The organism is Enterobacter sp. CPE_E890 (genome assembly GCF_046521475.1).
Taxonomy (GTDB): Bacteria; Pseudomonadota; Gammaproteobacteria; order Enterobacterales; family Enterobacteriaceae; genus Enterobacter; species Enterobacter adelaidei.
Genome location: NZ_JBKFZW010000003.1, coordinates 54,574 through 110,114 on the forward strand (window position 1 = coordinate 54,574; position 55,541 = coordinate 110,114).

Genomic DNA, 55,541 nt, shown 5'->3' on the forward strand with positions numbered 1-55,541 from the left:
GCCTTGCAACTGGTAAACACCCATCAGGTTTCTTACAAACCGTTTCACAATCAGCTGCGCAAAGAGAGCTTTGCCCTGTTTATGAAAGCCCTGGTCGAGCGGGCCATCGCCTTGCGTATCGACCATCAACTCAAAGCAGCCTCCCTCGGCGCGTTCAAGCAGGTGTTACTGCACGATGGCACCTCCTTTGCGGTGCATCGGCGCCTTGCTGCTGATTTTCCCGGCCGGTTCAAGACCATCAGTCCGGCAGCTATCGAGTGCCATATGACCATGTCACTGTCGGAGCAGAGCCCGTTGTGCATGAGTGTGTCTGCCGATACCGCAGGGGAACGGCAATTTCTGCCTGAAGCCCACACGCTGACCAACTGCCTGCTGCTGGCTGACGCAGGTTACATTGACAGGGCTTGGTTTGAGCAGGTGAACGACGCTGGCGGATTTTATCTGGTGCGCGGCACGAAAAGCCTGAACCCCAAGATAATCCAAGCCTGGCGCGGTGATGGACGGGAAGTACCCAAGCTGGCGGGACTATCTCTGAGAGAGGCCGGACGGCGACGCTGTCGGGCCGAGGTACTGGATATGGTGGTGAAGTCCGGCCAGGTCGAGTACCGGTTGATCCGGCGCTGGTTGGGGTCGTCTCAGAAAACGGAATCTATGGTCACTCCCGTTTTTGCAACACCGATTTTGACGACAAGTTGGCTTGCTTGAATCTATCCGGCGTCTGAATGGGATTTTATTCCCGCGCCTTGATGAGTTCCGCGCCTGATGAACCTCCAGAAAATATACGGCTTCAATGAGCCTTTCCGTTTTACAGGTTCCTCAACAGGCCGGTGGGCCGTTAGTATCATCAATATCAGTATTCGCAAAACCAGATCAGTAATTCTTTAAACCGGTGTATTTCTGCCGTTATGCTACATAAGTTTGCTGTCGTGCCGTTAGGGCCCAGGCTATTCTGGCCAGCTTGTTTGCCAGAGCACAAGTGACGACAAAGTTGCTTTTCCGGCACAGTAAATCCCTGACCCAATCGGCCAATTTGCCAGACTGGTGTTCCAGTTTTTGTATGAATACCCTGGCACATTGAACCAACAAAGTTCGGATCTTTTTATTACCTCGCTTACTAATTCCCAGCAATGTCGTCCTACCTCCCGTGCTGTACTGCCGAGGTACAAGCCCTGTTGCCGCCGCAAAGTCACGGCTGCTGGCGTACTGCTTCCCGTCGCCAATCTCAGTTGAAATAGTACTCGCTGTCAGTGTTCCGACGCAGGGAATGCTCAGCAAGCGCTGTCCAACCTCATCTTCGTCCAACTTTCGTTTCAACTGGGATTCCAAATCTTTAATCTGCTCAACAAGATAGTGATAATGCTGTTGTAATTTCAGCAATAACTGGCTGAGGTAAAGAGGCAAACTATTATCCTCAAGAATGGTACTCAGTCGGCTAATAACGGCAGCTCCTCGGGGAACGCTAATGCCAAATTCCAGCAGAAAAGCATGCATTTGATTGGTTGTTTTTACCTTATCCTGAACCAGGGATTCACGGACACGATGCAGAGCCCGCATTGCCTGCTGAGATTCCGTTCTGGGCTGCACAAAACGCATAGACGGACGCGATGCAGCTTCACAAATAGCTTCGGCGTCGACAAAGTCGTTTTTATTGCTTTTAACGAACGGGCGGACAAATTGTGGTGATATCAGCTTTGGGGAATGCCCCAACTCTTCCAACTTGCGTGCCATAAAGTGAGAACCGCCACAGGCTTCCATTGCGATGGTTGTAGCGGGGCATGTCGCCAAAAATTCGATCAACTTTGGCCGGGTAAATTTTTTACGGTAAACAGCCTTCCCGCGACGATCCTGGCAATGAATATGGAAAGAGTTTTTACCCAGATCGATACCAATGAGCGCAATGTTTTCCATGATAGTTCTCCGAATGAAAGCCTGTCCTCAGCATAGTACCGGGAAGGAGGGAGTGACCATCTCATTAAATAAAGCACGCTAAGCGTGCGTGGAGGCTGGCACCCAGCGGTACAGCGTCGGAATGGACACGCCGAGGTTCTTGGCCACGTCCTTGGGCGGCACCCCGCTGGCCAGCAGCTTCTTGGCCGACTCGATCTTGCTGTCGGTCATCTTCGGCTTGCGGCCGCCTTTGCGGCCGAGCTGCTTGGCGACTTCCAGCCCGGCGCGGGTGCGCTCGACGGTCAGCTCGCGCTCCATTTCGGCAAGGCTCGCCATGACGTGGAAGAAGAACCGCCCGGATGGTGTGCCGGTGTCGATGGAGTCGGTGAGGCTCCTGAACTGGACACCGTGCTTGTGCAGATCGCCGACCAGATCGACCAGTTGCTTGACCGACCGGCCCAGCCGGTCGAGCTTCCAGACGACCAAAGTATCGCCTTCGCGCAGCATTTCGAGCGTCTTGGCCAAGCCAGGCCGGTCTGCCCGCGTGCCACTCACCTTGTCCTCGAAGACCTTTTTACATCCGGCCTTGCTCAAGGCTTCGCGTTGCAGCTCCAGGTTCTGATCCTGCGTCGAGACGCGCGCATAGCCAATCAACATGGCTTGTCTCGCGCCCGGTCGATGCGTTCCTGCATCGCCTGCATCACTTCTTCGTGGGTGTACGATCTGGCGTTGGCGTCGGTGGCTTGCCGCAGGGCTTCCTCAACCTCGCGCGTCATCCGCTCGTAATCCTCCGGCCACAGCGCTTGCTCCATGCGCAGCGACGCCTGACCCAGCAGGTGCAGCAGGCTGAACAGCCGCATGTCGTTGGTGGCGACGATGCGCTCCCGAATCTGCTCCTGAATAGCTTCGCTAGCCCGATGCGCTTGTGGTGTGGCAGTCCCCTCGTAGTCAGCGGGGAATTCCGCTTCCTCGGCAATCCTTGCCCAGGCGCTGGCCAGCGCCTCGATGGTTGACGTGCTCATTTCCGCCGCTCCTGTGCTCTTTGGCGAATCAACCGGCCAAGGGGCCTCGACGCGAAAACCAGCAGCATCACGCCTATCGGATACCAGGTCGAGAAGACCACCAAGGCATCGAAGGCTGGCCGTCCGGTGTTGGTAGGCAGTACGGCGGTCACAGCCATCAACCCGCCGACCGTCCAGATGATGCGCCACACGTAGGGCATCACGCGGGGCACGTAGCCGTCATCGAAAGCGGTCTGGTAGTAGCGGCGCAGGCCGCGCTCGGCAAGCGCCTGGCGCTGCCGCTCCGACAGCGCATCCGTCCGGCCATACCAGCGCCGGAATGGTGGACAGCGCAGCAGCAAAGGGGTGAAGAGGATCATCACCGCCACGATCGCGACACCCCACGCCATGACGGCGCCGGCATCGGGCCGCTTGGCGTTCTCGATCACGGGCGCGAAGACGCCCGGAGCACCGATCATCCAGAACAGCGCAATGTGCTGATGGAAGGAGAGCTTCATTTGCTCATCCACTTGCGCAGCAGGCGCTTTTTCAGGGAGGCGCGTTCTTGCGGGTTGCGTCCCTTGTGATTGGCGATGCGATCCGCCGTGGCGGCCTGGCGCTTGACGGGCCAGTAGGAGCGGCCATCCTTGCCCATCGACCAGACGCTGCTGGCCTGGTTTTCCAGCAGGGGCAGATGGGCGCTCAGGGCTTCGGGCGACGCGCTGGTCAGCGCCGTGCGCTCACGGGTGCGCCAGCGCTGATGCCAGAGCTTCTTGTCCTCGCGCTCGCTGCCGCAGGTCGTGTGCCCGACGATGGGTGTTTTGCGGCGGCTGCGGCTCATAACGTAGTGGTCTCCAAGAACATTCAGGACTGATCCCAGGCGTCGATGGTCAAGACCTGATCGGCAGGATCTGTACCGGGCCGTCGACAGCCGGGGCCGCACTGTCGATTTTTATCTCTCCTCCCGTCGTAACAGCAAAGCTGCATACCGGTTTCTGGGTAAAATCCTCAACAACGTGAAGAAGTGGCAGATCCCGCGATTCATCAACACGGATAAAGCGCCCGCCTATGGTCGCGCGCTTGCTCTGCTCAAACGCGAAGGCCGGTGCCCGTCTGACGTTGAACACCGACAGATTAAGTACCGGAACAACGTGATTGAATGCGATCATGGCAAACTGAAACGGATAATCGGCGCCACGCTGGGATTTAAATCCATGAAGACGGCTTACGCCACCATCAAAGGTATTGAGGTGATGCGTGCACTACGCAAAGGCCAGGCCTCAGCATTTTATTATGGTGATCCCCTGGGCGAAATGCGCCTGGTAAGCAGAGTTTTTGAAATGTAAGGCCTTTGAATAAGACAAAAGGCTGCCTCATCGCTAACTTTGCAACAGTGCCATTTTTTGTTATATAACCTGCCCTTGTTGGCGCAATGAACAGGTTATTCAGCGAGGGGGTTAATACGAAGAACTCCAGTCTTTTCCCATCTCCCAACGAGTTTGCCAGTGCTGCAGGTAGGTATTTGCCAGAACAGGATAATCCCGGATGACCAGAGCATTTTCGGAGTTACTGCGCGCCGCCGCCCGGCTGAAGTTGAACGAGCCTGTTTCGACGTTACGGCCGTCAGTGATGATGACTTTGTCATGCATGATTTTGAACTGGCTGACGGTACGTACCGGGATGCCGGCATTCACCAGCAGATTCATTGCAGCCACACCAGCACTGCCTTTTGTACTGTTCGCTTTCCAGTCAAGAACAGCCTTCACATCTACCCCACGCTGTTTTGCCTGAATCAACGCCCGGGTGACCTCCGGCGATGTAAAGCTGTACCCCATCAGACGAATACTTTCCTGTGCGGTATCGATAGTGTTCAGCACCAGCTGCAGCGCAGAACCCTCGGGTGAAAATCCTGCCTGTACCGTTGGCTGAGCGACTGCACCACCTGAAACTATTAAACAGACCGCCAGGAGACCAGACACTGTTGAACGTTTCATTCTTTATTTCCCCTGCGCTTTATTAATCGCCTGCTGGATATTTTCAGCCTCAGTCATTCCAGCGAAAACCGTCGTATTATCTTCTGTTGCCCCCTTAACGGGCATGATGACAATACCCGGAGTCCCGGTCAAACCAATGGTGGTGGCAATATCATTGATATCGGTCAGCGTGGAATTAATTTCATCGATCGTGTTTTTACTGAACTTCATATTTTCTGAATATTTCCCGATAGCATCCTGGGTTAGTTTTCCTTCATTAAGTCCGGAGCTATAAATGCCATTGTGATATTTGAGGTAAGCCTCCTCGCCTTTTTCTTTCCAGACCTGCAATCCGGTTTTCGCTGCCAGTAAAGATTCTGGCCAGCGGCTGCCAAACACCGGCCACTCCATGAAGAAGTAGCGCACGTTCGTGTTGGCCTTCATGACCTTCTCCAGCTCAGGCGCCAGCCGACTGCACCAGATACACTGATAATCAAAGAACTCGACCACCATGACAGATCCGCCTTCTGCTCCCCAGGAGGGGATACGCTTATCCGCCATTATCCGGGCCTGTTGTGCGATAGCGGCCGATTTCAATTCCCGGGTCTGTTTTTCCTGTTGTTCCTGCTGTAATGACTCACTCATCTGGATAAGAATTTCCGGATGAGCACGCATATAATCTGCGGCTATTTCGCCTATCCGCTTTTCCTGCTCGGGAGTAAATGCAGAACTCGTGTCGCTCGCAAATGAAGGTAAGGAATTAAATAACATGGCGGTAATAAGCGGAGCTGCTAAAACAGTTTTAAGCTTCATAAATATCCTTTTCAATGACAAAGTGTAACGTGCAGATATTATCACTCTGCCAGCGTATTCAATTACGCGGGCAGAGTTAAAAAGGGAATACAGATTAAATAAAAAGAATTAATACAATTTAAATGATTTCATTCTGAATTCTGGCCTGTTGCTGTCGCTGTTTTTCAAGACGCAGCTGAGCATACTTTTCTTCATCCGGGGTCACGACACTCACCGGGTTACCGTGTAAGTCAACTCGTTCAGCACCGGCGATCATCGATGACAGGTAAAGTTCAGACCGTGTAATACTTTTCAGGCATTTAATGACCTGTTTATGGGACAACGGTATTCCCCGTTCGGCAATATCCTCAAAAAAGGCCTCCCGGATGCCGATGGCCAGCAGGTGAGGCGCTTCCCCTTTGAACAGCCCAGGCCACCACACCTTCAGGGTATCAATCGCATCCTGCACCTCCGGCAGGCAAAGATAACGAACTGGACGGACGATCCTTTCCGGTTTGTCCGGTGTCTTCGACACGGGGGCAGCAGGTGCCACCGGTTCCGTTTTTCTGGCCAGTTTCTCTTTCTTCACTTTCCATGCCGGCGGGGTGGTCACATTCACCACCTGTTTACGGCGGACAACACGGGCTGTATCAGCACCGGATTCCGGTGTTTTCTCCCCCGGCTTTCGTTTCAGGCTGAGAGTGGGACGTTTATCTTCCGTCATAGGTTAAGGTTTTCCTGCAGTTAATACTGTGCGGGTAAGATACGCCAGGTTGCCTGCCTGATCATCCTTCTGCCTGTCGCCCGACTACTTTCTGTCCGTCACCCGACCAGAATACCGAGCACCGCAAGGTGAATAGTGTAAAACAGGACAAAAAAATGCGCTGGCCAGAATCGCTTAACCTGCTTCCCGATATCCGAGCAGACTCCCACGACCAGAAGTGCAATTGCCAACCCCGCCACGGCCTGCCCGGCATCCTGGATATTCATAAGCAAAACCATGACCGCCCAGAGTAAAGCATAGCCTGTTCTTTCCACCGGCTCTGTGGCACGACAAAGCCGGTAACTGTTGATCAGCATGAATACTCCGGCCAGACCATAGCTGTCAGTGGAGAGCGGTAACCAGGCCACCACTATCGCGAGCGCCAGCAGCATATCGTTGCGGCTTCTCAGGCTAAACCAGCGCATCGCCTGTCCGGTAACGGCGAACGTAAAGAGGATATTCCCCATATACCAGGGATACCCCACCAGAATAAATGACCCCTGAGCTATCAGCGCCCAGCACCAGAGTTGGTTCAGTTGTGACTGGCGAATGACAGCGTGCCGGGCCAGGTTCATTCCCCAGACAAGCCCGAACAGCGGAAAGCAACCGCGGCCCAGCAGTCTCATGACTTCATTGTTTCCTGCCAGTAGAAGACCGGTATGATCAATCACCATCAGTACCAGAGCGACGGTTTTAATCATATCCGTCTGTCCGGGAGTCCAGGTCAAAAGGCGTTGCAGCCAACTGTCCGTCATGCTGAGAAAGGTACCCTGTGCTCTCATATCATATTCCTTTTTAGCGCTCCGGCAGGTTTCCCGATTTTAATCGGGGAACATGCCGGAGCAGACAAGCCGCAGGCGCGTCAGTCGCCTCCGAGTGTTTTTTCCCGGGTCAGATCCCGGACCATATCCCGTTCAATTTGCTGCAATCTGTCCTGCTGCTGATTATCGGCTACCACTTTCTGAACAGCCTCATTTCTGAGACGGTTTTCTGGTTCATCCGGAAGCTGGAATCGTTCATGCTGCCCCTTCTGTCGTTCCAGACCGCGAACCACATCCGTGATAATGTCCTTGATCTGCTCACCCACTTCGTCCTGTTTACGCTTTTCACCGGTCAGTTCACGAGCCGTTTCCTGTGCCTGCTTTTCAATCTGCTTGCGTTGCAGTTCTTCTGCCGTTTTTTGAGCAAGCAGGTCAGGTGGTAGCGGAATATTTGCACCGCTCCCCCCCGTAACCACGGCGTCTATATCGCCCCAGACCCTGCCGCCGGTGATGGCGCCAGGGTTCCATGGACGGTCGTCGCCGGCAAGGCGAACCACCACGCCACTGTCCGGATTATCCCGGGCAATTCTGACGCCCTCTCCCATGTTCCCGGCGAGCAGGCTTTCCCCATTCCTGCTTCCCTGCAGGGCGACAAAACGGGCCTCTTCATTCCCCATAACCCGCCCTTCCCCACCGATAGCCTGCAATCGCCCATCCTTATCCGTCAGTGGGCTCAGCCATATCCCGGCGGATTTTCCATTACGGTCAAATGCAGGTAACGCGACATGCGGTAACGGATACTTTTTCCCCGGGGAGATAAATTTCCCTGTGGACTGCCCGCGGGCAATACCTGATTGTTGCAGTGCTGCACGTCCGGCCGGACTCTCCGTCAGGGGAATGGCGCGACCAAACAGCTGCTCTGCGCTTTTAACAGCGCGATCATTAAGAGGCTCCAGAACATCATGCGCGCTGGCTTTCTCCTGAGAACGGCTTACCGCATCCGTCCATCCTTTCCGGTCATCGGTATATACCTGCGTATGCTGTTTCATACGGGAGAGCGCTACATACGCTGATTCGAAGCTGACCATCCGCTCCCTGGCGCCAGTCACACCTTCCAGTTCAATTGAAAAGGGCTCGCTTGCCCCCTGCGCACCGTGTGTGGTGATGGCATAAGCCAGATCAACATGCGCTTCAGCTTTATCCGCAGCGGGCGTTACCGTTCGGGTACTTTTTCCGTCATTCAGCGTGACACTGTCACCAGATATGCTTTCTACCCGCCACACACTATTCGCCACGTAGCCACGTTCGGTATCACTTTTACTGAAGCGCATTCTGTCGCCGGGCGAAACGGTAATACTCTCCTGGCGGTATAACGTGACACCTTCTGCAGAAGCCTCTCGCGGTGAAATCAGGCGTTCGGTACCTTCGTCACTACGAAGCGTAATCAGCTGGTCTGCTTTACTGACGCCCACTATCTGGTGATACTGGTTATCCACTAATGCGATGGCACCTTTATGTGCTTCCCAGGTCGAAACCTTACGTAGTTCGCCATCCCGGATATTACTGGTCACCAGAACTGGCAGCGTGACACTGTCTTCCCCGAGCTCACCGTTCCGCATTTTTTCATCATGGAGCATACGGTTCAGCACCCGGCGGTCATCATTCAGGTGGGTAATAATCAACGTTTGTGCCTGAGCACTTTCCGTGCGTCCGGTATAGTCCCTTACGATGGCGTCATAGAGACTGACGGGCGAGATATCAGGAAGAACTTCGCCTTCACCGATGGCTTTCTGAATCGCTTTCTCCTGTTCTGGCGTGAATTCCATGACTGAGCTTTCAGGTACCCATGCGTTCTCCTTTCGGGGAACCTGGGCGGGTTCGACTCTTTCAATGGTGGAAAGTGCACTGTGTATATCCCGGTCAATAAGGCTGTACACCGCCGGGCGGAGTTCAGGCACCTGTCGCACGATCTCCTGCATGATGGCCACATCGGCCGCACTGCGCTTCTGCATAAGCCGGAAAGGCTGACCGGGGGCAATAGACTGCAGCTGATCAGTATCACCGCTGGAAACCGCACGGCCACCACCGGCCGCGATCAGACTCATGGCCTTTGCCGTATCGGATAGCCCCAGCATCGAACTCTCATCCACCAGGAAAAGTGTGTTGCTGAAATCCGGAGTCTGGCCGCTTCGCATCAGAAGCTGTGTATCATGCAGGAAAGAGGCTGTGGTCTGTGCCTCCACACCGGCGCTCTGCATTTCTCCCACCGCACGGTGTGTTGGTCCGAGGCCGATTACCTTCGGACGGGAGTCTTCCGGCAACAAATTCACCGCCGACATCACCGCCCGGAACTGCGTGGTTTTACCCACGCCGGCATAACCCTGAACCAGAGTGAACCTGTCCCGGGTTTCCAGGATCATACGGGTGGCATTTCGTTGTCCCGATGTCAGCCCTTCCATCAGCGAACCTGGTACTTTCGCCATTAACGGCGTAACGGCGTTCTTACCCTCAAGCACCATCGTGAGCAAACTTTTCTCTGCATCCCAGGTCTGCCGGGAAATCAGCAGATCGTTGCCATGACCGGCAGCGACAGGAACGTGCAGCAGATCGCCTGATTTAATCTGTTCTCCTATAGTTTTCTCGATATCAGAGAACGGAACGGTACCGTCAGAAAACTCATGAGCGGCGACAAGTAACTGAGGCCGGGTAAACGTGAGCTTATCGCTTTCCAGCGACGGAACCGCCAGATGGATTGCCTGTTCAGCCGGTGTATGCAGCTGGCTTTTCTGGTGAGCAATTGCTGCGCTGATATCCTGCTCGCCCGCACGGGTTTTCAGCTGTTCGGTTACCACACTGAACGCTGTATGGCGCCCGAGTTTCTCAACCGTTTTTTGCTCATTCTGCGCAGAGTACAGTCGAACCTGGCTGCCGCTCTGCGCCAGGGCATTGAGGGTGGCATTGTCCAGTTCACGCTGTGACAATGAGGCGAACACCGTTGCGGTTTCACTGACTGACCTGCCCGGGTTTTCCACCCAGCCGTGACCGACCTTGATCCCTGTAAAGGGCGTATTGCCGGCGGCCAGCTTCTGGGTGGTCTTCTGACCGGGGTGCTGTACGGTCAGGACACCATTCTCCGCTTTCAGCACCTGAACCGTATCGCCCCCCTTCAGCCGGGTTTCCGGAATTTTCCCCAGAATGGCCAGCCGTTCTCCTTCCGCCACAGGCAACTGCTGAGGACGAAACAGCGTCCAGGTATTATCAACGGCGGAGACTTTGAGATTCAGTGATTCTCCCTTTTCATCTTTCAGGGTCAGGGTATTACTGACAGCGGTCACGCGATCGATAATAAACCGGTCATGGATGCGTTTTTCCGGATCCCAGCGCTCCATCACCATTCCCTCACGATAATTATCGCGGATACCCCGGTTTTTACTGTCCAGCCAGACCGGCGTCAGCGCCGTAATGGTTTCCTCATGACTGCCTATCAGGCCTTCATTTCTGAGATTTTCACGGATTAGCCCTGTCAGGATCCCCTGCTCCCGGGGACCGCGTATCTGAACCACGCTTTCCTGACCATCCCGGACGCTGGCAACAAAGTCACTGGCCATTCTGGTAAAGCGTTGATTCCTGTCCGGCTCGCTGATAACCGATGCTGTAGTCTGCTTTCCACCCTGCCATTTATACGCCGTCACACCACTCTCTTTCATGACGGTCAGCGCGCTGCCGGTACCGCTTCGTTTTCCACTGTCTGACATCAGGATCTGAACATTATTACGCATGGCGCCATCGAGCAGATTGATGGTTTCTTTCAGGCTGAGTTTTTCAGCCTGGTCGATTATCAACGTCCCTCCTGGAACAAAGGCAGTACCGTCCTGCAGAGCGCTTTTACCAGTGATGATTTCGCCTGCAAGTTTTTCTTCTTTCAGCAGAAACTCCAGGGAACGGTTATCTGCCGCGATGATATGGACATCCCGTCCCTGCTCACGTGCCATCATGGCCATTTCAGTCACTCGTTCGCGTTGCCCTGCAGCCCCACCTTGACCCGATACAATCCCGATTGCAGGGCGATCCTGAGCCAGAACGGTAACCGCATCACTGAACGACGTCTGACGCGCGGTTGCCTTTTCCGGGACCATACTGACGTGGTTCTGGCGTAATACTTCCTGGCTCAGGGCTCTGACGGATAATTCATCGAGAACATGTATCCCGGAGGTGAAAATCCCTTTTTCCCGGTCAAGCGGGATAAGTTGTTCCCTCCCAATGGCGGCTTCAATACCGGCTCTTGCCGTCTCGATGACACCCGGGCGGGCCTCCATCTGGCTGACCGTTCTGGCCAGCAACTCCGTATAGGTAAACTGAACTTTACGATCGCTTAACCCGGAAATAGCCTGCGTAACTATATCGTCAACATTTGGTCCAGCTGGCGCTTCCGGAGAAGGAACTTCCCGTTGTGTTTTCGCCCGCTGATCGGCAGCCTCACGATATTCCTTAAGGTTAAACCCGGTCTCTTTCAGAGTGGAAAGCCACTCCGTCACCTTCTGTGCCGGGTCGAGAGTTTCCTTCGCTTTGCGGGTATCGAGAGTGGCCACATCCCGAGATTTCAGTGATGCATCGGGACCGGCAGCGGCATTGATTTCCTGGGTACGCGTCGAGAAAGGCTCAACGGGAACGTCTTTCATCTCCCACATACCGTGCTTGCCGACCACCTCTGTTTCATACCCCAGCCCCTCAACCAGGGGTTTCAGCACTTCACGGTATATTTTTCCGAACGCAATCTGGTTGGCATACACGTTTTCGATAAAACCGGTTTTTCCTACCGTATCGGTACCCAGCGACTGCCATTTATCGCCATTCTGTGTAGCATTTATCACCACCGCATGAGTATGAATCTGAGGCTCCTGGTTGCGGTTGGTATCGTGGTTAAATTTCGCCACAATCAGGTTGCCGGTCAGCACTGTTTCAGATTTTCCGTCCACCATCACCCTGGTAGCTGCGAGGGTTTCAACCTGACGAATAGCTTCAGTGACCGCCTGGTTATGCGCCTCGATAAGGCGTTTGTCACCACCCAGCATAGCCATGACGGATACACTTTTTGGCGCGGAAAAGGTCAGGTCATAACCAGGGCGGTGTTTATTCATACCGTCCTGGATCCGGCTCAGGTCGCTGCCATCCGGCAGCTTCCCTTTCAACAGTTCGGTAAACAGGGCCTTATCCACGGTTTTTCCTTCAAGGCCCAGCGCCTCAGCACCTTTCCCCTGCCAGCGTTCATCCATGCTGCCGATAACGTAATAATTATCTTCTTTGGTGTAATAATCTCCGGCTTTACCCGCGGATTTCACTGAACCAATTGACATCATCAGAAGTTACTCCCCAGATTGATATCATCACGATCAACATGATGACTATGGTTGATGTTGACCTCTTCACGACGATGCATATCCCTCAAAACATCAGAACTGGACTGCCACTCATCCCAGGCATTCATATCCTCAATTTCCCCGTCTTTATTCACGCCCGGGGGTAATGGAAGTTGTTCTTCAGGTTTTTCATGAAGTTCCTGTTCAACACCGCCAGCCTGGGTCACCGATGCGCTTGCGGCGGCTGCCGCTGCACTTGCAGGTTTGTGGAACGTGTTACTGGCAGTAACCGGCGGAACTTTTGCCTTATCCTCCTGAGGGGTGGGTACGGCCGCTACCGGTGACGCAGGCTTTTCGTCGGTCTTCTCAACCGGCACAGTTTCAACCGGATCTGGCATAAACAAAATCCGGGCGCTCTGCCCTTCAGCTTCACGCGCAGCAAGCACCGCAGCCAGCTTGTCATCAATAGCCTGATTGAGCTGGCGTGGAATAAAGCCTTCGGCAATTTTGGGGCGGGGTTTATATTTCAGTGCCAGTTTAACTGCCGGATATGGCCCGGGCAGCGTGACGTAACAGGATAAATCCGGCAGGGTCTGGATATCGGAATAGCTGACAATCGTTTCCCGTTTCTGCTCCTTACCGGTGGATACCCCATCACGTACCGGGTCAGCACCGTAGGAGTAGTTCTCACTTGCCTTCTTGATCTCTTTCTCACCTATTTCGCCAGCAGCAAATTCAGCAATACCTTTACTGGGCGAGCGGAAGAATGCGCGAGTATTCATCACGTCGAACAAGGTTGCTGCGGGTTTCACGCCATAGATATCTTCCAGCTGGGCGTAGGACTGAATCCCGAATACATAGCAGCCACCGAATTTTCGGGCTTCCGGGAGGATCTCCACCAGGTCCGGTAACTTATGCAATGTCGGTAATTCGTCTGCAAAAATCCAGACACGACGGTTACGGTTTTCCCCCATTGCCAGCAGACCGCGAATGGCAATCGACAGCCACATCGAGATAACCGGCTTCAGGGAAGCGTGGGTGTCAGCGTTGGAGGAGATAAACAGCCAGCCGTTGGGCTGGTCCTCACGGACACTGCGCATCCAGTCCCGGATGGTGAACGGCTCGCCGTTCTTCTCAATGCCCTGCAGGTAGCGAATGGCCTTAACGTAGTTGGTCAGCACCGCACGGATACTGATGGCGGTTTTCTCAATCTTCTCTTCCACCAGGTTTGCCGCTGGCGTATTCTGCAGATAGGCGCGCAGCTTGTCGATCTTGATGGAGAGCATCGTATCAACCAGCTTCTCATAGCTGCGGTCCTTGTCCTCACGCATCAGGTAGGCACCTTCGGCAAAGATGGTGCGACCGGAACCCTGCCAGAACGGGTCCTCTTTGGTTCCCATCGGAATCAGGGTATTAGAGACGTTGTCGAAATCCGGCAGCGTCAGGCACTCTTTCCACAAATCCCAGGCTGCACAGCGCGAATCCAGCGGGTTGAGAATTTTATCAATAGACGGGTCGTAATAACTTTTGACGAACTCACAGGAGCGGTCGTAGATGATGGCCATATCCCCACGGGCACGGACATAATTTAACAGTCGTCGGATAACTTCTGATTTACCGGAACCAACAGTACCATGAAGACAGAAATTCTGAATTTCGGAGTTTAGTAAAATAGGCAGGTCACCGATTTTAATATCAGAGGCCATACCATCCCGCTTCATCTTTCTGGCTACTTCTTTTGGCTTTTCTGATAGCTGACGGCCTCCCGTCACTTCATCTTCACTTTGTTGTTTCCCCTGATGACCTAATACCCAGCTGGCGACAAAGAAAGCAACAATACAAATAATCAGGGAAACTGTTCCGGCAAAGACAAACCCGGTCCACAACTGCTCCCCACACCAGATAGTGTATTTATCCTTGAGTATTTGCTCCGACGTATACTGCAACTGTTGTCCATAATAATTAATGGTATATACGGGCTGAGACCGGATGATATCTCTCATCGGTCCAAGCGTTGTACACCACCAGTATACGGCACCGTTAACAAAGGTTTGCCAACTCAGGCGATACATTAATATCAGCCCGCAAAGCACCCAAAAAAAGAGGAACAGTACATATAGAATAATATTGGCAATCTGACCAAACATACGAAAACGCATGCTCGCTATTTGACCGCCCTGTGTCATATCTTTGGCGTTAAAACTCATGGCAATAATCCATCAATTAACCACTGAAAAGAATTCCGGCCGCAGCCGGCAACGCCTCACAGGCACACAAAATATTTGCGTGCCTGTGAGGCGTTATCTGAATTTACTGAAGCACCGGCATTACCGGATAGAGACGCAACTTTAATCCAACAGAGAAATCATCTGGAAAATTGGATTGAACACATTACAGAATATTAGAAATAGATTTCGCAAGTTGGTCTTCAAGAACTGGCTGAGCTTCCGGGAATTTTAGATTAACTTTATTGGCATTCGAGACAATACGGGTCTGGTATTTATGCTGATTACCTGTTTCTGAACTGGTCTGTACCTTCGCTCCGGACGTCCCCTGGCGCAATACGGCAACGTTATCTGTCTGAACCTTTGTCGAGGTTCTTTCTGCGATCTGGACATCAGTAACCATCGTATAGTTAACATCTTCCACCATCGCGTCTGCCGCCATTCCAACCAGTCCAGCTGCCAGCCCTACTCCTAATGTAGCCCCTGCTGAATTTGAGTTATAAGCTGTTATACCAGCACCCAGAGCAGCAGCTGTCGCAGCCCCTTCATATCCCTTACTTAACCACCCCTGTGACTCTCGCAAATCCATCTTATCTGCTTTCAGTACATTAGCCTGTATCCAGTACCCAGCAGTATCCGGATTAGTCACCACCTGGTAACCTTTTGCTGTCACTGCGCTGGCAATCTTAGCCTGCAGTCCGCTCATATCTTTATCTGAAGTATTTTTTATTTGCAGAAATACCGTGTGATTATTAGAGGGTTCTAACCAGATAGTCTCACTCATTTGAGTTTTGACATCGAGGTTTCGTTTTTTAATTGCAGTACCCATCGCACCACAACCAGACAACACCAACACTGAACTTATGACAATAATAGCCATAGAATTATTTCTTTTCATCTTTCACCTTCAGATATAAACAGCATCATTTTAAATGCAATGTAAATTAACTATTGATACATATGATAAACAACGACACATCAAACAAAGGGAGAGTTAAGGCGTTAATTATCTGCATCAACGCCCTTTAATCTAAAAAATCCCAATCAATAGTATTAACTTAACTTCAAGAAAAACTTAGCTATTAAGCCTATTGCTTTTAAATGTACTTATTGCGGATGTAAGCAATGATAGTTGATATCGCCCAAAGTCTAAATGCATTACCACACCACAACAAATAGTTGTTAAAATAATCATGAATGCAAAAGGTAATGGTGAGTTATAATACACACGATTGAATAAGGCAAGCAGAACGATCACAACCATATATGTAATCGTGTATACCATAATTTTTTTACCAAAGAATCGATATAAAAATGAATTAAGTCTAAAGGTTCTTGGCACTGACAAAAACAGCGAACGCGCACTAGCGACGCCAAGCATAATTATGAACCCAACACCGCATGGAAAAATCATCGCGCTAAATATATATCTGCTTGAAAAAAAACCACTTTCGACACTAATTACAGAACAAAGTGCATTCCAAGCAACTATAACCAGTCCAGGCCATAAACATGTCCAAAAGGAAGGTATGTCCACTTCCCCTTGTGAAAGTATATGTTTTAACTCTTCCACCTCTTCAAAAATGACTTTATTGTTAATCATCATTCTCATTTCTTCCCATCAAGATAATCCTTTTGAAGTTTAGTAGCCCTTTCCTCAAGCTCTTTGGAAGAGGCTGCTCCCGGCATATTACTTACCTTTCCCTTCTTCTCATTATATGTATTATGGAAGTTATTTCCCTCTGTTTTATGGTTGTTTTCCAGATCTGCATGCTGTTTTTTAACGTCATTTTCTTGGTTGATTATTTCCTGCCGAGTATTTTGGTGAGCCTGTCTGTTCTCCGAAACCAACGTACCCACGCTCTTACCAACATCCTGTTTAATGCCTGCATGTGCGGTCATATTGTCAATACTTCCGGAATGCTGACCATAGTCAGAAGCAACGTCTTCTCTGCCTCCACTGGTTGAAACACCGCCCATATTATTTCCGACCGTTCCTCTGGCTTCCTGGTATGCCCCATCAATTTTCGGCTCTACCTGAGATTTTACAAAGTCTCTGGCCAGGGCCTCTCGTTGTGCGGCAATTTCAGGTGAACTGGTATCCGTCAGAATAGCCTCTGCATTCTGCGGCGCCTGTCTCTGGACAAAATTAGCAAACTGTTGAGTTAGGTTTTCGTTCATCTGTCCGCTCATGCTCTCAGTACGTGAAGCCATTTCACTATATTCATGACTGCGGGTCTTACTGGTTGTATACTGGTCATAGCTGTTTTTCGCGCTGGACAACGATGCTGCAAACTGGTCAACACGGGAAGATGCATTATTATCAGTAACATTTCCAGAAGTTGTAGTTTTGTGGCTAGTAAAGTAATCAGAAGCTTCTCTGAAGTCTTTGGCTGCCTGACTGCTAGGGAAGGTGCGAACAAGTTCCTGATATGAGATCATCATATTCATCCGGAGCGCATCCCAGAGGGACATCATGAGCCATCAACTCACCTTCGCCGATAGTGAATTCAGCACTAAGCGCCGTCAGACCCGAAAAGAGATTTTCCTCTCCCGCATGGAGCAGATTCTGCCATGGCAGAATATGACCGCTGTCATCGAGCCGTTTTATCCCAAGGCGGGCAATGGCCGACGGCCCTATCCGCTGGAGACCATGCTGCGTATTCACTGCATGCAGCATTGGTACAACCTGAGCGACGGTGCCATGGAAGATGCCCTGTACGAAATCGCCTCCATGCGCCTGTTTGCCCGATTATCCCTGGATAGCGCCCTGCCGGATCGCACCACCATCATGAATTTCCGCCACCTGCTCGAGCAGCATCAACTGGCCCGTCAATTGTTCAAGACCATCAATCGCTGGCTGGCCGAAGCAGGCGTCATGATGACCCAAGGCACTTTGGTGGATGCCACCATCATTGAGGCACCCAACTCTACCAAGAACAAAGAGCAGCAACGCGATCCGGAGATGCATCAGACCAAGAAAGGCAATCAGTGGCACTTTGGCATGAAGGCCCACATTGGTGTCGATGCCAAGAGTGGCCTGACCCACAGCCTGGTCACCACCGCGGCCAACGAGCATGACCTCAATCAGCTGGGTAATCTGCTTCATGGAGAGGAGCAATTTGTCTCAGCCGATGCCGGCTACCAGGGAGCGCCACAGCGCGAGGAGCTGGCCGAGGTGGATGTGGACTGGCTGATCGCCGAGCGTCCCGGCAAGGTAAAAACCTTGAAGCAGCATCCGCGCAAGAACAAAACGGCCATCAACATCGAATACATGAAAGCCAGCATCCGTGCCAGGGTGGAGCACCCGTTTCGCATCATCAAGCGGCAGTTCGGCTTCGTGAAAGCCAGATACAAGGGGCTGCTGAAAAACGATAACCAACTGGCGATGTTATTCACCCTGGCCAACCTGTTTCGGGTGGACCAAATGATACGTCAGTGGGAGAGATCTCAGTAAAAACCGGAAATAACGCCAGAAATGGTGGAAAAAATAGCCTAAATAGGCTGATTCGATGTGTTTGCGGGAAAAAAATCGGCCCAGATCCGCGAAATTTTAATCAGCGAGTCAGCTTGGGAAGAAATGACCTGCTTATTCGCACCTTCCCTAGTATCGTGTCTACTGTCATGTGACTCCCGCCCTGAAGAACTGACATTATCAGTATCGCCCGAGCTATGGGTCCACCCGGCACTCCCTTTTACACCCGCTTCCGCAGATAGCCCAGTTCCCCACTTGCCTAATTTACCGAATAGTTGATCTCCTGAGCTCCACTTACCAGATGCATGAATATCCGCAGCTTGAGAACTTTTAGTCGAATCATCCATTAATTGTTGGAACGACTCCTCATTGCTGATGTTATTTGCTTTAGCATTAGCAACAACAGCATTCCACATTTTGCTTCTGGCCATCGTATCCTGAGAGGATTCAGTACTGTCTGCCCCCGTCGTCATTGAGGAACTGGTCCCCATATTGGTACCGAACTGCTTCAGGGTATTCCAGGCGCTCGTTACGCTCTGGTTATAACCATGCAGGGCGCTTTCAGCCTGTACTTCTGATTCTCTGGCCATCTGCTGCTGTGCGCTGGCAATTTGACGTCCGACGTTGATATCTACCGGCAGTTTCGACATGGCGCCACTGGTATCCCAGACCATTGAACCATCCCGTGTCTGGGTTCCCATACCACCGTTAGAGAGCTGCCGGGTCATCTGGCCAAATGCAGTGGTGCTGTTAGTATTCCAGCTGTTCCCGCTGACATTATCAGTCTGCATATTGGCGTAAGAGTAATTCCCGTCTACAACACCGGAAGCCGCCTGAGAGGTGGCACTGAGGCCAGAGGAAGCAAAATGGCTGTAGATATTTGAGAAACCTGCCCCCACGCTTTTTATCATCATCCAGGCCAGGCCAGGAATCATCAGCGAGATGTAACCTGCGGTCGTGGCAATATCAGAGTCACGCAACTGTACCTGTGACATTTCAGATAACACCACCGGCGTGGCATTTTTGGCAGCATAGAACGCCATGGCACTGTTCAGGATGGCGTATAAAATCGGCCAACACTGCAGCCACATCAGGGCGACAACATACCCCTTCAGCACCTGCATGGTCAGCATGTTGAACATGGCCGCCATCACAATAATCGGGAACATGCCAATCATCATCCCGAGAATAACGGTCTGCATCATCGGCAACGTTCTCAGTGCCTGCTGCCCCATTGATGCCTGCGCCAGACGCTGTTTTTCCAGTGATGATGTGGTGGCAATATTGATCAGGCTCGCCGAATCTGCACTGCGGGCTGCATAACTCTGTATCCCACTTCTCAGGGCATTGATGGTGACATTCTGACGGATAATCTGGCTGGCAGACTGGCTGTTGTGATAGAACGTCTGGTAACTGTCGCCCAGTAAACTGGACATCAGCACATCCGGGTTCGGACGGCCACCAAAAATCTGGCGGACATAATAGTTCCAGGTTTTTCCACCCGTCTGGGTATCCAGCGCCAGCGCTGACTTCAGATCGACTGACGCTTCAAGACAGGTTTTAAACTGGTTGTTTTTGTCAAATATGCCTCTTAACGGGCTGGGGTTAGAAAAAATCAGCGTATAGGGATCTGTTGAATGCATCAGGTCTTCGAACGAATATTTGTGATTCAGCAGCATATCGCCAATAACGCAGTTCTGAACGTAATCGGAGAACAGCGTGACAATCTCCGGATTCTGCGACATAAAATCGGTACTTTTCGCCACCAGGTTGCTGCCAAAGAGCATGCCCGTTTTGCTGTAGACCGAACTGTCCGGCAGTGTCATCACCATTTCATAGCTCTGTACAAACGCGTTCCCGATGCGCGTCGTAAGGGATGCCGGAATCGCAAGGCCAATCGGCACATTATCCACCTGATACACCGATGAGGGTTCAGAGTAATCGATGACCTGTACTGGGGTTTTTATTAAAACGAGCATCGATACCAGTGTCAGCGAGAATACCCATCCCAGCATATCCATCACGCTGTGTTTTTTAATCCAGCTCCCTGCCACGATCAAAACGGAAAAACCGATACACATTCTCTCGATAATTTTCCAGTTTTCGGTCTGCATAAACGCCGCAACGGCGTTCAGTACATGCCGGTACCAGTCGCCCCCGGCGATAACATACACTTCCTGCATCACATACCTCCGCCAAAGTGGTAATTGTTCTGGTAGCGGGTCATCATCCTTGCTGATACCTGCTGACGCATGTAACTCATCTGGCGATCGACAACCAGTAAGGCATCCTGTTGGACCTGTACGCGCGCCTGGAACGTGGCGATTTGCTGCGTGGCCTGGTCAAGGTTCTGCAGGATCATATCCATTGTCGCCTGCGGGTAATTCCCGGTCGCCATCATGGCGCGGGCCTGCTGAATAAGTTCCTGGATGTACTGCAGCAGAATGTCGTAACCGATATAGTCGGTCAGTTGATAAAGCAGCGAGTTAGACACCCCAAGCATCTGGGGATCTACCAGGTATTTGAATACCGGGATAGTAGTGCTTGAAATAAACCCTTTCTCCTGCTCAGTCAGTTTTTCATCAGCAACGGCCTTGTTCTGGATACTGTTGAGTAGTTTCGAAATCTGGTTCTTCAGCGCCTTATCCGAGGCGATGGTGACGGTGGCATCTGCCACGACCTTGAGGCATTTATCCGAATCATTGCAGTGATAGATTTTAGCGCTGCCCCCTTCCATCATGGCCTTGATCAAATCCTGGTCGGTAGTGCGCGCCGGCAGCGGTGTGATTTCGCCGTTCTCACCGAATATCAGTGTCCCGGTTAAGGTCATGATGAACTCTTTAAGCTCCTTATTACCGTCAAAGAGCCGGTTTTTTGACAGACCGTTCCACATGATGTTGATGTTTTTCATCACGCGTTCCTTGTCTTTATCGCTCGCTTTATCCTGGACGCTGTCCATCTTTCCGCCCACAGTGCATCCCTGTCGGGATGCAGCCCAGTCAGCGAAGATGTTACTTTCACCGGCAATGTCCTGGCAGACCTTCTGCTGCGCAACCTGAGTTCGGGGAAACAGACCACCGACGATGCCTTGCGCAGCCTGGCATGAACTGAGGTTGGTGCTGTTGATGTCGCTGGCCATCTTCTGCAGGAAGTCTTTTGCCGTTTTAATTTCAGGAACTGTGGTCTGCAGTGCCAGATCGAAAAAGTATCCTGCGGAGTTACTCATTATTTGTTTGGCGAAGCGCTGCAGCTGTTCACTGTTGATAAAGCTGAATGAACCGAGATACGCATCGATACCGCCGCAACCGGCATTAATATCCGGCAGAGTCATACTGACCAGCTGGATGGTTTTCACCTGTGTTCTGGCATACAGAGAACCGCCCGAAGCGTAGCCCGCGGCCTGCCCCTGCCATACCTGCGGCTGAGACGTATTTGAGGCAAACCCGAGCTTATTGAAAAAGTTGTTCATGTCGCCGTTGACGTCTGCGGCTGCCGAGAAGGACAACCCGAGCAACAGGCCGCTGAGCAATGTTACCGACTTAACCTTGTCCATTTTTCGGTGTCTCCATCATCTGAAATAAGGTATCGAGCCGGGCCATAAAGCCCTGAGCATCCGTTGCGCCCTGCAATATCGGGAAAGCATCGAGCGTGTTCACGTTGACAAGAAACGTGGTTGGCGTGGCGACCGGAATGTTAGGGAAAAAGGTCTTCATCACTTCAGGTGGAGCGGGTAGCGCCTCCGGGAATGCCTGATCGCCCTGACCATCCAGCGTGTAAGGAAAGACCGAAAACCCATGCTGCGTTGACAGCGTTTTGAGTACCGGATCAAATTGATGACAGTACGGACAGTGCCCCTGCATAAACAGCACCACCTTCCACTCCGCCAGATTCACCTGACGACCGTTACTGAGGCGGTACCAGACAGGAGCCGCTCCGGTCCGGGGTGGTGTGGCGGTTACCACTGGCGCCTGATCTGCCGACTCTCCGGTCAGACCTTTCGGGTTGTACAACGATTTCACCTCATCAAGCGTGCCGGCCTGAGCAAATGTTGACAGCAGCAGGACGAAGAAAAGCATTACCGGCCGCGCGCGGTGATTAATGTTCAGGATGATTTTCACGGTCCTTTTCCTCTTTCTCAGCCTGCGCAATCAGGGCATTAATGATGCGGTAACCACCGAAAATCATCATGGCTATACCCAGTCCTTCTCCCATCTCAACAGCCATCTCCGGTTGTTTACGCACCAGACGGGCAATGAGATGGAAAAACACGCCGACGGCCACCACCCATGTTCCCGTGATATCCAGATCTGGCATGCGAAATTTACGCATCACGCTCTCCTTAAAAATTGGGTTTAAAGTCGTTGGAAACATAGAGAAACTGCTTCGCCAGATCGTCCTGGCTGATGAAGCCGTAACTGAGCGGTTTAACCTGTCCGCTTTTCGGGTCAACCAGCATCATGGCCGGAAAATACTTCACGCCGAGCCGTTCTGCCTGTCCCTGGTCCACGCGTGAGTCCGGTAGTAACGGGTTAACCACGCCATCAACAGAGACGGAGATAACACTCAACCCGTAGGTCTCACGGAAGTTACTCAGCACCTGAACCAGTTGCCCGTCAATTGGCTCCCGGCCGCGGTAAAAGAACATCACACCGAAATGCTGAGCAATGGCCGATATGGCTTTACGCTGTTCCGCGTAATCGGCCGCGAGCTGGTTTTTAACCGTGCCGTTGTAGTGGCTGAACTGTAGGTTGTAATCGAGCTCCGGATGTTCAAGAAACGCTTTCTTGGCGCTCATCGAAAATAAGCCTGCCTGCTGCGTCCAGTAATTCTGGAGGCGGAAATATTTCACAAAAGCCGGTACCGATGGATACATAATGGCTTCGGCTAATGCTTTTTTCGTTGCCTGCTGCAGAGCTGCCTGCTTCTGCAGAATATCCATTTGCTGGGGTGGCTGCGGGTTCGGCTGTGGATCCGGGTCGGTTGTTTTCAGTGGTTCGTTATACCACTGCCATCCCGCATCCTTCCCCCAGGCAGACATAACGGCGCAACCCAGCACAACGGGCAGCAGTACGAGCCGTTTCATTTTCATGGGACACCTTCATCTTTATTTCTGATGTTTATTACCGGACAAAGCGTTATAGATAACGCCTTTATTTATCTGAATTTCGTGACCTGTGTTAATTTGCTTCCCTGAAAAACCAGTGTCATTGCAGAACACCGCATAATCATGAAACGTTAAATCCTGACGATAGTCATTTTTTATTACCCAGGCGATACCTGAACTTTTTTCACAATTAACACCATAAAACTGATTGGTAATATGAAAAAGTACCTCTCGCTTATCCCGGATGAGTCCGTAACACATCATACCCGTCATAAATAAGATAAACACAGCAACGATCGCGATAACCGGCCATTTAGGGTTTTCCTCTTTCATTCCCCCCTCTCTTTTCTTTTTGTTCTGTTTTCGCCAGCGGGTTTCAGCAGGTCTATCAGTGAAGATAAAAAGCCGTACAGAAGAAACCAGAACCCACCGAGGATAGTGATGAAAAACACAGCAGTGATAATATCACTGCCCGTGGTTTGTTTTACCGTATCCCATGACCATATAATTACCGGTGATGAGACAATAACAGTGAGGCATAATCTAATCAGGAAATCCGTAACACAGCCTGAAGAGAATATAACTTTCATTTTACCCCCTGATTATTTCGAGGATTGCTGACTCATAATTTCTTTTATACGCTCTTTGGTTTTATTGGTGAGCGCATCGTTATCCGGAATTTTTTGATTCTTCATCAGGTCTTCCATGAAATTAGTGAAATCGAGTGAGTCGAAATTAATACGCTGGAGTTCATCAACCGTGATACCGCGGCAATTCGGACTGCTGGCGCCACCAAAACTGATATGCAGCTGGCCATTCCGGCCCTGTTGCTGAACAATCTGCGCCAGTTTTGAGTCGAACTGGCAGTAGCTTCTTTTTTTCTCCAGGCAAACACCCAGCACCTTTTTAGAGCAGAATTCCCCCACACTGACGGTCAGCTTATCTTTCTTGGCTTTAGCGAGGGCTTTTTCGTCACTGCTGCAGCGCGCCAGCCCCACATCCTGGCCCCAGCCGCTGTCTTTGCAGCAGTTACTGAAGCCTGCTGCAAATTTTTTACAGTATTTCGCTTTCCCGGTGAACGCCCTGACATCCACCCCGTTCAGTGCCGCAACGTCCTTCCCTGCCGCCGCCAGGGCGGCGAGCTCCGCCACTGCCTGACCAAAATCATTGTTTTTGCCGCTGGCCGCTTTATCGCATTCACCATCGAGACAGAACACGTCCCCGCCACAAATCATCTGTTTACCGGTGGTTCTGGTTTCGCAGGAGTACGTGGCATATTCATGAAGACAGGTTCCGTCATCAGAAGTGAATGCGCATTGCCGGGATGCCAGCGTACAATTATGGTTGTCCATCAGTGTCTGGCATGAACCGTAATCAGAAGGTTGGGTAATATACGTATCACGGTATTTCCAGCAGGCCTGGTAGACCTGGTAAACATTACCATCCTGGTTAACCGTCCGGTTTCCGCCTGGCTCAATGCATTCCGTCGTGGTCTGCTTGCCTTCGTCTTTACTGAATGGACAGAACTCGACCCATTTCACGTCCGGAACCCATTTTTTTTCCGTCACACGCATGGTCAGCGTGACACTCATCCAGGCCTCTGAACCGCCCTGTAACCAGTTTTGTGTCTTGCGGGCATATTCCCGGCAACGACTCTGCTTACCGCTAAGGCAGTTCTTGTTGAGGATGACGCCCTGCGGAGAAGAGCCGCCCTCGGTCAGATAGGCGCCAGTCGCCCCAGGAAGGGACCAGCTGTTGTCCCTCTTGGCAACGGAGTCTTCATTTACTCCCCACCAGGTCATGCGGTAGTACATATTTTTGTCATTAAAATGCAGCGCTGCTGATGCACTCAGGACCGTTCCCGTGGCCGGAGCGCGGAATGTCAGCATCACACTTTTGTTACCGTCATAGCTGTAGCTGAACTGGTTATTCGGCACGGTATACGTTTTGATAACCGTGGTTTCCTCATAGTGTCCGGTTATCGTGGCTGTTCGTGTACAGTACTGCTCAACCTGCAGGTCACGTTCACAGGTGTAGTTTTTAAATTCACTCCGGTTAACGATTTCCGCCTTACACTCCTGTCCGGTATTGCCGATGATAGTGTCGGATCGTGATTCAATATCTTTGGCGTTCTGGATAAACGGGGCGTCCGGAGAGATGCTGTCCGGAGGACGGTTGGTAAATGACTCGGTAATACTTTGTCCGACTTCACTCCCGGCCCACTGGGAAGCAGAGTCATTTTTCAGTGAGCTGTCGCCACCGGCTGTCACGCCACCGTAGTATTTCTTTTGCTCGGGATCTTTCGTATACCCCGGCAGATTCTGCTCGCCGTTGAAGTTTTTCAGGGCATCAAGACCGCCCCCCTGTACCTGTTTTGCAAAGTCAGAACCTGCCCTGTAATCCGTGTTACTGTCCGCGCAGGCTGGTCCTGCAAACCAGATAAACGTCCCCAGAACCAGGGCATGAACAAAGAGAATGGCCGGAAGTGTTCTCATTGGTTACCTCCCAGCATATGACGGGCGATATCCGCACAGTCCCCTTTCTCCGCCACCTTTTCCAGCGCCTGTTTCAGCCGGATATTGCCCCGAACCACATCAAACCCTGCTTTGCAGCGCACCACGAGGGCGGGCACGCTGCGAATGTTGTATTGTGAGTAAAGCGTCGGGTCGATCTGGACGCCGTCTGTAACTCCATCCTTAACCAGCCGCATCACCGCATCGGTGGTTGCCTTCATGTCGTTATTGACCAGTCCGCGCAACGTGGCCGGAATGCCATACTGGCGGGTTTCATGCAGCATGCGTTTCAGACCTTCCTCCGGCACAGAAAACGACACGAAGTACAGCGCACCTTCAGAGGGTTTTCCCTGTGCTGACGCCCTTTGCTGGCTGGCCAGATTATCGATGTACTGGCGATCGGCTTTCGCCAGGGGGTTACGGTTAATCTGCGCTTCCAGTTCCTGCTGCAGCTGCTTGTCCGGGTGCTGGCGTAACTGCTCGCTGAAGTCTTCCTGGTGCTTCAGCCACTCCCGGTCAGCCGTTGTCGGGCTCCCCGGACTGCCAGCTGCCACAGCGGTACCGGTGAGTAAAAGCGTGAGGATAAAAATATTCAGTTGTGTCACAGAAGACTCCTTTCAGAGGAAAACACAGTTACGTTTGCGCCACATGAGGTAACCAAAATTCTTCCGGGTATTAGGCGGGTTGCGACCGGCCTCCCAGCGCATCACACTGCGCCCGAGGGGATGGCACTGCCCGCTGTCCGGATACATATTCACCATCTGATAGCGCCAGCGCTCTTTAGGGATAATCGGCGACGGATATTCGTAACAGACTGCGGTATCGGCGCCGACCGTTTCCATAATCTGGCCCTGTCGGTGAAGCTTGTAGGCCATACGCTCACTGAGCAGAACCGAGGATTGCAGCGGGCTGGATTCGTTACTGGCCCATCCACTGAAGGGATACATGGAGCCCTGCGAGCCGGCACACCAGAACAACGGGTCAAGTGGTAAGTGGAAAGCACTGGCAATGGCATCGGCCGCACAGGCCCCCTGAGCGATCGGGTTGGCAAACAGTACGGCTTCCGGATTCAGGATCGTGGTCAGACTGCTGTCCACCCAGGTCGGGTCAATCTCAGAGAGATAGGCGATGTCCATATCTCCGCCTTCCAGGCAACCTGCTGATGTGATGATGTTCAGCCAGTACGTCAGTGGGTATTTGTACCAGTGCACGTGATAGAACGCCCCGTTGACCTGTTTGTCGTCCTTTTTGGCCGTCCCCATCCCTGTTTTACCGAGATTGATACTGAATCCCCCCAGATTCACCATGCAGCCAGGTGATCGGCTGACGTCGGTCATGGCCATCGGTTCCCAGTAACCGATAGCCAGACCAATGCGTACAAAGATTGGGGGTGGGGCCGGGCAATACTGTATCGGGCTGCCGGGATTAGGCGTGTCCGGCTGATCTCCTTTCCCCACCTGCACACTCCCCAGCGATAAGGGGAAAATGCAACGCCAGCAGACATCTGTAATGGGATTTACAAATCGTCCTTCACACGACGGGTCGGCAGCGGCATTCATACTGTGGCTCCATAGCAGGCAGGCCACCATGAAAAACAAAATACGTTTCACAGAAACATCCTTATCGCGTGGGTGGAAAGTATTCGATGTTCAGTCGTTCTCCCGAGGGGGCCGGGGTGATCCGCGCGGGTACTGCCGTCAGTCCAAAGCGCTGGCTCAGCACGCCGTTCTGGTCAAAATAAATCCGGCTGTCGAGCGCCGCCGATGTATCCGGGACGCTGCCTTTAACGAGGATAATCTTGCTGATTAACGTCTCAGGTACCTGGCGTTTCATCCAGGCCAACTGGTCCGGATCATCACCGTCAATGAAGTAAAGCGTCTGCATAAAAGGAACGGTTTTAAGCGGATTAAGCACCTGCCCTTTCCGGGCGAACAGCACACCGTTCTGATCCTTCAGGTCTTCAGTTAATTTGATGCTGGGATCAAACCAGCGCTGCTCATATTTATCCGCTTTCTTTATCCCCTCGACGGGAGCCGGGCGCTGGCTGTTGGTCTTCACCCGCTCCTTAAAGGCCTCCATCTCCTGCCCCCATCGCCCGGACTTCTCCAGCGCTTCAAGGCGCTGGGTTATCAGCGATAACATATCCTGTTCCTGTATGGGCCACAGGTCGCCCCATGTACCCAGATCAGCTGCCCGGGTAAGCGGGGAGACAAGACATACAGCAAAGAGCGCCCCGCGGATCATTTTCATTCCCTGCCTCCCTGCATCCGCTTCGCAATATCACGCTGAATACTCAGCGTGACGTCAGGCGCCCCATTAACCACGGCAGGAGAAACAAGAATCAGCACATGGTTTTTCTGCTGCCAGTCATCCAGACTTTTTTCCAGCGCATCGTTAAAACGATCCGACAGTGCCTTAGACTGGCTTTCCGTCAGTTGCTTACGGCTGACACTGTCCATGAAGTTATCGAGCGTTTTCTTCATATCAAACGCGACAACACGAGGTGTGCTGTGCGCTATCATGATCCGGGTCACCACGGCATTGGCGGCAAGAATGGCAACCATCAGCCCGCCAGTGATAAGGGCACGTCGGGTAAACAGACGATTTCTGATATTTTTTTCCATCAGGCAGCACTCCTTGTATTATTCATGGCCACCCGGGCCTCCAGGTCTGCCATTTCATCCGGGAAGTTACGGCAGGCCAGTTCGTACACGGCATCGTGAATACTCACCCCGGCGCGTTTTCGTTGTGTGATGTACTCAAAGTCAGCACCACTGGATGAATACATGGCGCGGCTGAGTGGATCGACAAACAACCGGTGCCACGATGAATGCGCCTCCACCGACAGCATGAAGGAGGAGAACCACTGGTCTTTAGCCGAACCAAAACGGTTAATCATGTCGCGCTGCAGCTGCGTGAACTGGTCGGGGTAAAGCTGGTTGTACTTGGCAAACTCTTTGGCAGACTGTTTAAGGATGATTTTGTATGAGGAGTTCCCCCAGGCGGCACGTGCAGCACTGGAAGCCGTATCTGAGTCAAAATCGACAATGTTCTGTGTAATAGTGATATACGAACCCAGGTGACGGCGTGCGGTACGGTAGCCCTTCTCGATAAAGGTGCCGACCTTCTCATTTTTGAAGTCCAGCAGGCGCCAGCCTTCGTCAATGACGTTCAGTTTTTTCAGGTTACGGGGTGTCTGGTACATGCGGTTCTCGATATAAATAATCAACGAGAACATCACAGCAACCAGCAGAGATGGCCGGGACTCCAGCCCCCCCAGCTCCAGCACAACCATACGGGCATCATCATTGAGTGACGGTTCATCAGAGTTGAAGTAGCTGCCGTAAATCCCGTTCACCGTGTACTGGTCGAGCAGAATAATCATTTCGTCCAGACGGCTGCGGATCGTCGGTGAGTCTGCATAGGTTTCGCTGTCTTTGGCTTCCTGCAGGAAATCCACCACATCGTCAATTCGGGCTTTGTTATGCTTGGTCAGCCAGGCCGCTTTGACCGCCTGAAGCAGCAGGCCTTCATGGACTTCATCAAGATTCCCATTGGGACTGGCCATGACGGAAAGCTGGTCACGGATACGCTCTGCAGATGCATCGAAGTTATTGTCATCGAGCACGTTCGCAAACGGGTTAAATTTCAGCGTATCGCCATCGAGATACACACCCCCCATGTTTTCGCACAGTGATTTGTAACCATCCCCCATATCGAATACCCAGGAATAACCACCGGCATCAATGACGCTACGGATAAGCGGCTGTATCAGGCCTGTTTTCCCCGCACCGGAAGTACCGCATACCGCCATGTTAAAGTTGGTGTTATTCATGCCGGTGTAGAAGAGATCGATAAAAGCCAGCTGGTTACGATATGTAGGCGCCAGCAGACCGGAAGGAGCCAGTGGACTGTCGGCCACCACCGGCATCAGGTTTGCCACATTAAAGCTTTCAGCACGGCGAACTACCCCCGCCGCCTGCAGTTCCTTAAATATCCCCTCTCCCGCCTTAAAAGGCAGAATCGACAGGAAATTACGCATCTGCTGATAGCGAGCGGCGATGAGTTCAAAGCCCCCCTTACGGAAACTGTTCAGTATTTCCTGTTCAGTGGCCAGTGCCGCTTCCGGATCGTCTTCGGTATACGCCGTAACGTTGAAAAAATAGGACACCAGTGAAGAGGAATTGGAAGACAGTCGCTGGCGAATATCCCCCCACTCCTTAACTTCTTTCTCAACTGAGGGGAAATACTTCGCGTATGACGTTTTGCTCTTTTTCTCCAGGTCGAGAAACTTCAGGTTCGCTTCGTTCTGTGATTTAACCTGGTCTTCCACCATCAGGGTAAGCGTAATGACAAAGGGACAGGAAATAGACAATTCCGGGTTCAGCAGGTTGGCGTAGTTGTCTGCACTGGTCCACAAAAACGCAATTTCCGGGTCGCGTGCAAGATGATAGTTGAGCACCCGGGTATGACGTTCCACCCCATTTTTGTCCAGCAGGCCAATGTTGAGATGATTCGCCATCACTTCCATATCAAAGCTGTCATCAACACACTGGTAATTCAGCTCCTGGTAAGGATCCAGCTTTTTAGGCCTCCGGTACATCTCACCTGGATTTGGATTAATCGTAAGCGTACAGCGTGAACCGTCTGGTCATAATCCGAAGCATCCGACAAAGTGGTGTCCACCAAATAAGTAGTGGGAACCAAAGTGTCAGATATGCAGAAAAATGTGACTCCCGGCAGGCGAAAAGGCTGCCCTAATTATTCTCCTGAGTTTAAGCAACAACTCGTTGCTGCCTCCTGCGAACCAGGAACATCCATCTCAAAACTGGCGCTTGAAAATGGCATTAACGCCAATCTGCTGTTCAAATGGCGCCAACAATGGCGCGAGGGAAAGCTGCTATTACCTTCTTCAGAGAACCCGCAGCTACTTCCTGTGACTCTCGATGCCGCTGACGTACAGCCAGAGCCGCCCACTGAGAGCCCGGAAGCCCTCAGTATCAGCTGTGAGATAACGTTCCGGCACGGGACGCTCCGCCTCAACGGCACTGTCAGCGAAAAGTTCCTGGCTCTGCTGATACAGGAGCTGAAGCGATGATCCCGTTACCAACAGGTACCAAAATCTGGCTGGTTGCCGGTACCACTGATATGAGAAATGGCTTCAACGGTCTTGCCGCAAAAGTACAGACGGCGCTGAAAGACGATCCGATGTCCGGCCACGTCTTCATCTTCCGGGGTCGCAGCGGCAACCAGGTCAAACTGCTGTGGTCCACCGGCGACGGGCTGTGCCTGCTGACCAAACGGCTGGAGCGTGGTCGCTTCGCCTGGCCCTCTGCCCGTGATGGCAAAGTGTTCCTGACCCCGGCCCAGCTGGCGATGCTGATGGAAGGCATCGACTGGCGACAACCTAAACGGTTGCTGACATCTCTGACCATGTTGTAGGCCTCTTTATCCTGGTTGTTGCTGAATAAGCCTGGTAAAATACGGGCTTATGAACGACACCTCTTCTGACGAAATCCTTCTGCTGAAACAGCGGCTTGCCGAACAGGAAGCGCTGAACCGCGCCCTGCTGGAAAAGCTGGCCGACCGTGAGCGCGAAATAGACCACCTGCAGGCGCAGCTGGATAAACTCCGCCGGATGAACTTCGGCAGCCGTTCCGAAAAAGTATCCCGTCGTATCGCACAGATGGAAGCTGACCTGAAGGTGCTTCAGAAAGAAAGCGATACGCTGACCGGTCGTGTGGATGACCCGGAAGTGCAGCGCTCGCTGCGTCAGACCCGCACCCGCAGACCGTTCCCCGAATCACTCCCGCGTGATGAAAAGCGTATGCTTCCGGCAGAATCCTGTTGCCCGGAGTGCGGTGGTTCGCTGAGTTACCTGGGTGAAGATGCCGCCGAACAGCTGGAGCTGATGCGCAGCGCCTTCCGGGTTATCCGGACAGTACGTGAAAAACATGCCTGTACTCAGTGCGATGCGATCGTGCAGGCAGCGGCGCCTTCACGGCCCATTGAGCGGGGTATCGCCGGCCCGGGGTTGCTGGCCCGCGTGCTGACCTCAAAGTATGCAGAGCACACACCACTGTACCGCCAGTCTGAAATATACGGCCGCCAGGGCGTGGAACTGAGTCGCTCACTGCTGTCGGGCTGGGTGGATGCATGCTGCCGGCTACTGTCGCCGCTGGAAGAGGCGCTTCAGGACTATGTCCTGATGGGTGGCAAACTCCACGCCGATGACACGCCCGTCCCGGTACTGTTACCAGGTAATAAAAAGACGAAGACCGGGCGGTTGTGGACGTACGTTCGCGACGACCGCAACGCCGGGTCAGCGCTGGCGCCGGCCGTGTGGTTCGCTTACAGCCCGGACAGAAAAGGCATCCATCCGCAGAGCCATCTTGCGGGCTTCAGCGGTGTTCTGCAGGCGGATGCGTACGCCGGGTTCAACGAGCTGTACCGCAATGGACAGATAACTGAAGCAGCCTGCTGGGCTCACGCCCGCCGCAAGATCCATGATGTGCACGTTCGTACTCCATCAGTGCTGACGGAGGAAGCCCTGAAACGGATAGGCGAACTGTATGCTATCGAGGCTGAAATACGGGGAATGCCGGCAGAGCAGCGTCTTGGTGAGCGTCAGCAGAAAGCTAAACCGCGACTGAAATCCCTGGAAAGCTGGCTGCGTGAAAAGATGAAAACGCTGTCGCGACACTCAGAGCTGGCGAAGGCGTTCGCGTACGCACTGAACCAGTGGCCAGCACTGACGTACTATGCAGACGATGGCTGGGCTGAAGCCGATAACAATATCGCTGAAAATGCGCTGCGGACGGTCAGCCTGGGCCGCAAAAACTTCTTGTTCTTCGGCTCTGACCACGGTGGTGAGCGCGGAGCACTGCTGTACAGCCTGATCGGGACGTGCAAACTGAACGGCGTGGAGCCAGAGAGGTATCTCTGTCATGTGCTCAACGTCATAGCTGACTGGCCGGTCAATCAGGTCAGCGAACTGTTACCCTGGCGAATAACCCTGCCAACTGAATAACCCGTTCCCGTCAATACGGTTCTCGCTGTACGCTTACGATTAATCAGTTCACTGACCATTTCCACAAGGCCCTTCTCATCCAGTGCCTTAGTCGGTATTTGCGCGCCAAGCAGTGAGGCCCGGATTATCTTGACCTGGTTCTGAAGCTCGATGATTTGCGCATTCGAATTTTTCTTACGCGGCATGCTGCAGGAGATAAATACACGGTAGTTTCTGAGCGTCAGCGGTAAATCCATTCCCGGTGGCAGCGCAAAATGCTTCTCTGCTGCACGCACATAATAGGCTCGCGTAATGGCGTTAAACTTTTCTGCCTGAGGACCACTCCAGCTGAACTCACGGAGGCCATATTCGATATCATCGCCAACCAGCTTGCTGGAAACCAGATTAATGGTGACCGGAACATTACGCGGTAATTTCGTTCTCAGCAGGTTCTCAAGCGAACCTACAATATGTTCATTGGCGCCTGGTAGAGGCCTGGCTTCCAGAATAAAACCGACTGTCTTCTGGTTAATAAACAACCCTGTTTCACTGTCGTAATCCTTATATGGCAGAACGCGACTGAATTGAGGGAAATCCATACTGGCCAGAACATCATTTGCTTTTGCAGATTCATCAGGTAGCTTCAGCGCTGTGAGTAATGTATTAACTGCTTTGGCTACCGACTCAATAGGGTTCAGACTCACAGGTTAACTCCTTCTTGAGGAACAAAAATAGATTTTCATATTTTTTTTGAGGGGGAAAGTCAAGATGCTCGATATTTATCTTTCCCGATAATAAAATAAAGTAAACGGCATAAAGAAAAGAATTATTCTTGCCGCCATCAACTGTGCAAATATCACCTCACCCATAACAATCTTTCCGTTCCAGAGTGATACCAGAAGCGTGATAATGAGCAATGCACTATGAATAATCAGTGTTGATAAGATACCGAGACGAAGAACCTCATAATAACTCGTTACCGACACACACAAGAAATAATACACACCAAGGCTACATATAATAAAAACCAGCTCACGACGCAAAGTGGTATGAAACTCCTCTGTACTTTGATCTGGAGATTTAGTTAGCAGATACCTCAAAGTGAGATAAACAGACCAGTACATTAGAGGATAAATTAGAAAGCCATATCTTTTCAGGAAAGTCATTTTATTCCCCACCTTTTTTCTTTTGTAATAACTGCCACTGTTCAGTGTAGGCCTCATAGGCATACACCGGAACATTAACAATAACTCCCTCACACCTTAATTTGTTGACGGCGTCATTCAAAAAACCGGTCTGCACATTGGCTTCAATAAGTGAGCACTCTGTTTTCCAGTGCCGGCCAGCATCGATCTCGCTGGCACTATAGGTTAACCTCACCATAACGAAACAGATTGCAATGCCAATAATCGCAGTGAACGCGCCTGTCAGAAAAAGCTTGCCCCTGAATTGATAATGTTCGGGAAGAATAAGTGCTAAGAACACCCCGATGATCCCTGCAATTAACATCACCAGATCAATGACTAAAATCCACCACACATCCATACCGTTTATGTAAGCATGCATACCGTTACTCCTTTTTATCAGAAAGGCTGTGAATGCCATTATCCCTGTATTTCACATCCATATACCGTGTTACGCTATCCGGACAAGACCAGGCATCTTTTGCACTGGTAAATGGTGTTTCTGGCTGCGCGTTAAATGCCGATACTTTGCAGTGTTGTAATGTATATTCAGTATTTTGCTTATTGATTAATATTGCTTTGTACTTACTTTCTGGTTGGAGCAATGAAAGAGTTCCAAATGAAACCACCATAATAATGATTAACGACAGGAAGCGCTTCGTTCTGTTTTTAATCCGTAATACGCTTGACATCAACAGTGCTGGAATCACCCCAAAAAGGGCAATGCTCAGAATGACATACGATGAATCTTCTTTCATCAGTAAATACAGATACTTTATAAAATCAATATTTAACACCATAAACTGAAATCCCTGACATCACAAACACGCTACCGCCCATCCCTTTCAACGCAGAGGGCACTCGTTTTAATCCAGCAGTAGCATTCCAGCAGCGCCAGTCATGGCGCTGATAATTAATTAAGACGAGGTTGTCCCCAGGTTGATGGGGTCACCACAAATAACACTGTCGTTGGTTGATGATATACATCATCGGAATCCACATAGGGAGCGATCCATAATGATGTTGTCTGCTCACCTTTTCTTAATGGTCTCGGATACTGGCCCGGTACAGTTTGAGGTGATGTAAATGTTGATACTGTCACCGGACGCATAACCTGGGGTGTAACGGGTTGTATATACCCAGGCTTATTTACCGACCCCCTGACATTTAATAATGACGGGGTACTTTTATTTACTACTACAGCCGCTGGGGCTTTCGCCTGTACTAAATCAGGTTGTGGCGGCAACGGGTATGAATTTACTGACGTCGTTCTGAAATTACCGTCAGCCAGTCGAGGCAACCCGGCCGCAACCGGCTTTGCCTCACTGCGTTCCTCTTTCGCCTTAGCTTTTTCATTGGCCTGTTCCATCGTCATACAGGTATCCGATGTTGTTGCGTTACATTGAAAATCAGTCTCCGTTCCTGCGCATCCGGTTAAAAGCAATGCGCTGCCCAGAGGAATTAACAGAATTAATTCCTTCATAATATTCTCCGCCTGTTATTAGCTCTTTTTCAGGTTCATCCTGAATAGGGTGTTAGCTTTAATTTCCTGAGTAAATCTGTCTCTCTCTTCCGAACTCATGGCACCATAAACTTTCTCCAGTTGGTTTGTATCTGACAAGGCAAATACCATTTTCGACATAATGGTTGTTTTGCCGGCCCCCGTATCTCCGACAGGAACGGTATGACCAGACGTTTCCGGGAGCGGATTACTTTTCTCCATTTTCTGCCTAGCCATTGTTGTTCCCCTCTGACATGGCACCAGGTGAAAACTGGTGGGGATCTAATTTCCCGAGTTGTTTCAGCATCTGGTCAGTACTGAAGCCGTTCAGGGATGCACCTGCCTGCTGAGGTTGTTGCGGCTGCTGTTCCTGATTTTGTTCCTGCTGCTTACCGTTTTTCTCTGCATCCAGTTCTTCAATCGTTTTCAACTGGAATCCATCCTGGAACACAACGGTCACCTCATTACCGGCACCAATTGGAATGACAGGGTGATACTGTTCTGCACGTTTGATGTAATACTCACTCAGTGTCTGCGCTGCTTTAGATGCACCTCCTCCAACGCCCATTTTGAGCACATCACCGGCTCCAACGGATGCCGTCGCACCAATTCCAACAGAAGGTTGTGCCGCACGTTCCATCCCTTGACCAATACCATCAACAAAACCAGCTCCCCACGCCCAGCCGAGGATTTTTCCGTTACGCATCACGACTTCACCTTTCACACCGTTTTTCCCCATAAAGGAAACGTGGCCTGAAATTGGCTGATCGATAGTCTTATCACCTTTGATGCAGCTGATATTTCGGGTACGGACAATCGCGCGCTCACTTGAAACGTCACCATATGCTTCGAGGCCAACAAAACAGCCAGTCAGGTCATAAGTTTTGCTGTTAGGCATTTCCACACGGCCGACCAGACGGACCTGCATCGGAACCGTAGATTCATTACCGGTGACAGAGGCATTCGCATCCGCACCTTCAATCAGAATGCTTTTCGCAAAACTACCTGAAGGAATGTACGGCAGTGTTTTTGCCTTCTTACCTTTGTCATAACTGAATGTACGTCGTTGGATCTGGTTAGGGGCCGGTACAGGTTGATAACTGACCTGTGGCGCCGGTGTAGTCCCGTTACCCGGATAGAATGACGTGGGTGGTGGAACAGCACCTGCAGGTTGCGGCGGGAAATTCGCCGGTTGCGGCTCACCCTCCGGTCCCGGTGCAGGGATCGGTGGTTTCGGAACAGGCTCACCACTGGTCGTGGTCGGCTTCACACCCAGCTTGTTTAACTGGTCCTGCATTGCCTGGTTTTCCGTAGTGAGTTGCTCAATACGCTTCTGATCTTCACCGCGACCTTTATTCAACAGGTTCACTTCGTTCTGAAGTGCATCAAAACGCTTTGTCAGATCAGCTGCTGTCGCCTGCATTTCAGTTGTCGCATGTTGCTGAACTTTGGTATCGAAACGACTGTCCACTACCCCCGTCATGTCCGGCGCGGGTTCGTTCTGCGTCTGGGCGGCATCATCGGAACCAACCTCGAGATCAGAGAGATACATACCGCCACCGATAATGGCGACAGCAGATACGGCGATGACACCCAGCCACATAAACTGTTTGTTCTTGACCAGCTTATTAATGTTGGCCATCAGCGATCTCCCTCTGCTGTGGTGACCCAGACCTGCAGGCGTCCGCCACTCAACAGGGGACCCGCTGTCCCGCTGATCATGATGGCGCGCGTACCTGGCTGCCAGAAATCACTTTCTTTGACCATACGTGGAGAAAGCGACACGTTATCCACGGCATAACGAACCACTTTCAGGTGATGCCCTGTCCACACTTTTTCTGCCTTTGCACTCAGCCCTGCTGGAACGGTTAAGGTTTCCGACGTGACAGGAACGGGCTGGTACCCTTCAGGCATTCCACCCTGACGAACGGCACGATTTAGTGATACCAGGAGGCTTTCATACGGTGAAGACTCTTCCCAGGACTTCGCCGGGCCGGGAGTACCGGCCAGTTCGGAGACCAGCTGAATAGTCCGGCCTGCCCCCGCGCGCGGAACGGCACGAATTGAGAAATTCAGTCCGCGTTCTGTCTCAACAATGAAAGTGAATGGTTTTTTACTGACGGTTGCCAGGATGGCTCCGCCACTGTCTGTCTGCTCCTGGTTCGTCAGACCGCCATCCAGACTGTTAATGGCGGTGATGCGATCGCCCGGAACCATAAACAGATTAGGATCCGTGTTGCTGACCGCGATGTTTGCCTGACCACCATTTGTCAGTGGTACCACTGTGGGTGCAAGCGTTCCGCTTACCGTGGCAGACATTGCCGGTGTCATCAGACAAAGGCTCAGACAGGCGGATACACACAGGGGTTTAACGATTTTCATCAGTCACCTCTCCAAAACGTGTCAGCCAGCTGATCCCATCTAAACGGTTAAACTGAATAACATAATGTTTAATTTCTGAATAAGGCCTGGAATCCCCAATCCAGGTCTTCAGCTCCCCTCGAATTTCAACACGGTTTTCTACCGGGTAGGCACGGACAAACGTCCAGTAAAAACTGGAATTAACGTTATTGTCCTTAATCCGTTTTGCATCCTCAGCAAGCTGAATTTTCAGGTTGTTCTGCGATGCCGGATACACATACTTCAGCAGCTGTTCGTGTTGAGCATCCACGGTTTCAGGGGTGACATTCAGGCGCAATGAAACAAAACTCAGGCCCATCTGTTCCAGATAGGATGCATCAGACTGGTTCTGTGATACCGCGAAAGGGGCGTTATATAACATGGGCGTCACCGCAACCTTTTGCTCATTTTGCAGGCGGTAGTTATTGATGCCCTGAATAACATTGGTGGCCAGGCTCAGTACTGTGACGGTACCGAGACAGATAAACCCCAGACCAATGACACGGGTGGTACTGAGACGAGCGCCGTGTTCCATGTTAGTTACTCCGTACTATTATTTAATCCACTGCCGGAAACAGGAGTCCGGGACATCATGGAAAATCCCTTTAAGAAGGGACGTAGGCAGATACCAGTAAATCAAATCGCGTAACCAGGCACTGCCCCGCCCTTTTTTCAGTTTTTTGATGCCCAGGAAAACCAGAATTGCCGCTACCAGACCGAACAAAAACTTACTGGTCCAGAAACCCCAGCCGAGACAGATTACGGCCGGGATTAGTTCATCGAGATACAGACCGAACCAACGGGACTGGTTCGTCAATGTTTCCGGGAAACGGTACTTTTTGAGTTCGTCCCCGGTCATCATTCACGCCCTCTTAGTAACCAGCGACCGACATTCCGACGGTGACAAAAACCGACAGAATGGCGAAGCCAGCCAGGAACTTAACGTTTTTGGTCATCATGTACATGATGCCGCCAACGATAACTTCCGCCAGGATCACCCACTTGACGACACTTGACCCTTTACCAAATGTGGCTTTAACCGTACCGTCACCTGACTTCATCAGATCGGTACCGGTGGTGGTGGCCATCGCTACTTCAGGGAAAGCTGCCGCAAGAACAGCAACAGGGAGAACGGCTTTTGCCGCCTTCAGCATTTTGGCCTTGCTGAAGAGACGGGTACGCAGAGAAGGCTTAACACCCTTACTCATTTCAGCACTCTGAATGGATAATGCTGTAGTCATGTAAAAATCCTTCTTTAATAACGAGTGGTATTACATCTGCCGGAGAACGACAGACAGGGGAAAATCTGCCGCAGGAAAATTAATATCCAGCAACAGACATGCCGACGGTAACGAATACCGACAGGATGGCAAAACCGGCCAGGAACTTAACGTTTTTGGTCATCATGTACATGATGCCGCCGACAATAACCTCAGCCAGAATCACCCATTTCACGACACTGGAACCTGAACCAAAAGTTGCTTTTACAGTGCCATCACCGGTCTTCATTAAATCCGTACCGGTAGTAGTGGCCAGTGCTGCTTGTGGGAATACAGCAGCCAGAACGGCAAGCGGCAAAATTCCTTTAGCAGCTTTCAGCACATTCTTTTTATTAAAGATGCGCGAAAGAACAGACTTTTTGTTTTCAACAGCTACAGAGCTACCCTGCACAGTTAATACAGTATTCATGTTTATACCCAATGAATAAAATGGATTTAAATATCAGACATAACCTGTTTAGAACAGTCCATTGATTTTAAGAAAGTTTTATTGTGCTTTTTTTCCCTCCACAGTTTCAGAATTATAGAAGTCTGGAAACCTCTCTAAATGGTCTCTAAGACGCATGTAAGCTTCTGCAGTCTTACTTCTTGAACTTCTGTCTTTTGCTTTTATTAAAAGACGATTTGTATCTTCATCAAGACGAAGAAGCACATGAAGCCCTGGTGCTGGTCTTGAGTTACTCCTAACCGCTCTTGCCAATCATGCCTCCCATAGAAATATTAATATCACATAATAAATCTTTACATTACGAACGACTAAAGTAAACAAATAATCCAGGGAATGTGAGTAAATTATTTTTACATTCCCTTACCGGAAATGTCCCTATCACTTTAACAAATCATTAACACAAGGCTTTAATATATCCATGATATTCATTGCCAGCCTGTAATAACTTACAGAATAAAATAACGAGAGTATAAGGTTATCCCTGCTATCGAAAGCAAATTCTTTATTAAAATCACTCACAACATTTCTTGATGTTTTTTCTGATACGCCAGTGATAGCAGAAATTTTTGAATGTGTTAAACCTATGGCATACAAATTGAGTATTTTCCATTTATCATCCTTTCTTGAAGACAAACTAGAGATATACTTTTCAATTTTTCTCCCCACGTCAGCAAAAGGGTTAGAAATAAATCCAACATCGTAGGTTTCCCTGACAAAGACCCATTTACTGTAGAACTCATTATTAACTGATAGGCTTTCTATAAAAACATCCCATACGTAGCCATCGATGCGAACATCTCTAACAATGCAAGCAGAACGTTCTGATAAAACATTAATCTCTGACTTTACCAACTCCATACCTGTTTCAAGTGGAAGAGAGGAAAACCATGAGTCAACATCGGTACGTGTTAAGAAAACCTTGTCAAAAAGTGGGCTGGTGTGAATTAACTCACCACGGGCATTACGAATAAATGACAGGGAAGATGAAATGTTAAGCATCTCACCTAAAGAATGAATGGAATCCGTTTGACTGACAAACGTATTTTGACTACGATCCTTCGCACACATAGGCGCCTCCACTAAAGGACACTATGGATAGTTGGCGTCTGGGGGGGCAAACCCCAGGCGCTAACGCTTCAACAAATTTTAATCACTGCACTAATTCCATTTTATAACTCCTGACTCTCCGTGTCACTTCCAGCGCCTAGATCATTATTCTTTTTTATTAACTTTAGACAGGCACAAATACTAAAGTTAATTAGTCTCTATACAGAGACTGGAACAATCTTATTCCTCCTCATCCTGTGATGGGAAAAATCTTTCCACAACCTCTCTGGCATCGTCTCGTATATTCATAACCATTGATTTGAAATCAAAACGATCATCGCCATTTATATGTGGGCTAAGAGAGTCCATCGCCAGTACTTTCGAAATAGTAAACTGAGTTTTCATAACATTCTCAAGCAATACTTTATTGAACTCCTTCTGATTAAATCCGGACTCCTTCCGTTCCATCTGGGCTTCATAAACCCTAAGACCAAGTTCAAGGAGCATTGTGGCCACACTGGAAAAACTAATATCTTTTTCCTTCGCACCCTCAGCTCTTCTCTTTTCAACTATGGCATTGATTTTATCGACTACCTCATCACTGGGATATGCCTGAACCCTAGCCATATGAACTCCTTTCTTAATATGGTGACAAGAACAATATTCGCCACAACGATATCGTGATCATTCAATTAAAACAACTCTAAACTTAAGTCTAGAGTTCAAGCAACTTGCAATACAACTCACTCAACAACTTAAGTCCCGACTTAAGTCTGGTTAACCCACTGATTTTTAATAGACGAGTTGTAGGCGAGTTTTATATGACTCATACAAAACTCACCGAAAAGTCTTTGACGACTTGCATATATATAACAATATATAACACAGCATAATATAACTAACCATAAGCAACTGAAACCAAAGAACAATCTGCAAAATTTTAATTTTGCGTGGGGTGTGGTGATTTTGTGGTGAGGAGTGCATATTAGTTGAGTCTTAGCCTGGGATGGGTTAACGTATTTCCGGAAATTGGCCTCGGAGGGAAAAGCATGAAGGGAATGGCGCTGGCGATCACACTTTTATTATTTTCGGATATTACTTCTGCTTCAGACTGTTTTGACATGGCTGGAAGGGATTACAAAATTGATCCTGATTTACTACGCGCAATTTCCTGGCAGGAGTCGCATTTCAAAATTGACGCGATCGGCCGCAATCCTGTCTCAGGTTATGGGTCAGGTCTTATGCAAATTGATTCACAACATTTCAACGAACTGTCGCGGTATGGAATTAAACCCGATCACCTTCTCACCGATGCATGCATGAATATCTATACCGGAGCTTATTATCTTGCGCAGGCGTTCAATAAGTGGGGTGTTTCATGGGTAGCAGTGGGGGCTTACAATGCCGGGTTCAGAAAGACACCACGTCAGGCAGCCAGGCGCTATGAGTATGCAAAAAGGATCCACCGTTACTACTCAGCAATAAAAGCGAGTAAACAGCAAAGGGCTAATGAGCAGAAAACAGCGATGAACTAAAAAGCCTTCTCGCAAGAGAAGGCTTTTATTTTTCAAAAATCTACAGATTCAATACCTGGGTAATAATCTGCATCACTGTCGAAATGGAAAAGAAGATACCCTCTTTCCTGATTCATCCGAATGAGATTTTTACGCAATAGTCTTGATACGCCACCTCTCTTTAGCGCCAGAATATGCCGTTTAAAATCATACATTCTGATTACACAACCATACGGTGTATCGTGAATCCACTCATTATAACCATCGTAAGAATGGTTATTAGATGAGAGCACCTGAAGTACCCTGATGTCACTTTCTTCCATATGACTAATACTGATACATACGCCGGAAAACTCGAACATATAGATTCTGCCTGTGTTATCAGATGAGATAACCCGGGTAAAACTCACCCGGGCTCTATTGCTATTTACCCTTTAAACGCCCGGAACTGTTCAGCAATAAGCCACAATGCTTTATTCAGTTTTACGTCGCCATCGATTCCCTGTACGGGTCGTGTTGTCGTTCTCTTTCCTTTCTGGGTGCGACCAGGCAATCCACCTTTTATCATATTTTCCTGAACACGTTGATATGTTGTCCAGATATCATCCTGTTTATCTTCATAACGACGTGGGTGAATGATTTGTTCAATACTCACAGGCGCTTTAGTTTCGTCATCATACTTATATGTCAGAGCAGCCAGGCCAAAAAGTCGTTGCTCTTCTTTTGTTAAGGTAATGGATTTCATCACATCAACACTTTCCGCGACTTTATCAAAAATACCAAGAACCTCATAAGCACCTTCGATAACCTGCCCGACAACGTCACCTTTATGAGGCACGCGGATTTCTCCGAAGGATGTTCCGCATACAAGACCATTGGTACACACAAAACGAAACATCCCTGGGATCATTTGGTAGCTTGATGACCCATCATGAGAGTTAAGCAGAATAATTTCGGGTACTTCTTTTCCTTTGCTTCCGCCTTCCCGGCGTAAACGTACCATGTGTTTTGTATGTCCCCGTTTATCCTCGTCCCTTACTCTTGACTGACAAGCAAAGAACGGTTGAAAACCTTCATCCCTTAATTTATCCAGCAATGTGATTGTTGGGATATAGGTGTAACGTTCACTACGGGAGTTGTGTTTTTCTTCAGAAAAAATAGAAGGCACGACCTGGATCAGTTCATCGTTTGTTAACGGACGTTCCTGGCGAATTGAATTAGTACGACCAAAACGAGAAGCCAAACGCATAATAATCTCCTTATCTATTTTCAGTTACTGTTTAATAAAAAAGTGCCAAAAAATAACTTCTGGTGATTTGGCATTAACGATTTCCAGCTTTTAAAACCATCACCCGTTGAGTTGCCGGGGCCGCGGTTTTGACGTTTTGCGGGGACCTGCTGAACCTGCCCCCTGGTTGTTACCTTCACCCGTTTGAGAGCCGTTCGCCGCAAGGGCGTAAACGAGCACGGCCCGACGCAGATGTCCGGGGTGAGCGGGAAATTTTTTTCGGTCTAATGAAGCGCAGCGGAATGGCCGGGAAAAATTTATTGCGAAAGGCAGAGCCGTCCCTGGACAGCCAGGCGGGTTGTGCTTGTCTCAGCCCCGGCGAAAGGACTCAAATGGGTGATACGGCACCAGGGCGGATATGAGCAGGAACCCGCCGCAACGACGGAACGCGCGGGCGCGAAACGGCGTTGCCCTTCAGAGTGACGGCAGCTGTATCGCCGGCACGGTGAAAGCGGCGTGGCCGGAACGGCCGCAGCAAGCGCGCCGTTGACCTCAGCCATCAGACCCTAGCCGTATGGCCCGAAACCCGAAGGGGTTCGGCGGAGCCCGGCAGGTGCGCAGCAGCTGCCCTGGCGGAGTGGGGCTCGACGACTGAGCAGCGCAGCTGATCAGGAGCCGAAGGGGGCCAGATGTTATTAACAGACAGGAAAAAGGGGCTACCGGCGAACCGGTAACCCCTTCATAAAGGCGCTTCAGGCATGTCAAACCAACTCAGCCCTGAAAAGGCGGGGCTTCCCGACCCTGTACACGATTCTGTGTAAATGCCTTTTCTCAGAAGTGACCGTCCAGGCGGTCACCGAACTCGATAATAAAGCGGCTCATTGCCATACGCCAGTCCCTCAGCGGCATCGTCCATTTCTGTGAGGCCGCCTGGATTGCCAGCCACACCACCTTTTTCACCGCGTCGTCCGTCGGGAACACCTTACGCTTTTTGATAGCATGCCGGATCACGCTGTTCAGTGATTCTATGGCGTTGGTGGTGTAGATGACTTTGCGGATGTCTGCCGGGTAAGCGAAGAACGTCGCCAGGTTGGCCCAGTTTGCCTGCCAGCTTCGGCTTATCTGCGGATAGCGGCTGTCCCAGGCTGCGGCGAACGCTTCCAGCGCCTGCTGGCCTGCTTCTTCCGTCGGTGCCTGGTAAATCGCTTTCAGGTCGCGGGTGACGGCTTTGTAGTCCTTCCAGGAGACGAACCGCAGGCTGTTGCGCACCATATGCACGATGCACAGCTGGATGCGGGCCTCCGGATACACCGCGTTGATGGCGTCCGGGAAACCTTTCAGGCCGTCAACGCAGGCAATGAGGATATCGTTCAGGCCACGATTCTTCAATTCTGTCAGCACATTCAGCCAGAACTTCGCCCCTTCATTTTCGGCCAGCCACATCCCCAGCAACTCTTTCTGGCCTTCGATATTAATGCCCAGCGCCAGGAACACTGATTTATTGATGACACGACTATCCTGTCGGACTTTCAGGACGATACAGTCAAGATAAACAATGGGATAGACTGCATCCAGCGGACGATTTTGCCATTCGACAACCTGCTCCATGACCGCATCGGTGACCTTTGAGACCAGCGCGGGTGAGACATCCGCGTCATACAACTCTTTGAACGCGGCGGCGATCTCGCGTGTGGTCATCCCTTTGGCATACAACGATAAAATCTGGTTATCCATGCCGGTAATGCGGGTCTGGTTTTTCTTCACCAGTTGGGGTTCGAAGGAGCCATCACGATCGCGTGGGGTACGTAGTTCCAGAGGGCCATCGCCGGTGGTAACGGTCTTTGTGGAATAGCCGTTACGGGAATTAGCCCCCAGTTTGGGCTGATTTTTATCGTAGCCCAGATGGTGGGACATTTCGGCGTTGAGAGCCGCCTCAACGCTGATTTTCTTCAGCAGGCGATCGAACTGGTTGAGATCGTCAGGGGTTTTGAGATTTTTGGCCAGTTCGTTAGCCAGAGCCTGCAACTGTTTTTCGTCCATAAATTAACCTGCTTTTGATGTTGGATTGAACATATCAAAATCAGGCAATTACACAAATTTATGTACAGACTCGGCTTCCCCCGCCTCCAGGTTGCTACTTACCGTTGGATTCGTAAGCCAGAATTGCAGCGACCTCCCGTTGTCCGTCCTTCAGGCGAATTTCGCAAAGCGATTTTCGCGTCAGGTAAGTGAATATCAGCAGTGTGAGACACACTATCAGTACGCACCAGATAACGGTACTTCGCGGCAGTTTCACGGTTTACTCCTCCTGTGTAAGTTCACACAGATATTGCAATTGCCTCAGAACACTAAAGGAGGGATTGCCAGATGTTGATGCAGCATATCGGTGTCGGCTATTTTGGGTATTACCGAGCAACTGCTTATGCGATGAAACACTCTCTTATGCCCGAGATTGCGAAGTTAAGAATGAAGGCTCTGAACTTCTGGGATAAGCACGGGATCCGTGCCGCAACTGATGCTTTTGACGTATCAACGCGAACACTCTACTGGTGGCGCCGGTTACTGCGCACCGGTGGTCCAGAAGCACTAATTCCAAGAAGCAAAGCCCCTCTGGTTCGCCGTTCAAGGCACTGGCATCCTGATGTACTCAAGGAGATCAGGCGTCTGAGAACTGAGTTACCCAATCTCGGCAAAGAGCAGATTTTTGTCAGGCTGAAACCATGGTGTGAAGCGCGGCATTTTACCTGTCCCAGCACGTCAACCATTGGAAGAATCATTGCTGGTGCTCACGATAAAATGCGGATGATCCCCGTACGCCTCAGCGCCAGGGGCAAAGCCCGGTTGATAAAAAAACGCTCAGTGAAGCCCAGAAGACCAAAACAATACCGCCCGGTAAAAACAGGCGAACTCATAGGGATGGACGCGATTGAACTCAGGATGGGGGACCTACGCCGCTATATCATTACCATGATCGACGAGCACAGCGACTATGCGCTGGCCCTGGCGGTCCCTTCACTCAACAGCGATATTACCAGCCATTTCTTCAGCAAGGCCACAAAGCTCTTTCCTGTCGCTATCAGACAAGTTGTCACTGACAACGGTAAGGAGTTCCTCGGTAACTTTGATAAAACGCTACAGGAAGCCTCGATTAAACACATCTGGACCTATCCGTACACACCGAAAATGAATGCGACCTGTGAGCGATTTAACCGGACACTTAGAGAACAATTTATTGAATTCAATGAATTGTTGCTTTTTGAGGACCTGAATTTGTTTAATCAAAGAATGGCTGAATATCTGGTGCTGTATAACAGCAAAAGGCCACATAAATCACTCGAACTGATGACGCCAGTGGACTATATTTTACGTGAGAGTAAAAATTGCAATATGTGGTGGACCCATACAAGCAGAAGTGTCACCATCGGTGCGAAACAGAGATGTCATGCTTTGGTTCAGAGAATGCGTTTGACCGCCTCGCTATATACTTCCGAGCGTTCTCTTTTCCCAACAGAAATCACGAAAACGACAACTTTCTCGTCTATAACCTGGTATACAAGGCGATAGCCTGAAGACCGGAGCTTAATCTTGTAACAATCAGGCATACCACGGAGCTTGTTTGCTTCAATCCGGGGTGACTCAAGTACTTCAACCAGCTTCTTTTTCAACTGTTCACGTACCGTCGAGCCCAGCTTTCGCCATTCCTTTAGTGCCCGCTCGTCAAAATCCAGAAAATACGCCATCAGAGTTCATCCAGCGTCACACGTACTGGCTTAGGATTACAAAGTCGTTCTTTCACTATCTCCACAAGTTCAGCATCTTCATCACTCAGGAGTGTCTGTTTGAACGGCAAGCGTTCATTGTCAGCGATATACTCGAGCATGAGACGAAGCGCTTCAGAAGGAGTTACGCCCATTTTTTCAAGCGCGGCGTAAGAACGCGCTTTAAGTTCATCGTCAATACGTAGGTTAATGCTACCCATGTCTTACACCCCTTGTAATTACAAATGTCATTACAAGTATCGCACTACAACATGCTTAGGGCAAGTCACGAAGTAAGTCAGAAAGTAGTCGTAAGAACGGTGATCACTGTCCGCTTTGTGCCAGAAGTGGACGGCAGGATTTGTTGAACATTTCAGACAAAACCAAACTCAAAACAACTATTGAAATCAAGCCAGCATAGCGGATACATTACGCACGTTGTTACTTTGTATCATCAGGATGCCGTTAACTGTGTTTATCAGCCGTGAAGTCATTTCCAGAATCGTGCTTATCATCATGGCTGTTGCCGTGCTGAGCAGTTCGTTTATGGCAAAGCCACAGGCTGCATACAGCGTTCAGGAAACAACGTCCATCAGTGACCATCAACACGACAGCGATGAACCACTGAATGAGCACGATCCATTGTTGTTTCACTCCCACGGTAGCGTGCATCACCTCAATGCCGATCATTCCCACGATCTGAATAAACTCTTTGCTCTGCCTACTCTGCACGCATGGAATCCGGGCATGCGGGTGATATATGCGTTGAGTTCAGAACAAATACTGCAAATGCCGCAGTCCACCCCCGAACGCCCTCCGAGAATCCTGTCTGCGTAATAACTTCTGCTAATTCGTTATTATTCAACATGTAAGGATTTTTATGTATACCAGCCTTGATACACAAGGCCGGTTGAGCGCTCGCCTGCTTTCAGCTCAGGCGCGTTCGGCTTGTCTGTTTTTCCTGTTGTTACTGCTTTTCTACAGCCAGGGCGCGTATGCGCACGGCGTGGCGGAAGGCGACAAAGGGTACATCCAGGAAATCACCGGGGTGAACATCATCCCGTTTATCTACCTTGGCGCGAAGCACATGGTGACCGGTTACGATCATCTGCTGTTTCTGTTCGGGGTGATTTTCTTTCTCTACAAAATGCGTGATATCGGGCTGTACGTTAGCCTGTTCGCTATCGGGCATTCAACGACGCTGCTCATCGGCACCTTCTTTGATATCAGCGTCAGTGCTTACCTTATTGACGCCATTATCGGGCTGTCCGTGGTCTATAAAGCGCTTGATAACCTCGGGGCATTCCAGCGCTGGTTTGGCGTTCAGCCCAACACGAAGCTTGCGACGCTCATCTTTGGATTCTTCCACGGTTTTGGTCTGGCAACCAAAATCCAGGAATTCGAAATCTCTCCCGATGGCCTGTTTGTCAACCTGATTGCCTTCAACATTGGCGTTGAGATCGGCCAGCTGCTCGCGCTGAGCGCCATCCTGATCGTTATGAGCTACTGGCGGCAAACGGCGAGCTTTTTCCGACACGCTTATACCGCCAATGTGGTGATGATGAGCGCGGGATTTCTGTTAATGAGTTACCAGCTTTGTGGCTACATTTTAGCCTGAGGGAGACAAAACAATGTACAACACTGATTTACCAACACGCGCAGAATTACCTTCTGCCATCAAACTGATGCAGTCCACTATCCTCGCCGCCATCGTGGCGCTGACGCTGCTGATCACCGTCGTCATGCCTTCGGAATACGGCATTGATCCTACTGGCGTGGGTCGTTTACTGGGGCTTAAGCAGATGGGAGAAATCAAAACGCAGCTTGCCGAAGAAGCTGATGCCGATAATCAGGCCAGCGCTGTTCAGCAAGGACAGCTGGCTGCGCCAGTTAATGAGCGACCGATCCCGGATAATCCTCCGGCAATAACGCAGAACACCTACCCGGAGCTGAGCGTTCCGGCGACCACGCGCGCGCCGGAAGTACCATCGGCTGGCTCGCAACGTCATCAGATGCTCATCACCCTGAAGCCTAACGAAGCTGCTGAAGTTAAACTGGAAATGCGCAAAGATGCCCGCGTGACCTATCAGTGGACAAGTTCCGGACCGGTAAACGTGGATGCGCACGGCGATCCGGTCAACGCCCCGAAAGGCTTCTACCATGGCTATGGTAAAGCCCGGCAGATCACATCCGGAGACGGCGTTTTACAGGCCGCGTTCGAGGGTAAACATGGCTGGTTCTGGCGAAATCGTGGTTCTGAGACCATCACGATCCAGCTTGATACAACCGGCGACTACCTGAACATCAAACGGGTTATCTGATAAATCAGGGGCAGGATAACCTGCCCCTTTTCACACAGCTGACAGCCCGGTCAGGCGGAGTATCAGCCCGGCGAGAGCCGCCATGGCAATAACGTGCGTAACCTTCCATTTTAATCTGAAAAGCGCAAACGCAGCGGCGACAGCAATCAGGGCGGCAGGGATATCGATCCCTCCCTTTGCGCCTTCCGGCCATACGGTATGCCAGATAAAAAACAGCCCCAGATTAACAATGACGCCCACTACGGCCGCTGTGATGGCGGTTAAAGGTGCCGTGAAACCCGCCTTGTTGTGGGTCGTTTCGATAAACGGCCCGCCTGCCAGCACGAAAATGAAGGACGGGAGAAAGGTAAACCAGGTCACCATGCAGGCGGCAACGGCGCCGCCGACAAACAGCATATCCGCGCCAAAAACGGCATGGGTATACCCGCCCACAAATCCGACAAACGTGACCACCATAATCAGCGGGCCGGGCGTGGTTTCTCCCAGCGCCAGCCCGTCCATCATCTGCCCGGCAGTCAGTCAGCCAAAATTGACGACAGCACCCTGATAAACGTATGGCAGGACGGCGTAGGCCCCACCGAAGGTAAGGAGCGCAGCCTTGGTAAAGAACCAGCCCATCTGCGTCACCGGATGCGCCCAGCCCAGCCCCAGCGTCAGCACCGTCATGGGAATAAGCCAGAGCAGTGCACCCGCTGCCACAATCCTTAACAGTTTCGCCCAGCTGAACAGGGCATGCGCCGGTACGGGCGTATGATCGTCAATAACCGCAGCATCAACGGCGGCTTTCTCCTGTTTGTTATGCCCGCTGCCGCTGTGAAATTTTTCCGGCGCGATGCGTCCGCCGATAAAGCCAGTTATCGCTGCTGAAATAACGATGACGGGAAAAGGAACGTTCAGGGCGAAAACGGCCACAAAAGCCGCAGCAGCTATGGCCCAGTGGGCACCGTGTTTCAGCGCACGGGAGCCGATGCGATGCGCCGCCTGCAGCACGATTGCCGCCACGGCGGGTTTAATGCCGTAAAAGATACCGGCAATAATGGCAACGTCTCCCCAGGCGATATAGATCCACGACAACGCGATAAGAATAAAAAGTGAGGGAAGGATAAATAACAAACCCGCTATCACTCCGCCCAAGGTCCTGTGCATCAGCCAGCCAATGTAGGTGGCAAGTTGCTGAGCTTCCGGACCGGGCAGCACCATACAGAAATTGAGTGCGTGGAGAAAACGGGACTCGGAAATCCAGCGCCGGTTCTCGACCAGTTCCTGATGCATGATCGCAATCTGTCCGGCAGGACCGCCAAAGCTGATAAAACCCAGCTTCATCCAGAACCAGAACGCCTCCTTCAGGGGGACCGGCTTGGGCTTAACGTTTTCCTCTGCCAGCGTCAGCAACTCCGTTTTGTTCATCATGGCCGGACCTCATTTCAAACGTCGTTAACAGACCGTCAAACAGCGAACAGGCCGCTGTGAGTAATGTGTCATCATCCGTAATGCTTTCACGCAATCCTGCCAGTACACTTTCAACGCCAGCGGCTTCGGGGGGCTGAACCCCGCCAACATCAAGGTAATGCACAAGCATCCCCAGACCATTCAGGGCATCCCCCGTCAGCCCGAAGCGGACCATCAGCACTTCAAAGGTCACACGATTGTCGATGTGGCTGAAGGTCGCGCCATCAAAATCAAACCCCACCGCCTCTTCCGGGCAATCGTTGCCATCCTTAAGCCAGAGAAACTGCGCATCCTGGTCGATAAAACGCCGTATAAGCCAGGCGCTGGCAAGCCTGTCAATCCATGGCCGGCGACGCGTAGCCCAGATCCTGTTATGAAAATCCTCAGGCTTCAGCCGTGTCAGCAAGCCACTGACGGCATGAGGCTCTCCGGGAGAGATGAACCTGTTAATGCCAGCTTCCAGTTCTGACAAGGCAAAAATGGCCTGCGCCTGCGCTTCACCAGGAAAGAAATCAATCGCCACAATCCGATCCAGCTCGCGACGAAGTTTTCTTACCATCTTCAGTTGGCTGACCGCGGTTTCCTCATTAAGGTCGTTTTTACAAACCTGAAGGCTCTCCATCAGGATCAGGTACTGCTGAGAGCGATCGAATAACGGGCGAATTTTCTCTTCGTCGGAAGTCTCTGCGTCAAAAACAAAGGCCGTTCCTCCCTCACCGCTGATTTCACGACTCATCTCGTTAAAAATCTCATGGCTCTGTTGCGCTTCAGGCAACAGATAAACGCCGTCGCGCAGCATGGCGGCACCGGTATTTTTTAATGCCCGCCAGACACGCATACGTAATGTGGCCTGCTCAGTGGGCAGTGTCAGAATAAGGATATGTAGTTTCATAGTGTAGAGATTAATACATATGGTAGAGATTGCTACATATTTTCAGTCTTTCTAACCGTACATATCGCTATCTTTTTATGGTGCTCATAATTGCTCTTATCGGTACCGGTCTTGCTACCGTTGCACTGGGCCTGCTGGCGGGCGACAGGGCAGGGGGAGTCGGGAACGGCGCTGGCAATGAAGATGCTTGCTTATATTCTGGTCGCCCCGGTCGCTGATGCATTATGCGGGCCTTTTTATTCATATCGCCAATACAAGACTTTACATTCCAGCCCTTACATCCTCCCCGGGGGGATGCTAATCTTTTTATACCGTTGTCATTGTCTATTGAGGAAAGCAATCAGCGATGTACCCGATGTTTAAACGTTCGCCCCGTTATGTTCTGATGATCGTCATCATGGCCATTGGCATGATGATGTCGTCGATGGTGACGTTTGCGTCGCACGGTACAAACGGCCTGACAGGCTACGAGATGAATCTGCATGACGCAGAAGTCACCATGTCAATGCAGGATCACTCTCACGATTCGGATATCCCTCAGTCTGGCCACGCAGGCCATCATCAGACAGACCATTTCCATGAAACCCCTGAGCAGCCGCCCTCTGTAGAGATTTCCCTCTCTCCTGTAACAGACAGATGGTTGCCGCTTGCCGATCTTCGTAGCCCGGTTAAGGCCACGGACATCATTTACCGTCCTCCCAGCATCCGCCAGATCTGATCGCTGTTACCGGCAGTTTTTGCTGCCCGGCTTTAATCAACTTCAGATTTAGCGGAGAGGCTATGTATAAAGACTCTATCCAGGCGCGTCGAGAGATTGCGCGTAATTTCACTGCACTCAATTATCGTGTTGATCCCCTGCACTGGCAGACGCTCTGCATGGGCGTTAATCGCGACCTTCAGGCCAAAAAAATGCGTCCGAATGTCCCGGTTCCTTCACGGCGTAAAGTCATTCCGTTCCTGAAAATGATGCATCAGGAAACGGGCTCGATGCTCAAAGCGATCCTTGCCTTTGGCTTTGATGGCCCCTGGACATCCAGCGGCGGTTCATTTCGCCTGGCGCGAGAAATTGGGTTCGACATCGCCCACTATGCGAAAAACATTCACCACAAAAACGGGAAAGTCACCTTCCTGGAAATTGGTGCCGCCTGGGCGGGTTTTCGCGCTGAGGAATGTGCCGGCCATCAGGCGACGATTTCCGGGCTTTCCGGGGAGTTCAGGGAGCAACTTGGGGAAAGCGTATTCCTGCACTTCACTAATCTCACACCGTGGCATGCATCGCTGCCAAAAGGCGTGACTGAGCATCCTTACGTGACAGCAGCCGGGCTGGGAGCGCTGGAAAACAGAGGTGTTCAGGCAGGTGAGGTCGATATTATCTACTCCCAGGCAGCGGCCTATTTCGAACAGGATTACACGGCTTTCCTTCGCAGCGCTGCACGCCTGCTGAAAGAGGATGGCGTCCTGATCTTCAACCATGACCCTGTTCTGGCGAGCGCGATGGATGAAGTCGCCTGGGAGCACGGACTGCGGCTGGTCAGACGTAAGCAAATGGGAGGAATGAATGGCGCGATTGCCCGTTATCACCGGCTTCGTTCGTCCCCGGTAAGTCAGATGGTCTTCCCCGGCGTAAAGCGGGCAGAGGATGAAGAAGTGGTCTGTGAATCACTGGTTATGTCGGCGCTTCGTCGCAACGTAGAGGTGTAACGCCCGATATGTTGACGCGCAGACATTTTCTCACCACCACAGGAGCGTTGCTGATGACAACATTACTGCCGGGGGAAACCCTGGCAGCCTCTCTGGCTGAAAAAGTCAGTGAAACATGGCAAAAAATAAACACCCGCCGCAATCAACAAGAGGCGATAACGCCGGGCTGGGTTTTGCAGTCGCTCGGGCTTAAACCTGGCTCAACTGAACTGCGAAGAGCCATTTTTGAGCTGGTCAGGCGGATACCCTATCAGCTCGGTGCATGGAATGGCGAAAGCATGAGTCTGTTTCAGCAGGGCTTTGGCGACTGCCGTCATAAAGCCGCTGCTGCCGAACGACTGCTGACCGATGGTGGCATTACGGCAAAGCGAAAGCTGGTGCGGTTTGACTGGGCTGATTTGCCTGTACCTGCGGATATTCTGGCAATTTTGCCGCAAACACAGGGATTTCATGACACTGTGGCTTTTGAGCTACAGGGCAAAACATACCTGTTTGATGCCACCTGGGATATGGCCTTGCGCGGAGCGGGTTTCCCGGTGATGCCTTCCTGGGATGGCAACTCTGATACCTGGCCGGTGACTTCCCGGATGTCGACGCAGCAAACCGTACTAATGCCGCAGCCAGGGCAGGACATTTACAGCACTAACCAGATGAGCTGGCCGCAGCGCGAGAAAACCATGGCGTTTAATCAGGCACTGAATAACTGGCTGGAGGTCATTCGGGCTAACCGTGATGACTGGTGCACCATTATCCATAGTGATATTGAAGCCACCCGGTTGAGCCTGAAAACCTGTCTGGGACAACTGAGTTAATTCCCTTCTCGTCAGGAGGGGCTGCGCAGGGAAGCGGCGATAACACCTTCGACACTTTTTATGCTGCTTCAGGTATAACGCTGGGATACCTGAAGCTTTTTTATTTAACATCCAAGATAACAGACGAATCAGTATCCTCCTCACCCGGATAAAGCTTGTCATTTTTTTCAGGTCCCTCTATGCTTTGAATATCCCCCTGGGGGGGATGTGATTTCAAACCAAGAGATTTCCTGATGCTCAACATTCTTTCTAATCGTACCTATCGCCACCTGTTTATGGCACAGGTTATCGCCCTTATTGGCACCGGTCTGGCGACCGTTGCGTTAGGGTTACTGGCCTACGATCTCGCAGGTGACAGAGCCGGGGCAGTGCTGGGTACCGCGCTGGCTATCAAAATGAGCGCCTATATTCTTGTTGCGCCCGTGGCGGCGGCTTTTGCCGATAAATTCCCGCGTCGCACCATGCTGGTAACACTGGACCTGGTTCGCGCTCTCGTGGCTATCACGCTGCCTTTTGTCACCCAGATATGGGAAATCTACATCCTGATCTTCATTCTTCAGGCTGCCTCGGCGGCGTTTACGCCTACTTTCCAGGCAACTATCCCGGATATTCTTCCTGACGAACGTGAATATACCCGGGCGCTGTCTCTGTCACGTCTGGCCTACGATCTTGAAAGCGTCATCAGCCCTATGCTGGCGGCTGCACTGCTGACGGTCATGAGTTTCCACAACCTGTTTGCCGGTACGGCAGTCGGGTTCCTTGCTTCAGCAGCTCTGGTTGTTTCCGTGACACTGCCGAAGATGAAAGCGTTAACGGTCAAACGCAGCATCTATGACAAAACTACACGAGGTATGCGCATCTTCCTGAAAACGCCCAGACTGCGCGGCCTGCTGGCACTCAACATGGCCGTAGCGGCAGCGAGTGCAATGGTTATCGTCAACACCGTCGTTCTGGTTCAGGCGGACTTTGGTTTCTCACAGCGGTCTACCGCTATTGCGCTGGCCTTCTTCGGCGTGGGGTCCATGGTATCGGCCCTGGTTCTCCCCAGACTCCTCGACAACATGAGCGACCGTATGCCGATGCTTGCAGGTACGGCGCTTTTAGTCATTGGCCTGGGGTCAGGCATTTTCCTGAAGGATTACATCA

General features: G+C 51.1%; 58 protein-coding genes and 12 pseudogenes (2 of these 70 only partly in view). 19 read left to right on the forward strand and 51 right to left on the reverse strand.

The features are described 5' to 3' along the window. Positions 1-642: pseudogene (locus ACLHV9_RS25930) on the forward strand (IS4 family transposase); its annotated part reaches 192 nt to the left of the window's first position; the annotation flags it as partial. A 261-nt stretch (positions 643-903) separates the two neighbouring features. Here ACLHV9_RS25930 and ACLHV9_RS25935 read toward each other — a convergent pair. The 5 genes from ACLHV9_RS25935 to ACLHV9_RS25955 all read right to left on the reverse strand — a co-directional run bounded on the left by ACLHV9_RS25935 (position 904) and on the right by ACLHV9_RS25955 (position 3,729). Next, a complete protein-coding gene (locus ACLHV9_RS25935) occupies positions 904-1,908 on the reverse strand; it encodes an IS110-like element IS4321 family transposase (protein WP_000427623.1) in 1,005 nt (334 codons plus the stop codon). A gap of 78 nt (positions 1,909-1,986) precedes the next feature. Next, on the reverse strand, positions 1,987-2,544 hold the full coding sequence (locus ACLHV9_RS25940) for a recombinase family protein (RefSeq protein ID WP_003100847.1): 558 nt from the start codon (positions 2,542-2,544) through the stop codon (positions 1,987-1,989). Then, entirely contained in the window at positions 2,538-2,909 is a 372-nt protein-coding gene (locus ACLHV9_RS25945) for a hypothetical protein (protein ID WP_003100853.1), read from the reverse strand. Before ACLHV9_RS25945 ends, ACLHV9_RS25940 begins: the two co-directional genes overlap by 7 nt. Then, entirely contained in the window at positions 2,906-3,406 is a 501-nt protein-coding gene (locus tag ACLHV9_RS25950; RefSeq protein WP_003100856.1) for a hypothetical protein, read from the reverse strand. Before ACLHV9_RS25950 ends, ACLHV9_RS25945 begins: the two co-directional genes overlap by 4 nt. Continuing rightward, complete coding sequence (locus tag ACLHV9_RS25955) at positions 3,403-3,729, reverse strand: hypothetical protein (RefSeq protein WP_003100858.1); 327 nt, start codon at positions 3,727-3,729, stop codon at positions 3,403-3,405. The genes ACLHV9_RS25950 and ACLHV9_RS25955 overlap by 4 nt, the downstream gene beginning before the upstream one ends. A 70-nt stretch (positions 3,730-3,799) precedes the next feature. On the opposite strand from ACLHV9_RS25955, the pseudogene ACLHV9_RS25960 reads away from it, so the two are divergent. Beyond that, positions 3,800-4,234 (forward strand): annotated as a pseudogene (locus ACLHV9_RS25960) (IS6-like element IS26 family transposase); the annotation flags it as partial. A 111-nt stretch (positions 4,235-4,345) separates the two neighbouring features. Here ACLHV9_RS25960 and ACLHV9_RS25965 read toward each other — a convergent pair. The 9 genes and pseudogenes from ACLHV9_RS25965 to ACLHV9_RS26005 form a co-directional block, all read right to left on the reverse strand. Further along, a complete protein-coding gene (locus ACLHV9_RS25965) occupies positions 4,346-4,882 on the reverse strand; it encodes a phospholipase D family protein (RefSeq protein WP_001568070.1) in 537 nt (178 codons plus the stop codon). Positions 4,883-4,885: 3 nt separating this feature from the next. Beyond that, on the reverse strand, positions 4,886-5,674 hold the full coding sequence (locus ACLHV9_RS25970) for a DsbA family protein (RefSeq protein WP_023332874.1): 789 nt from the start codon (positions 5,672-5,674) through the stop codon (positions 4,886-4,888). A 118-nt stretch (positions 5,675-5,792) separates the two neighbouring features. Continuing rightward, positions 5,793-6,377, reverse strand: coding sequence for a fertility inhibition protein FinO (locus tag ACLHV9_RS25975; protein ID WP_023332873.1), 585 nt, complete (start codon positions 6,375-6,377; stop codon positions 5,793-5,795). A gap of 98 nt (positions 6,378-6,475) precedes the next feature. Beyond that, positions 6,476-7,198: a type-F conjugative transfer system pilin acetylase TraX gene (gene traX / locus ACLHV9_RS25980; protein ID WP_023332872.1), complete on the reverse strand. Its 723-nt coding sequence runs from the start codon at positions 7,196-7,198 to the stop codon at positions 6,476-6,478. Positions 7,199-7,278: 80 nt separating this feature from the next. After that, positions 7,279-12,534, reverse strand: coding sequence for a conjugative transfer relaxase/helicase TraI (traI, locus tag ACLHV9_RS25985; RefSeq protein ID WP_200525851.1), 5,256 nt, complete (start codon positions 12,532-12,534; stop codon positions 7,279-7,281). Further along, a complete protein-coding gene (gene traD, locus ACLHV9_RS25990; protein ID WP_023332870.1) occupies positions 12,534-14,741 on the reverse strand; it encodes a type IV conjugative transfer system coupling protein TraD in 2,208 nt (735 codons plus the stop codon). Before traD ends, traI begins: the two co-directional genes overlap by 1 nt. A gap of 184 nt (positions 14,742-14,925) precedes the next feature. Beyond that, positions 14,926-15,657 (reverse strand): conjugal transfer complement resistance protein TraT, encoded by a 732-nt coding sequence (gene traT / locus ACLHV9_RS25995; protein ID WP_001568076.1) that lies wholly within the window; start codon positions 15,655-15,657, stop codon positions 14,926-14,928. Between the two features lie 177 nt (positions 15,658-15,834). Continuing rightward, positions 15,835-16,365 carry a hypothetical protein gene (locus ACLHV9_RS26000; protein ID WP_001568077.1) on the reverse strand — a complete coding sequence of 177 codons (531 nt, stop codon included), beginning with the start codon at positions 16,363-16,365 and terminating at the stop codon, positions 15,835-15,837. A gap of 2 nt (positions 16,366-16,367) precedes the next feature. Next, a pseudogene (locus ACLHV9_RS26005) lies at positions 16,368-17,165 on the reverse strand (conjugal transfer protein TraG); the annotation flags it as partial. A 70-nt stretch (positions 17,166-17,235) separates the two neighbouring features. Between ACLHV9_RS26005 and ACLHV9_RS26010 the strand changes: the two are divergent. Together ACLHV9_RS26010 and ACLHV9_RS26015 are read left to right on the forward strand one after the other, a co-directional pair. Next, positions 17,236-18,216, forward strand: a complete 981-nt coding sequence (locus ACLHV9_RS26010; protein ID WP_407220155.1) for an IS5-like element ISKpn26 family transposase — start codon at positions 17,236-17,238, stop codon at positions 18,214-18,216. Continuing rightward, entirely contained in the window at positions 18,198-18,389 is a 192-nt protein-coding gene (locus ACLHV9_RS26015; protein ID WP_407221232.1) for a hypothetical protein, read from the forward strand. Before ACLHV9_RS26010 ends, ACLHV9_RS26015 begins: the two co-directional genes overlap by 19 nt. Here the strand turns inward: ACLHV9_RS26015 and traG are convergent. From traG to traC, 13 genes and pseudogenes are all read right to left on the reverse strand, one after another. Next, positions 18,348-20,417: pseudogene (gene traG, locus ACLHV9_RS26020) on the reverse strand (conjugal transfer mating-pair stabilization protein TraG); the annotation flags it as partial. The gene ACLHV9_RS26015 and the pseudogene traG sit on opposite strands and share 42 nt — an antisense overlap. Next, positions 20,417-21,787 (reverse strand): conjugal transfer pilus assembly protein TraH, encoded by a 1,371-nt coding sequence (traH, locus tag ACLHV9_RS26025; protein ID WP_023332869.1) that lies wholly within the window; start codon positions 21,785-21,787, stop codon positions 20,417-20,419. The gene traH and the pseudogene traG, both read right to left, overlap by 1 nt. Next, positions 21,774-22,310: a type-F conjugative transfer system pilin assembly thiol-disulfide isomerase TrbB gene (gene trbB, locus ACLHV9_RS26030; RefSeq protein WP_032160235.1), complete on the reverse strand. Its 537-nt coding sequence runs from the start codon at positions 22,308-22,310 to the stop codon at positions 21,774-21,776. Before trbB ends, traH begins: the two co-directional genes overlap by 14 nt. Positions 22,311-22,329: 19 nt before the next feature. Then, positions 22,330-22,563, reverse strand: a complete 234-nt coding sequence (traQ, locus tag ACLHV9_RS26035) for a type-F conjugative transfer system pilin chaperone TraQ (RefSeq protein WP_001568081.1) — start codon at positions 22,561-22,563, stop codon at positions 22,330-22,332. A 10-nt stretch (positions 22,564-22,573) separates the two neighbouring features. Beyond that, positions 22,574-23,323, reverse strand: a complete 750-nt coding sequence (traF, locus tag ACLHV9_RS26040; RefSeq protein WP_001568082.1) for a type-F conjugative transfer system pilin assembly protein TraF — start codon at positions 23,321-23,323, stop codon at positions 22,574-22,576. A 15-nt stretch (positions 23,324-23,338) separates the two neighbouring features. Further along, positions 23,339-23,671, reverse strand: a complete 333-nt coding sequence (locus ACLHV9_RS26045; RefSeq protein WP_001568083.1) for a hypothetical protein — start codon at positions 23,669-23,671, stop codon at positions 23,339-23,341. Beyond that, complete coding sequence (trbE, locus tag ACLHV9_RS26050) at positions 23,668-23,928, reverse strand: conjugal transfer protein TrbE (protein WP_001568084.1); 261 nt, start codon at positions 23,926-23,928, stop codon at positions 23,668-23,670. Before trbE ends, ACLHV9_RS26045 begins: the two co-directional genes overlap by 4 nt. A gap of 12 nt (positions 23,929-23,940) precedes the next feature. Beyond that, complete coding sequence (traN, locus tag ACLHV9_RS26055) at positions 23,941-25,833, reverse strand: type-F conjugative transfer system mating-pair stabilization protein TraN (protein WP_001568085.1); 1,893 nt, start codon at positions 25,831-25,833, stop codon at positions 23,941-23,943. Continuing rightward, positions 25,830-26,456 carry a type-F conjugative transfer system pilin assembly protein TrbC gene (trbC, locus tag ACLHV9_RS26060; protein ID WP_001568086.1) on the reverse strand — a complete coding sequence of 209 codons (627 nt, stop codon included), beginning with the start codon at positions 26,454-26,456 and terminating at the stop codon, positions 25,830-25,832. Before trbC ends, traN begins: the two co-directional genes overlap by 4 nt. A gap of 12 nt (positions 26,457-26,468) precedes the next feature. Next, on the reverse strand, positions 26,469-27,440 hold the full coding sequence (gene traU / locus ACLHV9_RS26065) for a conjugal transfer pilus assembly protein TraU (protein ID WP_176602138.1): 972 nt from the start codon (positions 27,438-27,440) through the stop codon (positions 26,469-26,471). A 31-nt stretch (positions 27,441-27,471) separates the two neighbouring features. Further along, positions 27,472-28,101 carry a type-F conjugative transfer system protein TraW gene (traW, locus tag ACLHV9_RS26070; protein ID WP_023332867.1) on the reverse strand — a complete coding sequence of 210 codons (630 nt, stop codon included), beginning with the start codon at positions 28,099-28,101 and terminating at the stop codon, positions 27,472-27,474. Further along, positions 28,098-28,475 (reverse strand): type-F conjugative transfer system protein TrbI, encoded by a 378-nt coding sequence (gene trbI, locus ACLHV9_RS26075; RefSeq protein WP_001568089.1) that lies wholly within the window; start codon positions 28,473-28,475, stop codon positions 28,098-28,100. The genes traW and trbI overlap by 4 nt, the downstream gene beginning before the upstream one ends. After that, positions 28,475-30,475: pseudogene (traC, locus tag ACLHV9_RS26080) on the reverse strand (type IV secretion system protein TraC); the annotation flags it as partial. The gene trbI and the pseudogene traC, both read right to left, overlap by 1 nt. 93 nt (positions 30,476-30,568) lie before the next feature. On the opposite strand from traC, the gene tnpA reads away from it, so the two are divergent. The 3 genes from tnpA to tnpC are packed head-to-tail and all read left to right on the forward strand — an operon-like array spanning position 30,569 to position 32,881. Beyond that, positions 30,569-30,949, forward strand: a complete 381-nt coding sequence (tnpA, locus tag ACLHV9_RS26085) for an IS66-like element accessory protein TnpA (RefSeq protein ID WP_032939119.1) — start codon at positions 30,569-30,571, stop codon at positions 30,947-30,949. Further along, positions 30,946-31,293 carry an IS66 family insertion sequence element accessory protein TnpB gene (gene tnpB / locus ACLHV9_RS26090; protein WP_003843771.1) on the forward strand — a complete coding sequence of 116 codons (348 nt, stop codon included), beginning with the start codon at positions 30,946-30,948 and terminating at the stop codon, positions 31,291-31,293. The genes tnpA and tnpB overlap by 4 nt, the downstream gene beginning before the upstream one ends. 49 nt (positions 31,294-31,342) lie before the next feature. Next, positions 31,343-32,881, forward strand: coding sequence for an IS66 family transposase (tnpC, locus tag ACLHV9_RS26095; protein WP_003843773.1), 1,539 nt, complete (start codon positions 31,343-31,345; stop codon positions 32,879-32,881). Between the two features lie 23 nt (positions 32,882-32,904). On the opposite strand, the pseudogene ACLHV9_RS26100 reads toward tnpC, so the two are convergent. The 15 genes and pseudogenes from ACLHV9_RS26100 to traM all read right to left on the reverse strand — a co-directional run. Further along, positions 32,905-33,564: pseudogene (locus tag ACLHV9_RS26100) on the reverse strand (TraC family protein); the annotation flags it as partial. 75 nt (positions 33,565-33,639) lie between these two features. Further along, on the reverse strand, positions 33,640-34,026 hold the full coding sequence (locus tag ACLHV9_RS26105; protein ID WP_001568091.1) for a hypothetical protein: 387 nt from the start codon (positions 34,024-34,026) through the stop codon (positions 33,640-33,642). Position 34,027: 1 nt separating this feature from the next. After that, positions 34,028-34,426, reverse strand: coding sequence for a hypothetical protein (locus ACLHV9_RS26110; RefSeq protein WP_001568092.1), 399 nt, complete (start codon positions 34,424-34,426; stop codon positions 34,028-34,030). A gap of 4 nt (positions 34,427-34,430) precedes the next feature. Continuing rightward, positions 34,431-34,844, reverse strand: coding sequence for a hypothetical protein (locus ACLHV9_RS26115; protein WP_001568093.1), 414 nt, complete (start codon positions 34,842-34,844; stop codon positions 34,431-34,433). A 113-nt stretch (positions 34,845-34,957) separates the two neighbouring features. Beyond that, positions 34,958-35,527 carry a type IV conjugative transfer system lipoprotein TraV gene (gene traV, locus ACLHV9_RS26120; RefSeq protein ID WP_001568094.1) on the reverse strand — a complete coding sequence of 190 codons (570 nt, stop codon included), beginning with the start codon at positions 35,525-35,527 and terminating at the stop codon, positions 34,958-34,960. Positions 35,528-35,545: 18 nt separating this feature from the next. Then, positions 35,546-35,782, reverse strand: coding sequence for a hypothetical protein (locus tag ACLHV9_RS26125; protein WP_001568098.1), 237 nt, complete (start codon positions 35,780-35,782; stop codon positions 35,546-35,548). Next, complete coding sequence (traB, locus tag ACLHV9_RS26130) at positions 35,775-37,187, reverse strand: F-type conjugal transfer pilus assembly protein TraB (protein WP_001568100.1); 1,413 nt, start codon at positions 37,185-37,187, stop codon at positions 35,775-35,777. Before traB ends, ACLHV9_RS26125 begins: the two co-directional genes overlap by 8 nt. Further along, complete coding sequence (gene traK / locus ACLHV9_RS26135; RefSeq protein ID WP_001568101.1) at positions 37,187-37,927, reverse strand: type-F conjugative transfer system secretin TraK; 741 nt, start codon at positions 37,925-37,927, stop codon at positions 37,187-37,189. Before traK ends, traB begins: the two co-directional genes overlap by 1 nt. Continuing rightward, complete coding sequence (gene traE, locus ACLHV9_RS26140; protein ID WP_001568102.1) at positions 37,914-38,480, reverse strand: type IV conjugative transfer system protein TraE; 567 nt, start codon at positions 38,478-38,480, stop codon at positions 37,914-37,916. Before traE ends, traK begins: the two co-directional genes overlap by 14 nt. 18 nt (positions 38,481-38,498) lie before the next feature. Further along, positions 38,499-38,804, reverse strand: coding sequence for a type IV conjugative transfer system protein TraL (gene traL / locus ACLHV9_RS26145; protein ID WP_024191986.1), 306 nt, complete (start codon positions 38,802-38,804; stop codon positions 38,499-38,501). 13 nt (positions 38,805-38,817) lie between these two features. Next, positions 38,818-39,186, reverse strand: a complete 369-nt coding sequence (gene traA / locus ACLHV9_RS26150) for a type IV conjugative transfer system pilin TraA (RefSeq protein WP_001568104.1) — start codon at positions 39,184-39,186, stop codon at positions 38,818-38,820. A gap of 79 nt (positions 39,187-39,265) precedes the next feature. Next, positions 39,266-39,634: a type IV conjugative transfer system pilin TraA gene (gene traA, locus ACLHV9_RS26155; protein ID WP_001568105.1), complete on the reverse strand. Its 369-nt coding sequence runs from the start codon at positions 39,632-39,634 to the stop codon at positions 39,266-39,268. A gap of 78 nt (positions 39,635-39,712) precedes the next feature. After that, positions 39,713-39,877: a TraY domain-containing protein gene (locus tag ACLHV9_RS26160; protein ID WP_071594636.1), complete on the reverse strand. Its 165-nt coding sequence runs from the start codon at positions 39,875-39,877 to the stop codon at positions 39,713-39,715. 174 nt (positions 39,878-40,051) lie between these two features. After that, positions 40,052-40,741 carry a helix-turn-helix domain-containing protein gene (locus ACLHV9_RS26165; RefSeq protein WP_001568106.1) on the reverse strand — a complete coding sequence of 230 codons (690 nt, stop codon included), beginning with the start codon at positions 40,739-40,741 and terminating at the stop codon, positions 40,052-40,054. A 219-nt stretch (positions 40,742-40,960) separates the two neighbouring features. After that, the gene (gene traM / locus ACLHV9_RS26170; RefSeq protein ID WP_001568107.1) at positions 40,961-41,347 is read right to left on the reverse strand and encodes a conjugal transfer relaxosome DNA-binding protein TraM; all 387 of its coding nucleotides are present in this window, start codon (positions 41,345-41,347) and stop codon (positions 40,961-40,963) included. A gap of 422 nt (positions 41,348-41,769) precedes the next feature. On the opposite strand from traM, the gene ACLHV9_RS26175 reads away from it, so the two are divergent. Next, positions 41,770-42,255 (forward strand): transglycosylase SLT domain-containing protein, encoded by a 486-nt coding sequence (locus ACLHV9_RS26175; RefSeq protein ID WP_032629900.1) that lies wholly within the window; start codon positions 41,770-41,772, stop codon positions 42,253-42,255. A gap of 32 nt (positions 42,256-42,287) precedes the next feature. Here ACLHV9_RS26175 and ACLHV9_RS26180 read toward each other — a convergent pair whose 3' ends face one another. After that, on the reverse strand, positions 42,288-42,596 hold the full coding sequence (locus tag ACLHV9_RS26180; protein ID WP_023332865.1) for a DUF5983 family protein: 309 nt from the start codon (positions 42,594-42,596) through the stop codon (positions 42,288-42,290). Between the two features lie 65 nt (positions 42,597-42,661). Further along, positions 42,662-43,483 carry a DUF932 domain-containing protein gene (locus ACLHV9_RS26185; RefSeq protein WP_023332864.1) on the reverse strand — a complete coding sequence of 274 codons (822 nt, stop codon included), beginning with the start codon at positions 43,481-43,483 and terminating at the stop codon, positions 42,662-42,664. 397 nt (positions 43,484-43,880) lie between these two features. On the opposite strand from ACLHV9_RS26185, the gene ACLHV9_RS26190 reads away from it, so the two are divergent. Next, positions 43,881-44,012, forward strand: a complete 132-nt coding sequence (locus ACLHV9_RS26190; protein ID WP_255344245.1) for a hypothetical protein — start codon at positions 43,881-43,883, stop codon at positions 44,010-44,012. A gap of 281 nt (positions 44,013-44,293) precedes the next feature. Here ACLHV9_RS26190 and ACLHV9_RS26195 read toward each other — a convergent pair whose 3' ends face one another. The 3 genes and pseudogenes from ACLHV9_RS26195 to ACLHV9_RS26205 all read right to left on the reverse strand — a co-directional run. Continuing rightward, complete coding sequence (locus ACLHV9_RS26195; protein WP_015386429.1) at positions 44,294-45,502, reverse strand: IS256 family transposase; 1,209 nt, start codon at positions 45,500-45,502, stop codon at positions 44,294-44,296. Positions 45,503-45,596: 94 nt separating this feature from the next. After that, positions 45,597-45,695, reverse strand: a pseudogene (locus ACLHV9_RS26200) (Hok/Gef family protein); the annotation flags it as partial. Then, positions 45,667-45,729: pseudogene (locus ACLHV9_RS26205) on the reverse strand (hypothetical protein); the annotation flags it as partial. The pseudogenes ACLHV9_RS26200 and ACLHV9_RS26205, both read right to left, overlap by 29 nt. A gap of 100 nt (positions 45,730-45,829) precedes the next feature. Here ACLHV9_RS26205 and ACLHV9_RS26210 point away from each other — a divergent pair. Further along, positions 45,830-46,864: pseudogene (locus ACLHV9_RS26210) on the forward strand (IS481 family transposase); the annotation flags it as partial. 50 nt (positions 46,865-46,914) lie between these two features. Here ACLHV9_RS26210 and relE read toward each other — a convergent pair. Next, positions 46,915-47,202 (reverse strand): type II toxin-antitoxin system mRNA interferase RelE, encoded by a 288-nt coding sequence (gene relE / locus ACLHV9_RS26215; RefSeq protein WP_000323025.1) that lies wholly within the window; start codon positions 47,200-47,202, stop codon positions 46,915-46,917. After that, positions 47,202-47,441 carry a type II toxin-antitoxin system antitoxin RelB gene (gene relB, locus ACLHV9_RS26220; protein ID WP_004196370.1) on the reverse strand — a complete coding sequence of 80 codons (240 nt, stop codon included), beginning with the start codon at positions 47,439-47,441 and terminating at the stop codon, positions 47,202-47,204. The genes relE and relB overlap by 1 nt, the downstream gene beginning before the upstream one ends. Before the next feature lie 24 nt (positions 47,442-47,465). Here relB and ydfV point away from each other — a divergent pair. From ydfV to ACLHV9_RS26240, 4 genes and pseudogenes are all read left to right on the forward strand, one after another. Further along, positions 47,466-47,564, forward strand: a pseudogene (gene ydfV, locus ACLHV9_RS26225) (protein YdfV); the annotation flags it as partial. A 127-nt stretch (positions 47,565-47,691) separates the two neighbouring features. Next, positions 47,692-48,057 (forward strand): hypothetical protein, encoded by a 366-nt coding sequence (locus tag ACLHV9_RS26230; RefSeq protein ID WP_009651956.1) that lies wholly within the window; start codon positions 47,692-47,694, stop codon positions 48,055-48,057. 43 nt (positions 48,058-48,100) lie between these two features. Next, a complete protein-coding gene (locus ACLHV9_RS26235; RefSeq protein WP_008460272.1) occupies positions 48,101-48,838 on the forward strand; it encodes a HupE/UreJ family protein in 738 nt (245 codons plus the stop codon). 13 nt (positions 48,839-48,851) lie between these two features. Then, entirely contained in the window at positions 48,852-49,541 is a 690-nt protein-coding gene (locus ACLHV9_RS26240) for a hypothetical protein (RefSeq protein WP_004196322.1), read from the forward strand. A 30-nt stretch (positions 49,542-49,571) separates the two neighbouring features. On the opposite strand, the pseudogene chrA reads toward ACLHV9_RS26240, so the two are convergent. Both chrA and ACLHV9_RS26250 read right to left on the reverse strand, forming a co-directional pair. Next, positions 49,572-50,948, reverse strand: a pseudogene (gene chrA / locus ACLHV9_RS26245) (chromate efflux transporter). Next, positions 50,905-51,882: a chromate resistance protein ChrB domain-containing protein gene (locus tag ACLHV9_RS26250; RefSeq protein WP_004196334.1), complete on the reverse strand. Its 978-nt coding sequence runs from the start codon at positions 51,880-51,882 to the stop codon at positions 50,905-50,907. The pseudogene chrA and the gene ACLHV9_RS26250 overlap by 44 nt, the downstream one beginning before the upstream one ends. Before the next feature lie 77 nt (positions 51,883-51,959). Here ACLHV9_RS26250 and ACLHV9_RS26255 point away from each other — a divergent pair. The 5 genes and pseudogenes from ACLHV9_RS26255 to nirA all read left to right on the forward strand — a co-directional run. After that, positions 51,960-52,104, forward strand: a pseudogene (locus tag ACLHV9_RS26255) (MFS transporter); the annotation flags it as partial. A 124-nt stretch (positions 52,105-52,228) separates the two neighbouring features. Then, on the forward strand, positions 52,229-52,600 hold the full coding sequence (locus ACLHV9_RS26260) for a hypothetical protein (protein ID WP_004196359.1): 372 nt from the start codon (positions 52,229-52,231) through the stop codon (positions 52,598-52,600). A 62-nt stretch (positions 52,601-52,662) separates the two neighbouring features. Continuing rightward, positions 52,663-53,583, forward strand: coding sequence for a methyltransferase domain-containing protein (locus ACLHV9_RS26265; protein ID WP_004196315.1), 921 nt, complete (start codon positions 52,663-52,665; stop codon positions 53,581-53,583). A gap of 53 nt (positions 53,584-53,636) precedes the next feature. Beyond that, entirely contained in the window at positions 53,637-54,395 is a 759-nt protein-coding gene (locus tag ACLHV9_RS26270; protein WP_004196325.1) for a hypothetical protein, read from the forward strand. A gap of 233 nt (positions 54,396-54,628) precedes the next feature. Then, positions 54,629-55,541, forward strand: partial view of an MFS transporter gene (nirA, locus tag ACLHV9_RS26275; RefSeq protein WP_004196314.1) — the 5' portion only. It continues 386 nt past the right edge of the window; 913 of the gene's 1,299 nt are visible here — the first part of the coding sequence; the start codon lies at positions 54,629-54,631; its stop codon lies off the right edge, out of view.

Bases quoted from the DNA above. Each gene is read 5' to 3' on its own strand.
- ACLHV9_RS25935 (WP_000427623.1), bottom strand. From the start codon at position 1,908: ATGGAAAACATTGCGCTCATTGGTATCGATCTGGGTAAAAACTCTTTC.
- ACLHV9_RS25940 (WP_003100847.1), bottom strand. From the start codon at position 2,544: ATGTTGATTGGCTATGCGCGCGTCTCGACGCAGGATCAGAACCTGGAG.
- ACLHV9_RS25945 (WP_003100853.1), bottom strand. From the start codon at position 2,909: ATGAGCACGTCAACCATCGAGGCGCTGGCCAGCGCCTGGGCAAGGATT.
- ACLHV9_RS25950 (WP_003100856.1), bottom strand. From the start codon at position 3,406: ATGAAGCTCTCCTTCCATCAGCACATTGCGCTGTTCTGGATGATCGGT.
- ACLHV9_RS25955 (WP_003100858.1), bottom strand. From the start codon at position 3,729: ATGAGCCGCAGCCGCCGCAAAACACCCATCGTCGGGCACACGACCTGC.
- ACLHV9_RS25965 (WP_001568070.1), bottom strand. From the start codon at position 4,882: ATGAAACGTTCAACAGTGTCTGGTCTCCTGGCGGTCTGTTTAATAGTT.
- ACLHV9_RS25970 (WP_023332874.1), bottom strand. From the start codon at position 5,674: ATGAAGCTTAAAACTGTTTTAGCAGCTCCGCTTATTACCGCCATGTTA.
- ACLHV9_RS25975 (WP_023332873.1), bottom strand. From the start codon at position 6,377: ATGACGGAAGATAAACGTCCCACTCTCAGCCTGAAACGAAAGCCGGGG.
- traX (WP_023332872.1), bottom strand. From the start codon at position 7,198: ATGAGAGCACAGGGTACCTTTCTCAGCATGACGGACAGTTGGCTGCAA.
- traI (WP_200525851.1), bottom strand. From the start codon at position 12,534: ATGATGTCAATTGGTTCAGTGAAATCCGCGGGTAAAGCCGGAGATTAT.
- traD (WP_023332870.1), bottom strand. From the start codon at position 14,741: ATGAGTTTTAACGCCAAAGATATGACACAGGGCGGTCAAATAGCGAGC.
- traT (WP_001568076.1), bottom strand. From the start codon at position 15,657: ATGAAAAGAAATAATTCTATGGCTATTATTGTCATAAGTTCAGTGTTG.
- ACLHV9_RS26000 (WP_001568077.1), bottom strand. From the start codon at position 16,365: ATGATGATTAACAATAAAGTCATTTTTGAAGAGGTGGAAGAGTTAAAA.
- ACLHV9_RS26010 (WP_407220155.1), top strand. From the start codon at position 17,236: ATGAGCCATCAACTCACCTTCGCCGATAGTGAATTCAGCACTAAGCGC.
- traH (WP_023332869.1), bottom strand. From the start codon at position 21,787: ATGGACAAGGTTAAGTCGGTAACATTGCTCAGCGGCCTGTTGCTCGGG.
- trbB (WP_032160235.1), bottom strand. From the start codon at position 22,310: ATGCTTTTCTTCGTCCTGCTGCTGTCAACATTTGCTCAGGCCGGCACG.
- traQ (WP_001568081.1), bottom strand. From the start codon at position 22,563: ATGCGTAAATTTCGCATGCCAGATCTGGATATCACGGGAACATGGGTG.
- traF (WP_001568082.1), bottom strand. From the start codon at position 23,323: ATGAAAATGAAACGGCTCGTACTGCTGCCCGTTGTGCTGGGTTGCGCC.
- ACLHV9_RS26045 (WP_001568083.1), bottom strand. From the start codon at position 23,671: ATGAAAGAGGAAAACCCTAAATGGCCGGTTATCGCGATCGTTGCTGTG.
- trbE (WP_001568084.1), bottom strand. From the start codon at position 23,928: ATGAAAGTTATATTCTCTTCAGGCTGTGTTACGGATTTCCTGATTAGA.
- traN (WP_001568085.1), bottom strand. From the start codon at position 25,833: ATGAGAACACTTCCGGCCATTCTCTTTGTTCATGCCCTGGTTCTGGGG.
- traU (WP_176602138.1), bottom strand. From the start codon at position 27,440: ATGGTGGCCTGCCTGCTATGGAGCCACAGTATGAATGCCGCTGCCGAC.
- traW (WP_023332867.1), bottom strand. From the start codon at position 28,101: ATGAAAATGATCCGCGGGGCGCTCTTTGCTGTATGTCTTGTCTCCCCG.
- trbI (WP_001568089.1), bottom strand. From the start codon at position 28,475: ATGGAAAAAAATATCAGAAATCGTCTGTTTACCCGACGTGCCCTTATC.
- tnpA (WP_032939119.1), top strand. From the start codon at position 30,569: ATGCAGAAAAATGTGACTCCCGGCAGGCGAAAAGGCTGCCCTAATTAT.
- tnpB (WP_003843771.1), top strand. From the start codon at position 30,946: ATGATCCCGTTACCAACAGGTACCAAAATCTGGCTGGTTGCCGGTACC.
- tnpC (WP_003843773.1), top strand. From the start codon at position 31,343: ATGAACGACACCTCTTCTGACGAAATCCTTCTGCTGAAACAGCGGCTT.
- ACLHV9_RS26105 (WP_001568091.1), bottom strand. From the start codon at position 34,026: ATGACTTTCCTGAAAAGATATGGCTTTCTAATTTATCCTCTAATGTAC.
- ACLHV9_RS26110 (WP_001568092.1), bottom strand. From the start codon at position 34,426: ATGCATGCTTACATAAACGGTATGGATGTGTGGTGGATTTTAGTCATT.
- ACLHV9_RS26115 (WP_001568093.1), bottom strand. From the start codon at position 34,844: ATGGTGTTAAATATTGATTTTATAAAGTATCTGTATTTACTGATGAAA.
- traV (WP_001568094.1), bottom strand. From the start codon at position 35,527: ATGAAGGAATTAATTCTGTTAATTCCTCTGGGCAGCGCATTGCTTTTA.
- ACLHV9_RS26125 (WP_001568098.1), bottom strand. From the start codon at position 35,782: ATGGCTAGGCAGAAAATGGAGAAAAGTAATCCGCTCCCGGAAACGTCT.
- traB (WP_001568100.1), bottom strand. From the start codon at position 37,187: ATGGCCAACATTAATAAGCTGGTCAAGAACAAACAGTTTATGTGGCTG.
- traK (WP_001568101.1), bottom strand. From the start codon at position 37,927: ATGAAAATCGTTAAACCCCTGTGTGTATCCGCCTGTCTGAGCCTTTGT.
- traE (WP_001568102.1), bottom strand. From the start codon at position 38,480: ATGGAACACGGCGCTCGTCTCAGTACCACCCGTGTCATTGGTCTGGGG.
- traL (WP_024191986.1), bottom strand. From the start codon at position 38,804: ATGACCGGGGACGAACTCAAAAAGTACCGTTTCCCGGAAACATTGACG.
- traA (WP_001568104.1), bottom strand. From the start codon at position 39,186: ATGACTACAGCATTATCCATTCAGAGTGCTGAAATGAGTAAGGGTGTT.
- traA (WP_001568105.1), bottom strand. From the start codon at position 39,634: ATGAATACTGTATTAACTGTGCAGGGTAGCTCTGTAGCTGTTGAAAAC.
- ACLHV9_RS26165 (WP_001568106.1), bottom strand. From the start codon at position 40,741: ATGTGTGCGAAGGATCGTAGTCAAAATACGTTTGTCAGTCAAACGGAT.
- traM (WP_001568107.1), bottom strand. From the start codon at position 41,347: ATGGCTAGGGTTCAGGCATATCCCAGTGATGAGGTAGTCGATAAAATC.
- ACLHV9_RS26175 (WP_032629900.1), top strand. From the start codon at position 41,770: ATGAAGGGAATGGCGCTGGCGATCACACTTTTATTATTTTCGGATATT.
- ACLHV9_RS26180 (WP_023332865.1), bottom strand. From the start codon at position 42,596: ATGTTCGAGTTTTCCGGCGTATGTATCAGTATTAGTCATATGGAAGAA.
- ACLHV9_RS26185 (WP_023332864.1), bottom strand. From the start codon at position 43,483: ATGCGTTTGGCTTCTCGTTTTGGTCGTACTAATTCAATTCGCCAGGAA.
- ACLHV9_RS26190 (WP_255344245.1), top strand. From the start codon at position 43,881: ATGAGCAGGAACCCGCCGCAACGACGGAACGCGCGGGCGCGAAACGGC.
- ACLHV9_RS26195 (WP_015386429.1), bottom strand. From the start codon at position 45,502: ATGGACGAAAAACAGTTGCAGGCTCTGGCTAACGAACTGGCCAAAAAT.
- relE (WP_000323025.1), bottom strand. From the start codon at position 47,202: ATGGCGTATTTTCTGGATTTTGACGAGCGGGCACTAAAGGAATGGCGA.
- relB (WP_004196370.1), bottom strand. From the start codon at position 47,441: ATGGGTAGCATTAACCTACGTATTGACGATGAACTTAAAGCGCGTTCT.
- ACLHV9_RS26235 (WP_008460272.1), top strand. From the start codon at position 48,101: ATGTATACCAGCCTTGATACACAAGGCCGGTTGAGCGCTCGCCTGCTT.
- ACLHV9_RS26240 (WP_004196322.1), top strand. From the start codon at position 48,852: ATGTACAACACTGATTTACCAACACGCGCAGAATTACCTTCTGCCATC.
- ACLHV9_RS26250 (WP_004196334.1), bottom strand. From the start codon at position 51,882: ATGAAACTACATATCCTTATTCTGACACTGCCCACTGAGCAGGCCACA.
- ACLHV9_RS26260 (WP_004196359.1), top strand. From the start codon at position 52,229: ATGTACCCGATGTTTAAACGTTCGCCCCGTTATGTTCTGATGATCGTC.
- ACLHV9_RS26265 (WP_004196315.1), top strand. From the start codon at position 52,663: ATGTATAAAGACTCTATCCAGGCGCGTCGAGAGATTGCGCGTAATTTC.
- ACLHV9_RS26270 (WP_004196325.1), top strand. From the start codon at position 53,637: ATGACAACATTACTGCCGGGGGAAACCCTGGCAGCCTCTCTGGCTGAA.